Source organism: Streptomyces sp. SD15, from assembly GCF_054462255.1.
The window spans coordinates 113007-170677 of sequence record NZ_JBTLMO010000017.1 but is presented as its reverse complement, the minus strand read 5'-3'; the positions used below and the strand labels follow the sequence as shown (position 1 = coordinate 170677).

The following is a 57671-nucleotide window of genomic DNA, read 5'->3' as shown; positions in this document are numbered from 1 at the left end:
CGGTGCGCCGTCCAACCCGGTACAGGTCACCGCCCCCGACGGCTCGACCTACACGATCGACCACGGTGCGGTCACCGTCGCGGCCATCACCTCCTGCACCAACACCTCGAACCCGTACGTCATGGTCGCCGCCGCGCTCGTCGCGAAGAAGGCCGTGGAGAAGGGCCTGACCCGCAAGCCGTGGGTCAAGACCACCCTCGCCCCGGGCTCCAAGGTCGTCACCGACTACTTCGACAAGGCGGGGCTCACCCCCTACCTCGACAAGGTCGGCTTCAACCTCGTCGGCTACGGCTGCACCACCTGCATCGGCAACTCCGGCCCGCTGCCGGAGGAGGTCTCCAAGGCGGTCAACGACCACGACCTGGCCGTCACCTCGGTCCTCTCGGGCAACCGTAACTTCGAGGGCCGCATCAACCCCGACGTCAAGATGAACTACCTGGCCTCCCCGCCGCTGGTCGTCGCGTACGCCCTCGCGGGCTCCATGAAGGTGGACATCACCCGCGACGCGCTCGGCACCGACACCGAGGGCAAGCCGGTCTACCTGGCGGACATCTGGCCCTCCGAGGCCGAGGTCAACGACGTCGTGGCGAACGCCATCGGCGAGGACATGTTCAACAAGTCCTACCAGGACGTCTTCGCGGGCGACGCCCAGTGGCAGGCGCTGCCGATCCCGAGCGGCAACACCTTCGAGTGGGACCCGCAGTCGACGTACGTCCGCAAGCCCCCTTACTTCGAGGGCATGACGATGGAGACCACCCCGGTCTCGGACATCGCCGGCGCGCGCGTCCTCGCCAAGCTGGGCGACTCGGTCACCACCGACCACATCTCCCCGGCCGGCGCGATCAAGGCCGACACGCCCGGAGGCAAGTACCTCACGGAGCACGGTGTCGAGCGCCGCGACTTCAACTCGTACGGTTCCCGTCGCGGCAACCACGAGGTCATGATCCGCGGTACGTTCGCCAACATCCGCCTGCGCAACCAGATCGCGCCGGGCACCGAGGGCGGCTACACCCGCGACTTCACGCAGGCCGACGCGCCGGTGGCGTTCATCTACGACGCCTCGCGCAACTACATCGAGCAGGGCATCCCGCTGGTCATCCTGGCCGGCAAGGAGTACGGCTCCGGCTCGTCCCGCGACTGGGCCGCCAAGGGCACCGCGCTCCTCGGCGTCAAGGCCGTCATCGCCGAGTCGTACGAGCGCATCCACCGCTCGAACCTCATCGGCATGGGCGTCGTCCCGCTCCAGTACCCGGCGGGCCAGTCCGCCGAGTCCCTCGGACTGACCGGCGAGGAGGCCTTCTCCATCACCGGCATCACCGAGCTGAACGACGGCACCACGCCCGGCACGGTCAAGGTCACCACCGACACCGGTGTGGAGTTCGACGCGGTCGTCCGCATCGACACCCCCGGTGAGGCCGACTACTACCGCAACGGCGGCATCCTGCAGTACGTGCTGCGCAGCCTGATCGCCAAGTAAGCGATCCGGTACGGCAGTTGGGCCGCACTCCCCGCTCCGGGGGTGCGGCCCTTCGTGTGCACGTACCTCTACACCAGCTACACCCAGCCCCGCTGAGCGGCCCGCACTCCCAGCTGGAACCGGCTCGCCGCCCCCAGCCGGTCCTGCAACTCGCTCACCCGTCGCCGCAGGGTCCGAAGGCTCACCCCCAGATGGCGGGCCACCGCCTCGTCCTTCATTCCGGCAGCCAGGAGCCGGGTCAACGTCCGCTCGCCCTCGGAGAGTTCACCGTCGCCGACTCCCTGGCCGAGTGGCGTCGCCTGCTGCCAGGCCAGGTCGAAGAGCTTCTGCAGCGCCTCGGTCACCGCCGAGTGCCTGACGACCGCCGCACAGTAGCCGCCGGCGTCGGACGCGGTCAGCGGAAGCATCGCCCGACGTCCGTCGACCACCAGTAACTTGACCGGCACCGAGGGCAACACCCGGGCCTGCTCACCGAGTTCGACCATCTTCCAGGCGTGGAAGAGGACGTCCGGATCCTCCAGGGCCGTCGCCGCGTAGACCGTGCGATACACGATCCCGCGGCTGAGCAGATCGGACTGGAGGTCCAACTGCGGGGTGCGCGGGGCCAGATACGGGGGAGTGTCGAAGACGCACACCTCGTGCTCGGCGCGCGCGTACAGCTCTTCCAGACGGGCCGCGTTGGCGCCCTCTCCGGAGACCACCTCGACCAGCCGGGACGGTTCCTCCCGCAGCAGCCCCGCCTCGTACGAGGTCGCCATCTCCTCGGCGGTGGCGGCGAGCAGTTCGGACTCCGTCTCCCGCTGCCGGATCATCGCGCGGATCGCCACCCGCGGGTCGACCGCCCGTAGCCCGCCCATGGAGTCCGGCGGTTGCAGCAGACCGAGCGCGAGCAGGCGGTTGCAGGACTCGCGGACCCGGGCCGGAGCGGCGCCGGTCAGCAGCGCCCAGCCTGCCGCGCCGGCGTCGGGCTGGTGGAGGATCGCCTGGTACACCAGCTCGTCGAAGGCGGAGACCCCCACCGCGGCCCAAGGGCTCGCGGCAGGGGTCTGTCTTACCGTGTCGTGCGCCATGTCGTGTGCCGTGTTCATGGCTCGGCACGCTAGAGGATCCTTGTTAAGGCTGGCGCACAAGTTACAGGTGTCGCCTACTTCAGACCGAAGGCCCGCAGCACGGTCTGGTCGATCCCGTTGCCGTCCCGGTCGGCGGCCCGCACACGCAGCGACACCGACTCGGCGCCCTTGGCGGCCTTGAACCGTGCCTTGCCGCCCTGGACCTTCACCTCCTTCCAGGAGGTGCCGTCGTCGTAGGAGACCCAGGCTTTCAGGCTGCTCGCCTTCACGCTTCCCAGTTGGTTCGCGACCGGCAGCCCGATCTCCAACTCCCGTCCCTTGTCGGCTCGGTTGAGGAGGTCCAGCCCCTTCGGGGCGATGCCGACGGTGAGCAGCGGCAGCGCCGTCGAGGTGTCGGTGTGCGCAGAGGCAAAGGTCCACTCGGTGTGTGTGCTCGTGGAGTACTTGGCCCAGGCCGCCCGGCGCTGCACGTCCAGATCGAAGCGGTACGAGGCCTTGTCCGCCGCCACGTCGAAGATGCCGTACCCGCCGAACGTCGAGTCACCGACCAGTTGTCCGTCCGCGTAGAGCTTGCCCTTCGCGGTGCTGTCGGTGCCGTTGATGTATCCGTAGTGGCCCGGCGTGGAGTCGGTCAACTCCGCCACCGACATGGTGAGTTTGTCGCCGGTGCGTTCGGAGAGGCCGTACTCCTCGCTGGTTCCCGGGCGGATGACCTGGCGCAGCCAGTTCTCCGTCGTCTTCTCCGTGCCCGCCTCGCTGAAGGTCCGCAGCGGGCTCCACTGGCCCCTGAACGTATTCCAGTTCGGATAGACGACGTGCCAGGTACGGGTGTCGGGGTCGACGTAGTAGTACTCGTCGCGTTCCGTGCCCAGTTCCATGTAGTCGCTGCTCTCGATGGCGAAGAGCTGCCAGGGGCGGTAGGTGTACAGGGTGTCCGCGCCGATCTCGCCGGCCGTGGCTCCGTAGTAACGGGCCGTCCGCTTCGCCGTGTTGGAACTGTCCAGGCGGTATGTCTGGTCCGCGGAGATGCCGCCGCTCTGTGCGGCGAGCAGGTTGTAGACATACGGACTGACCGGCGTGCCGCCCAGCTTCAGCGTGACCTTCTTGCCGGTCTTCAGCAGGCCGGTGAGCTTGGCGCCCTCCTCGCCGGTGGCGATCATCAGCGGGACGGTGGTCGCGCGGTCCACGGCCTCGATCCAGAAACCGGGTGTCTTGCGGTACGCGATGAGGTAACCCGCACCGGCCTTGGTCGCGTTGTCCAGAGCGCTCTGTGCCCGCTCCGTGGCACCGAGCGCGACCACCGCGACCTTGCCCTTGACGTCGAGGCCCGCGAAGTCGGCCTCGGTACCGCCGCCCGCGTCCACCGCCCGGACCTTGTGGTCACCGCTGATCTTCAACGGGAAGTCCTCGTACGTCTGGGAGTAGTAGAGCGAGGACAGCTCGGTCTTCTCCGGGCTGGTGACGCTCGCCGTCAACTCCTTCGCGTACAGCCGGAACTTGGCGGAGAACTCCAGGCTTCCTATGGTGACCTTCGGGGTCGGCGCCACATAGACGTGCTTGGTCCAGAAGCCCTGGCTGTAGGTGAGCCCCCAGCCGTTGCCCGCCCCCTCGCGGTGCACATTGGTGCTGAAACCCTGGAACTCGGAGTCCTGCTTCGTCTTGGGCTTGATCTCCACCGCCTTGCGGGCGTCGAGGACGACCTCGGTGTCCCCGCCCACCTTGATCTCGGGGCTGCTGACGACCGAGGTGCCGACGGCCGCCCCACCCGCGTCCCGGTCCGGGATCCAGGTCGAGATGGCGTAGGTGCCGGCCGGAACCTGCCAGGTCCAGCCGGTGCCGAGGAAGCCGTACTCGTCGGGGTAGGCGCCGTTCAGCTCCATGAGCGTGTAGATCGACCCGCCGGTGGGCGGCTTGCCGTCGCGGCCCAGGAGCGAGACCTTGAGGTCGTACGTCTTCGGCGCCTTCTCGAAGCCGACGCCCGTGGTGACCTGGATGCCGTCGGCGGTCGCCGTGATGTGGCCCGCGTACCGGCCCTGGGCCTCCTTCGCCGGGTCGACGCCGACCGGGACCGTAGCGGTGCCCTGCGCGGGCACGGTCAGCGTGCCGGCGCCCGGCGTGACGTCGGCGAGTGACGACGAGATCTTCAACTCCACCGCTTTGTCCGTGGTGTTGGTGTACGTGATGTCCTTGGTGACGACCCCGGTGTCACCGTCCTCGAACTTGCCGAAGCTCAGCGCCGAGGTCGCGAAGACGTTCTGCCCGACCGCCCGTACGACGTCGACCCGGCCGTCGCCCTGCTCGAACACGGAGTTGTCGGCGTTCGTCTTCGCCGTGCTGGCCAGGGACTGCTTGATCTGCTCGCCCGTCCAGTCCGGATGGGCCTGCGCGACCAGCGCCGCCGCACCCGCGACATGCGGGGTCGCCATCGAAGTACCGTTCGCCGTCGTGTAGTTGGCGTCGACCGGCGTGCCCATGGTGGTGCCCGCCGCACGGGCCGCCGTGATGCTCACGCCCGGCGCGGTGATCTCCGGCTTGACCGCGAAGTCACCGGGGCGCGGACCACGGCTGGAGAACGAGGCCAGCTTGTCGGACTTGTCGACTGCGCCCACCGTCAGCGCCGAGTCGGCGATGCCCGGGGTGCCCACGGTCTGCTCGTAGGGGCCCGCGTTGCCCGACGCGATCACGAAGAGGGTGCCGGTGGACGCGGACAGCTCGTCGACGGTCTCACTGAGCACGTCGGAGGGACCGGTCGCCGTACCGCCCAACGACATGGAGACGATCTTCGCACCGGAGTGCGCCGCCCACTCCATGCCCGCGATGATCCACGAGGACTGGCCCTGGCCCGCGTTGTTCAGCACCTTGCCGACCAGCAGCTCCGCGCCCGGCGCCACACCCTTGCGCTTCCCGTCCGAGGCCGCGCCCGAGCCGACGATCGTGGACGCCACATGGGTGCCGTGGCCATGGCCGTCCTGCACCGCCTGGTCCGGCACGAAGCTCGTCGACTCCGCGATCTTCCCCGCGAGATCCGGGTGCCCCGCGTCCACGCCCGTGTCCAGGACCGCGACCTTGACGCCCTTGCCGTCGTAACCCGCCTGCCACACCTCGGGCGCGCCGATCTGCGGCACGCTCACGTCGAGGGACGCCTTGACCTGGGCGTCCAGCCAGATTTTGTCGATGCCGTCGCCGAGCTGCTTGGCGGCCTTCGCGGTGGGCTCGGTGCCGAGGGCCGGGGCGATGTCCGACCAGAAGGCGGTCGACTTCTTCGCGCTCAGCGCGGCGCCGTCGATCCCGGGCAGCGCGAGCGTCCGGCGCGCGCCGTCGGGGGTCGCGCTGCCCTTGTCGTACGTCGCGATCACCGGGGTGGTGCCGGTCCTCGTGTCCGTGTAGCCCTGTTTGACCAGCTGGGTGACGTTGAACAGGGCCGGGTCGAGGCGGCCCGCCTGGATCAGCGGGATCGCGTCCGCCGGCAGGACGCTGACCTCGCCGTTCTTCTCGCTGGACAGGAAGGTGGCGGCCTCGCGGCCCTTGCCGCGCCGGACGTCGACGGCGGACTTGCCGTCCGGGCCGACGGTCAGCGACACGGTGTCGCCGGTGATGAGGGTGACGGTCTGGGGGCTGATGGCGCCTGGCGTGGTGACGCTCTGCGCGGTCGTGGGGCCCTGCACGGGCGTGGCGCCCGGCTCGGTGGCCGGGGACGCCGAGCCGGCCGCCGCGGGCGTGACCGCACCCGCGAGCAGTCCGGCCGCCGCTGCCACGGCCCAGAGGGCGTGGAGTCTTCGCATGTGTGGACTTCCTCCCCTGAACGCTGAAATCGCTTCCGGCCTGGTAAGCGGAAGCCAGTGATCAGAGTGAGTGCTGGGTGGAAAGCGGCTCAAGGGATTCCTGTGGCCGGGGCGTGCCAATGCCCCCTTCGGCCAAAGCAGTTGGCGGCCCGCACGGCTCCCTTCCCCGCGCACCACCGGGGGTTCCGTCCGGCCGTGGGCGCGCTGTCCCACGGCTGCGGCTCAGCCGGAACACAGGGCTCTCTCAGCGGACCGGGACAGGATCGTCACATGTATGGCACCCGAAGCGACCGCGTCCGTGTGCTGATCGTCGACGACGAGCCCGCGCTCACCGAGCTGCTCTCCGTCGCCGTCACCGAGGCGGGCTGGCGCCCCTATCCGGTCGGCGACGGACACAGCGCGCTGCGCGCCGCGCGCGGCTGCGCCCCGCACGCCGTCGTCCTCGACGGGATGCTGCCCGACCTGGACGGCCTCCAGGTGCTGCGCAGGCTGCGGTACGAGAATCCGAAGCTGCCTGTCCTCATGCTGACCGCACGCGACGCGCTGGAGCACCGCATCGACGGGCTGGCCTCGGGCGCCGACGACTACGTGACCAAGCCCTTCTCGCTGGAGGAGGTCGTACTGCGGCTGCGCGGGCTGCTGCGCCGGGCCGGAGCGGAGAAGGCGCGGACCGACGACGCCGTCCTCGTACTCGGGGATCTCGTACTGAGCGTGGAGACCCATGAAGTGCACCGCGACGGTACGCCGGTCCAGCTGACGGCGAAGGAGTTCGACCTGCTCAGCCTGTTGCTGAACCACCCGCGGCAGGTGTTGAGCAAGGCCCAGATCCTCGACCGGGTGTGGAGCAGCTCCTTCGACGGCGGCGGGAACCTGGTCGAGGTCTACATCTCCAGCCTGCGCCGGAAGATCGACAAGGGGCGCGCGCCGATGATTCACACGGTCCGCGGGGCGGGGTACGTGATCAGGCCCGTGGAGGACGGGAGATGAGCCCCCGACCCGGCGGAAGCCGACGGACGCACGGGCGTTCACTGCGGGCCCGGCTGAGCGGGCGTTCGCTGCGGACCCGGCTGCTCCTCTTCATCGCCGCCACCCTGGTCGCCGTCTGCGCGGCGATGGCCGTCACCACGGTCTTCGCGCAGCGTGCGTATCTGCTCGGCAATCTCGACCAGCGTGTCACCGACGCCGCCGAGCGCGGCCAGGGTGGCCTGCAGAACCGGGTCGGCGACGCCACGGACCTGGGGTTCCTCAGCGAGCGCGGGCAGGCCGTCGGCACGCTCGCCGCCCGGTTCGACGACGACGGGAACATCACCGCCGCCGAGGTCGTCACCCAGGAAGGCGGCCAGCAGGCCCTCACCGCCGCCCAGCGCGCTGCCCTCGCGGGCATCACCACCGACGGCTCGCTGCACACCCGTACGGTCCCCGGCCTCGGCAGCTACCGATTGACCGCCCTCGGCGGCGACGGCATTCCCGTCCTCACCGGGCTGCCCATGGGCGATGTCCAGGACATGATCAGCGGCCTGCTCGTGGTCGAGGCCGTGGTGGCCGCCGTCGGCCTCACCGCCGCGGGCTGCGTCTGTGCCGTCGTCATACGGCGGCAGCTGCGCCCCCTCGGGCGTGTCGCCGCCACCGCCGTCGAGGTCTCCCGCTTGCCGCTGGGCCACGGTGAGGTCGTCGGCCTCACCCGGGTACCCGAACGCGACACCGACCCCGGCAGCGAGGCCGGTCAGGTCGGCGCCGCGCTGAACCGCATGATCGACCACGTCGAGTCCTCGCTCGCCGAACGCCAGCGCGGCGAGGAGGAGATGCGCCGCAGCGAGGAACGCATGCGCCGCTTCCTCGCCGACGCCAGCCATGAACTCCGTACACCGCTAGCGTCCATCGCCGGCTACGCGGAACTGATGAACCGCGGCACCGAGAAGATCGAGCCGACGCTCGCGTGGCGGCGCGTCTCCGCCGAGTCGGCGCGGATGACCGGCCTGGTCGAGGACCTGTTGCTGCTCGCCAGGCTGGACGAGGGGCGGCCGTTGCAGTCGGCCGAGGTGGACCTCGCGGCGCTGGTCGCCGAGGCGGTGTGGGACGCGCGGGCCGCCGGGGAGGGTCACAACTGGCAACTGGAGCTGCCGCTGGATGCCCCGGCCCTGGTCGTCGGTGACGAGGCGCGGCTGCACCAGGTGGTGGCCAACCTGTTGGCCAACGCCCGTGTGCATACGCCTGTGGGTACGACCGTCGTCGCCTCGGTGGAGGCCACGGATGTGTCCTGCAGGATCCGCGTACGCGACGACGGCCCCGGCATCCCGGAGCACCTGCTCCCGTCGGTCTTCGAACGCTTCACGCGGGGCGACACGTCGCGCTCCCGCGGTGGCCCCACCCAGGGCGGCTCCGGCCTCGGACTCGCCATCGTCGCGGCGGTCACGGCCGCCCACGGCGGCCGCATCCAGGCGGAAAGCACCCCTGGCCGCACGGAGTTCACGATTGAACTGCCACCGGCCACCAGCCCCACGGCCCCGAACCCGGCGCCCACCCGTGCTTCGGCGTCGGCCTGAGCCGGCGCCCGCGCGGGAAATGAGTTGACGGGTGATGTCCCGGAACGCTCGTATAGCCGTCGGCACAACCCTCGCTCCCGTCCCTCCACGCATTCGTCGTCCATGACACGTGGTGGAATCGCCTCGCTCCAGGAAGGTGCTCATGCGCGCTGGCAAGATGCACGCCGACGAGCCGGACGTCGACACCACTCTCGTGCATCGGCTGGTTGCCGCGCAGTTTCCGCAGTGGGCGGGCCTTCCCGTCGAGCCGGTCGATTCCGCCGGCACATCGAATGCCATGTACCGGCTCGGCGAAGACATGGTTGTGCGGCTCCCTCGCGTCGCGGGGGCCGCCAACGATGTCGAGAAGGAACACAGGTGGCTGCCATGGCTCGCCCCGCCGCTTCCGGTCGCCGTTCCCGTGCCGCTGGGCAAGGGGACGCCCGCGGAGGGCTATGCCTGGCCGTGGTCCGTCTACCGCTGGCTCGACGGCGAGAATCCGGCCATCGGGCGAGTCGCCCAACCCGGCTTGCTCGCACAGGATTTGGCGGAGTTCGTCGCCGCGTTGCACCGGATCGAACCTGCGGACGGGCCTCCTTCCTATCGCAGCGAGCCGCTGGCGACGCGGGATGCCGCGACACGGGCCGCGATCGCGGAAGTGCGGGGAATCGTCGACGCCGACGCGGCGACCGCCGCATGGAGCACAGCCCTGCAGGCCCCCGCTCGGCCCGGTCCGGCGGTCTGGATCCACGCGGATCTGCAACCAGGAAATCTGCTGATGCTCCATGGGCGGCTCAGCGCCGTCATCGACTTCGGATGCCTGGGGCTGGGCGATCCCGCCGTCGACCTGATCGTGGCGTGGTATGTGCTGCCGACCGAAGCGCGAGGCGCCTTCCGGACCGCACTGGAGGTCGATGACGCGGCCTGGGCGCGAGGTCGCGGCTGGGCACTGTCGATCGCGCTCCGCGAACTGCAGTACTACCGGGACACGAACCCGGTCATGGCAGGTGTCGCACGACAGGTCATCCACGAAGTCCTCGCCGATCAGGAACAGGCTGGGTGACACCAGCCGTCGAGTGATGCCCAGGGCCGCCTTTCGGCGGTGTACTCGTCCAGGGGGAGTCCAGGCCCTCGGGGTCGAGTCGGCGCCCGGCCGGATCGACCCGCTCCAGCCGCATCGTGCGGATCCGAAGAGATTCGTGCGGATTCGAAGCGCTTCGTCCGCGCCCTTTCCTGAGGGGCTCACCGAGCGGCGGGACCCGACCCGATGACCACCACCCGTGCCCACTCGGGCGGCGAGTCCGGGACGTATTCGGGATTGTCCTCGTCCCACGACCCGTCTCCGTGCTGCCGGGGGAACAGACCCACCACCGTCCGGCACGACGGCTGTGCGCTCGGCCAGGGCGTCTGCCCGTCGGTCAGGACCACGACGACGTCCGGCCGGGGCCGCGCCCGGAGCGCCTTGGCGAAGCCTGTGCGCAGATCCGTCCCCCCGCCGCCCAACAGCGGTATCCCCTCGGCACGGCACAGCGGGTGCACGACCTGGGCCGCCGCGTCGCACGGCAGTACGGCGACCAGGTCGCGACGGCCGCCCACGGCCCGGGAGATCGCGGCAACCTCGCGCAGTGCGCTGCCCAGTTCGGCGTCACTGACCGACCCGGAGGTGTCGATGATGACGGAGACCCGGGGCGGCTTGCGCCTCAGGCTCGGCAGAACGACACCGGGAATCCCGGCCGAGCGCCGCGACGGCCGGCCGTAGGTGTAGTCCTCGCCCGAGCCGGCGCCGGAGCTCGCCGAGCGGACCGCCGCGCCCAGCAACTCCCGCCACGGCTGGGGCGGTTGGAACGCCTCCTCGGCCCACCGCTGCCACCCCTGCGGGGTGTTCCCCGGACGGGCCTTGATGCCCTGCGCCACCCGGAACCGGACCGCGTCCCGTTCCTGCGCGCTGAGGCCGTGCGCGCCGTCCGGTCCCAGCTCCCAGTCCCTTTCCAGCCCGTCGGCGCCGCTGCCGCAGTCCAGCCAGGCGAGGTTCTGCGTACGCGGCCCGAGCCGGAACTGGCGCAGGTAGTCCTCCATGAGCTGCCCCTCGGGCAGTTTCAAGAACGCCGGCGTGACAGCGTCTTCGGGCCGGACCAGCCCGTCACCGAACGCGTCGTCGTTGATCTCGCAGTCCGCGGCGATGTTCATCCGCAGCCGTTCCCCGGGGCCGGTCAGCCCGCGCTCCCGTGCGACCCGGTCACTGCGCCCGTGATGGTCGCGCAGCAGGTGCGACACCTCATGCACCCATACCGCGGCCAGTTCCTCCACGGGCGTACGGTCCACGAACGCCGGTGAGGCGTAACACCGCCAGTGCCGGTCGACGGCCATCGTCGGTACGTGCCGCGACTCCACGGTGTGCAGAGCGAACAGCGCGGTCGCCAGGTAGGGCCGGGCCCGGGCGGCGTGCAGCCGGGCGGCGAAGAGCTTGTCGAGGTCCAGCGTCCTCGGTGCGTACGGGGTCATCGGCCGGCCTTCGTGGCGAGCGCGGCGGCCCGGGTCGCCGCGCGGTCCGCTCGCCGGGACAGGGACACCGCTCCGGCGAGCCGTTCGATCGACGCCGGAACGTCCCAGTCCTCCTGGCGCAACGAGGCGAGTGTGGTCGCGGGGACGACCACGAGGTCCGGGGCTCCGGTGTCCAGCGCCCGGACGAGGAGCGCCCACGCGGCGTCCCAGCGGGACTTCTCCGGGCGGCTGCGGACCGCCGCCACCACACCGTCGAGCACGGCCTGGCGCAGATCCCCCCGTTCGGGCAGGGCGGCACCCGCGGGGTCGGCGAGCAGCGTCTCGGGGTCCGGAAGGTCCATCCGGTCCAGACTGGCCAGCAGCTCCAGCCCCGGACCGTCCCCCACGGTGCCCCTGACCAGCATGGAGAGTACGTCCCGTGCGGAGCCGGCCGCGGTCGCGAAGGCGATCAGACTCAGGGTCATGTCCCAGCTTCGAGGGGACGGCCAGGGGCCACCGCGCCGCGTTTCGTTGCTGGGCAGCCGGTGCACGAGCCCAGGGCGCGCGGAGAGAAGCCCGCACACCGCACGGCGGGCGAAGTCCACGGCCTCCGACAGCTTCACCGGGTCGAGCCGGGGCAGTGTGGCCCGGGGCCACGTCCCGCCGAGGCCGCGTACGACGACCTCGTGGTCGTGGGTCCACTGGAGATGGACGAACCGGTTGGCCAGGGGCGGGCTCAGCTCCCAGCCGTCGGCCGCCGAGGCCCGCGGATTGGCGGCGGCCACGATCCGGACCCCGGGCGGCAGTTGCAGGGCGCCGATCCGCCGCTCCAGCACCAGGCGGAGCAGGGCGGCCTGAACGGCCGGTGGCGCGGTGGACAGCTCGTCCAGGAACAGCAGACCTCGGCCGGCCCGTACCAGTCGCACCGCCCAGTCCGGCGGAGCCATCGGGACGCCCTGTTCGGCGGGATCGTCGCCTACGACGGGCAGCCCCGAGAAGTCGGACGGCTCGTGCACGCTGGCGATGACGGTGGTCAGCGGGAGGTCCAGGGCGGCGGCGAGCTGGGTCAGGGCGGCGGTCTTGCCGATTCCCGGTTCACCCCACAGCAGTACGGGCAGGTCGGCGGCCACGGCCAGTGTCAGGGCCTCCAGTTGGGTGTCGGGGCGCGGTTCGGTGGTGGTGTCGCGCAGCAGGGCCAGCAACTCGCCGGCGATGTCGAGCTGGGAGGCGGGGGCGGGGTCGGCGGGGATGTCGGTGGTCGCGAAGGGGGTGTATGAGGGCATGTTTGATCACCTTTGGGCTCGTGGCGAGAAGACGAGAAGTAGGGGGTGCGGGGGACAGAGGTCCCCGGGCCCCGGGTCAGTGGGAGGTGGCGTGGCGCGGGTGCGAGCGGCGGTCACGGCCACGGCCGCCGTCATGGGGAGGGCGACCATCCATGTGGAAGCGGACGCGGCCGGGGCCCGGTCCGGCCAGCCCCGCCCTGAACAGTCCGTAGGTGATCCGCCGCCGTGCGGCCGCTTCCAGTTCGTCCCGTAGAGCGCCGTCGCGCAGAACCGCGTCGGGGCCCAGCAGGCCTTCGACGACGGCCAGCGCTCCGGCGATGTCGCCGTGGTGCAGGCGTTCCCGGACGCCGTCGAGGCAGCCGGGATGCCGGTGTGCCTGGTCGATCGCCTGGAGGCAGGGAAGCGGGGTACCGGTCAGTTCGGCCAGGAGTTCCTCCCGGCGGATCTCGGCCGGGTCGTGATCCAGCGGGGCCAGTACGCCGTTGACCAGACCGATCCGGTGCCGAGCTCCCCGGCACTCCACGAGGCGTGGTTGTCCCGACCGGTCCGGAGTCCGGTACGGACCGGTCGGCGCACGCCCCGGTACGAGAGCCGACGCGACCAGCGGGTGCAGCCGATCGACCTCGATCGAACCGGTGCGGATCAGTTCCAGGTCGGGTGGCACCCAGGTCGCCGCGTCGGGCAGGACCGGCAGCGCGGAGGCACCACCGTCCCTGGCCGCCCCCGCGATCCATAGTCCTGGAGGCCCTACACCGTCCCCGTCCACACCCACGTCCAGGTCCAGGAGCAGCCGATGTCGGGCCCCGACCCGCACGGTGACGGGACCGGTGGGCCGCCCCTCGGCGTGGAGCAGGATCCCCGCCTCGGCCGCCCACCGGTCGACGGCACAGCGGCGATCCGGCGGCACGATCCCCAGGACATCCGGGTTCACCACCGGACCGCCGTGGCCGGGCGGCCGATCGGCGCCGGACCGGATCCGCAGCTCATCGGCCCTGCCGGCGTCCCACAGATGGCGGTGCAGATCGAGGCGGAACCGCCGGTTGGGACGGGCGTGCGGATGACGGCGGGCATCGGTGCCCGCGTCGGGTGGGGATCCGTCCCACAGCGCGAGGCTGATCCGCTGACCGGCATCCGCCCAGGCCGGCGCGGTCCGGGCCACGAGGTGCACCGGGCGCGCGCCGTCAGGTCCGGCGGGGTCGTAGCGAGCCAGCGTGATGGTCAGCCCTGGGCGCAGGAGCCCGTGCGGAGCGATCCTCGGCATGTGCCAGCGCAGCAGGTCAGGAGCCAACCGGCGGAGATCGGACCGGACTTGGGCCGCGATTTCCTGGCCGTGTGCGCGCGCCACGGATCGCAGATTGAGATCGACATCGAAGCCTGCGGCGGCACACGCCCCCGCCCAGTCCCCGGTACACCGGCGGGCGGTCGCAGTCTCGATCATGGACGGCGGCACGGCGAACTCTCGCACGCGCAGCCAGAAGGAAAGGCGGGAATCCTCGTTCGCGATCTGAGTGAGCATCAGCACTCACCTTGCGCGGACGGGTCCCCCATTCTGTCAACAGAGTGAGTCGTCATCGCGGGGAGCGTATCGCTCCTCACTCCGATCTGCCAGATGTTTCCGGTCGGAGCGCACCCGGGCGGCAAGGCAACCGCTACCTGTGCCCACGCCATGAAGGTCAACCAAATTGTTGACACTCTCTTCGGTGGCGACATACCTTCACCAGCACCAGATCAAGGTGAGCGCCACGCGCGGGTGAGGGAACAGCCGCCCGTGCCGACGTGCGGTGGGGAGTGGTCCGTTGTCCTCAGGCCAGTCTTTCCGTGCGCACTCCCGGCCCGGCGTCGCACCTGCCGGCAGGCAGCGGTCCCGCGCCGCCCGCGTGCACGCTGCCCGCATCCTCGCCGCCCACCCCCACGCTTCAGGTTCGCCTCAGGTTGTCGCCCCAGAGTCGTGCGTGCCCGGCCGTCCGCAACGGACGCGCCCACGACGAAGGGACCCAGCGACGATGACGGAGCTCGACACCGGGGAGAGCGCGGCGACGGAGCCGCAGTCGGAGACGGGCCGTCGTGCCCACGCGAGCCGACGCAACTTCATGCGGAAGGTCTTCTTCGCCGGCGGCGCCACTGCTGTCGCGACGATGGGCGGCGCCGGAGCCTGGTCCGCACTCGCCGACGACACGACCACCACCGCCGACGCCTCCGCCACGCCGAGCGCCACGCCGAGCGGCGCACCCGGCGGCGGCCCGGGCGGCGGCACGGGCGGCCCCGGCAACATGACCATCACCGAGGACTTCTTCGGCCTGACGACCGACGGCAAGCGGATCGACGACCTCTACGCGATCCACTCCACCAAGGTCGCCACCGGTCCCGTGATCGCCGCCGCGAACGCCTTCCTCGCCGGACTCACCGACACCCAGAAGGCGGCGACGCAGTTCACCGTCCACTCCACCGAGTGGCGGATGTGGAGCAACGTCGACTCTTACGCCCGCCAGGGCGTCACCCTCGCGGACATGACGGCTACTCAGAAAGCCCTCGGTGCAGCCCTGTTGAAGTCGGCGCTCAGCGCGGACGGCCTGGAGACCACCGAGAAGATCCGCAAGATCAACCAGGCGGCCGGCGAGGCGATCGACAACACCACCTCCTTCAACGAGGACGCCTACTACTGGACGCTGATGGGCACCCCGTCGGCCACCGAGCCCTGGGGCTTCCAGTTCGACGGCCACCACCTGGTCATCAACTACTTCGTGCTCGGCGACCAGGTCGTCATGAGCCCCTGCTTCTGGGGCTCCGAGCCGACCTCGATGGAGATCGACGGCGAGACCGTGACGGTCTGCCACGAGGAGGTCGTGGCCGGCCTCGCTTTCATCAACTCCCTCACCGAGGCGCAGCGGAAGGTCGCCATCGAGTCCTCGACGAAGTCGAACGAGTCGATGAAGGCGGGCGCGTTCTCCGACAACGCGGTGCAGACGTACACCGGCATCCGCGGCAACGTCCTGAACGCCACCCAGAAGAAGAAACTTCTCGGCATCGTCGAGGCCTTCGTCGGCCGCGGCAAGGCCGATGTCGCGAAGGTGCGGATGGCCGAGGTCCGGGGGCACCTCGAGGACACCTACGTGACCTGGGCGGGAGGCGTCGCCGACGACTCCGCCTTCTATGTCCGGGTGCACAGCCCGGTCGTCTGGGTCGAGGTCGACTGTCAGGCTCCGGGCCCGCTCGCGGGCGCGTACGGCGCCACACAGGGCAGCGGCGCGACCCAGAAGCACGTCCACTCCATCATCCGCACGCCCAACGGCAACGACTACGGGAGGGAGCTCCTTCGGCAGCACTATCTGACGTCACCTCACCACCAGTGACATGACAACTCAGCTGGTTTCTCAGTCATAAGAAGATCAGCAACCGGTGGTTTCTCAGTCATAGCGAGGGCCGCATCCGCCGTGTGGGGGTGCGGCCCTCGTGCGTTCGGCCGCGTTGGGACGCGGTGCCGCGCCGGTCGTTACAGCGCTCCTGCGCCAGGCGTTTACGGCAGTCCCGTGCCGGGCGTTTACGGCAGTCCTGTGCCGGGCGTTTACAGCGGTTCCGGTGCGCGCTAATTTCCGAATGAGGTGGGAGCGCTCCCATCATGGCGGACCGGAACCCGCCCGGAGTGACTCCCACCTCACCCAGGTCTCTCCCGACACCGAGTGAAGGGCCTATCCGCCATGCCCGAGACTGTCATGCACGTGACAACATCCCGATTATCGCTACCCGTGCGCCTCCTGCGACCCTCACGCCGCAGAGCCTTCCTCCTCGTCCTGCTCGCCCTTCTCACCGCCCTCCCGGCCCTCGGCCTGGTCGTCACGTCCGGCGAGAAGGCGGCAGCCCACGGCACACCCATGAAGCCCGCCAGCCGCACCTTCCTGTGCTGGCAGGACGGGCTGACCGACACCGGGGAGATCAAACCCGTGAACCCGGCCTGCAAGGCGGCCCAGCAGGTGAGCGGCACCACGCCGTTCTACAACTGGTTCTCGGTACTCCGCTCGGACGGCGCGGGCCGCACTCGTGGCTTCGTCCCCGACGGCGAGCTGTGCAGCGGCGGCAACACCAACTTCACCGGCTTCAACCAGCCCCGCAGCGACTGGCCGCTCACCCACCTCACCTCGGGTGCGACCGTCGACTTCTCGTACAACGCGTGGGCCGCTCATCCGGGTTGGTTCTACGTCTACATCACCAAGGACGGCTTCGACCCGACGAAGACGCTCACCTGGAACGACATGGAGGAGCAGCCGTTCCTCACGGTCGACCACCCGCCGCTCAACGGCAGCCCGGGCACGGTCGAGGCCAACTACTCCTGGACGGGCACGCTTCCCGCGAACAAGTCGGGCCGCCACCTCGTCTATGTGGTCTGGCAGCGCTCGGACAGCGCGGAGACCTTCTACTCCTGCTCGGACGTCGTCTTCGACGGCGGCAACGGCGAAGTGACGGGCATTCACGACCCGGGCAACCCCACCGAGCCCCCGCCCGGCGCCTGCTCCGCGAGTCGTCGTACGACCAACAGCTGGAGCGGCGGCTACCAGTCCGAGGTGACCGTCACCAACACCGGCGACGTGCCCATGCTCGGCTGGATGGTCGACTGGTCACTGCCGAGCGGCCAGTCGGTCGCCAGCCTGTGGAGCGGCAACGCGACGTACAACGGCCAGGCGGTGATGGTGCACAACGCCGACTGGAACGGGGAGTTGGACCCAGGCGAGAGCACGACGTTCGGATACGTCGTCCAGGGCTCCGGCGGTGATCCGTCAACCACGCTTCCCTGCCGGGTCGGTTGACAGGCTCGGGGCGGACCGGGTGGGTGGTACGGGACTCACCCGGTCCGCGAGCCCGGACGGGCGGGAGGGGGGAGTGCCGGTCCGGGATGGTGCGTGGCTTGTCAAGAGAGCAGAGCGCGCGACAACGTTGTCCGATGGGCCTTGCGCATGACTCTACCGCCTCAACGGACAACGATGTCAAGCAAGTTCACTTGGTGCGGACGTGTGCCGCACCTCAGGCCAGTAGTTCCACCTCCGCGAGTGTCGCCTCGCCGTCGAGGACCAGGCGGTAGTGCGCGTACGAGCCCGGATGGGCAACCGAGAACGCTCGGGTCTGCTTGTCCCAGGTGAAGGACTCGCCGGAGCGCTGATCCAGGTCGGTCCACGTGCCGCCGTCCGACGAGCCCTGGAGGACCCAGCCGGTCGGAGCCCTGGTGTGATCCGACGACGACGTCAGGGTGTACTGAACGCCCTTGGTCATAGTGGTCGTCGGCAGCTCCACCGACGTGACGCTCGCGTCCGTCGCCGACGTGTTGTCGAAGAGCGCGCCCTCACTCCTGAGAGCGTCCGCACGCGGCGCGGGCACCTTGTCGTCCTGGGTGATCGACACGGGCGCCGCGTTCTTCGCGGTGCCCCATGAGGACGGCTTCGGGCCCATGTCGAACTCCAGGACTCCGCCCTTGGCAAGGAGCGAGTGCGGGAGCGAAGTCGACGTCCACGCCCTGCCATTGACCTTCAGGCCCTGCACGTACACGTTTTTCGCGCTGTTCTTCGGCGCCCTGACGACCAGGTCCTTGCCGTTCTCGAGATGGACCGTCGCTTTGGTGAACAGGGGGGAGCCGATGGCGTATTCGCCGCTGCCCATCACCAGCGGGTAGAAGCCGAGCGAGGAGAAGAGGTACCAGGCCGACTGCTCGCCGTTGTCCTCGTCGCCGTGATAGCCCTGCCCGATCTCGCTGCCGGTGTACAGACGGGACAGCACCTCGCGCACATTCTTCTGGGCCTTCCAAGGCTGACCCGCCGCGTCGTACATGTAATTCACATGGTGGGCCACCTGGTTGGAATGCCCGTACATGCCCATCCGTACGTCACGGGCCTCGGTCATCTCATGGATGACGCCGCCGTACGAGCCCACGAAGTCCGGCGAAGCCGTCTCGGGCGTGGCGAAGTACGTGTCGAGCTTCTCCGCCAGCCCGCTCCGGCCGCCGTACAGGTTGGCGAGACCACGCGAGTCCTGCGGCGCGGTGAAGGCGTACCCCCACCCATTTGTCTCGGTGTAGTCGTACCCCCACACGCGCGGGTCGTACGTCGACGAATCGACCCGCCAGTCGCCCGTCGCGTCCCGACCCTGGAAGAATCCGGCCTTCGAGTCGAAGAGATTGACGTAGTCCTGCGCCCGGTTCAGGAAGTACGCGGCCTCCTCCTTGTAATGCTTCTCGCCGGTCTTCTTGTAGAGCGCCTGGCCCATCTTTGCGATGCCGTAGTCGTTGAGGTAGCCCTCCAGCGCCCACGACAGGCCCTCGTGCGTGTCGGTGCTCGTGTAGCCGAGGAAGGGGGAGGTCGCCATGCCCTTGCGGCCCACGCCGGACGCCGGCGGGACGACCGTCGCGTTCTTCAGTGCCGCGTCGTATGCCGCCCGAGCGTCGAAGTCGACACCCTTCACGTACGCGTCCGCGAACGCCACGTCCGACGACGTGCCCGTCATCAGGTCCGCGTACCCGGGCGAGGACCAGCGGGAGGTCCAGCCGCCGTCCTTGTACTGCTGCACGAACCCGTCGACCATCTCGCCCGCCTGAGTGGGTGTCAGGAGCGAGTACGCCGGCCAGGTCGTCCGATAGGTGTCCCAGAAGCCGTTGTTGACGTACACCTTGCCGTCCACGATCTTCGCCCCGGTGTGTGTCGGGGTGTCCGGGCCCGGCATCGGCGAGAACGGCGACGCGTACTGGTACGTCGAACCGACCTTCTCGAAGCCCGAGTTGGGGTACAGGTACAGCCGGTACAAGCTGGAGTACAACGTGGTCAGCTGGTCCGGCGTCGCGCCCTCGACCTCGACCTTGCGCAGGATCCTGTCCCACTGCTGCTGGGCACGGGCCTTGACCGTTCCGAAGGACGTGCCCTCGGGGATCTCCTGGCGCAGGTTGTCCTTGGCCTGGTCGATGCTGATGAGCGAGGTCGCCAGGCGCAGCGTGACCGTACGGTCCTCGCCCGCGTCGAAGCGCAGATGGCCCTTGACCCCGCTGGACGAGCTGTCCGTCACCGGTGCATCGAACGCCCCGTACACGAACAGCCGGGTCGCTCCCGTCGACAGACCCGACTTCACGTCGGAGTAGCCGGTGAAGGTCCCGGTCGCCTTGTCGAGGGTCAGCCCCGCCTGCTCGGTCACGTTGTCGAAGAGCACGCTCGCGTCGTCACCGGGATAGGTGAAGCGCAGGGCCGCCGCGTGGTCCGTCGGCGCCAGCTCCGCCTTCAGCCCGTTCTCGAAGGTCACCCCGTAGTAGTACGGCCGTGCGGTCTCGTTCTCGTGCCGGAAGGCCAGCGCCCGTGCCGTGCGGCCGGTGTCCGGGGTCCCGGAGACGGCCGACGGCATCACCTGGAAGGTCTGCCGGTCGCCCATCCAGGGGCTCGGCTCATGGCTCGCGCTGAACGCCTGGATGGTGGGGAGGTTGTCCGCGTTGTTCGCACGTGCGTAGTCGTAGAGCCAGCTCAGCGAACCCGCATTGGTCACCGGCGTCCAGAAGTTGAAGCCGTGCGGCACGGCCGTCGCCGGGAAGTTGTTGCCGCGCGAGAAGCCACTGCTGGAGTTGGTGCCGCGGGTCGTCGACGCGTAGTCGGACAGATGCGCCTTGGGCTTCTCGGGCTGCTTCACGCGCAGCGCGACATCGTCCAGCCAGCCGCGGAACTTCGCCGGGCCCTTCGGGGAGTCGTACGCGACCAGGATCCGGTCCACCGTCCTCCCCGCCGCGACCGAACCGATCCGCGAGGCGACGTTGTTCCACTGGTTGACGTACAGCACCTCGGCCGCGCCCTGCCCTTGCGGCGTCAGCGCGAACCCGTGCTGGTCCGTCGCCTTCAGATCACTCAGATAGGTGCCATCGGTGAAGGCCAGGTCCACGGACACGTTCGTGGCGTCGTAGTCCCGGTCGCCGTCCGCCATCGATGGGAAGATCCGGTACGACAGCTCGGTGTCCCGCCCGACGGCCACGTTCACGTCGAAGACCTTGTTGTACGAGTAGGCCCGGCCGTCCGTCTTGTGCGTTCCGGCGTAGCGCAGGGCCCGCTTGCCCGTGAAGCCCGCGCCCGCCTTCGCGGTGGGGGAGCCGCTCGGGCCGCGGTCCACGAGCGAGAGCATGTCCTTGGGCGCCGGGTCGTCGCTGCCGCCCGTCGATAACTGGACCTCGGCGAGCTGGAGGAGGTCCGCACCCTTGTTCTTCGTGATGTCGAGCCGGAAGTGCTGGTATGCGACGGGGCCGGCGATGTCGTACGACTTCGTCTGGAACCGCTCACCGAAGGTTTCGCCGGTGCGCGTGTCGAGGGTCTGCCAGTCCTTGGCGTCATTGGAGCCCTGCAGGGTCCAGTCCTGAGGGTCGCGCTCGGCGTGGTCGTTGGCCGACGTCAGCGCGTACGTGACCGCCTTGACCGGGGCGTCCAGGTCGAACTCCGCCCAGCCGGTCGGCTCGAAGGTCAGCCACTTGGTGCTCGGCTCGCCGTCCACGAGGTTCTCCTTGACCTCCCCGCCGCCCGTGTTCTCGGCGCCGGCCCGGACGTCGGTGACGTGGTCGGTCACATTGCCGGGGATGCCGGTGCTGTAGCCGCCGTCGACGCCGGAGGCCCGCCGCGTACCGTCCGGTCCCGTATCCACGGTGTTCAACCAGTCCGGTGACGCATCACCCGATTCGAACGAGGAGGAGAACTGCCGTTCGGCGGTGGCCACTTGGGACGGTAGGGCAACGGCCGTGCCCTGCGAGGCGGCCACCAAGGCGAAAACGGCCACTCCGATTGCTGCCGGAAAACCCCGTCTGTACCGAGCTCCCTGCTGCATACGCAAGCACCCTCCCTTTTTTTGCGGCTCGGTTCACCTCCGGGGCGCCTGTGCCGGTGTCGAGAGCCCGATCGTGCTCAGCCCTTCGGGCCTCCGCGCGTTCGGGCTGTCGCCTCCGGCGCGCCCCTTCGGCTCACTCGCCGACGCTCGGACAACGTTGTCAACTTTGCTGCGCAAGGACCAGTAGGGAGTCAAGTTGTCAGTGATGTCAAGGCTGTTGGATGTGGCGTCCGGAGCGAATGTCGGGCGACCAGCTGCGCATTACTCCCCACGCGGGAGGTGACGCCCCGTTGATCTTCTTCGGGGGAACGTGCGGACGCCCCACATTTCCGCGAGGTCTCAACTCGGAAAAGACCCGCGGGCAAACCAGCATTCGATCTTGCTCAGCCGACGGGAAGTGGACTATACCTGTCGGCATCTGCCCGGCCGAGCGACGGTTGCGGACAGGTATGTATCGGGGGGAATCGGGCGGCGGCGGCCAGTGTCATCGGCCGTGATCGCCGCGTCGTCCCGCTGAATCCCTCATGCACGACCCCAGCTTGACCTAACCGCGGTGCCGGGGAGGATCCGGTTCACCGCCTGAGTCCTGGAGAAGGCGAGGACTTGAGCATGGGATCCACTTCCGCCGAGAACAGCAACCCCGAGGGTGTCGGCCGCCGTGATCTGATCAAGCGGTCGGCGGCACTAGGTCTGATCTCCGTGCCGACGATGAGCTTCCTGTCCGCCTGTGCGAGCAGTGACAGTGGCTCGGAGGACAAGGCCGAGGCCGGCAAGAAGACGACCAAGAATCCGCTGGGCGTCAACGAGACCGCCCCGCTCGCGGTCGTCATCTTCGACGGCGGTTTCGGTACGAAGTACGCGACCGACGCCAACGCCGAGTACAAGAAGGCGTACCCCAAGGTCAAGATCGATTTCCATAAGACCCAGAAGATCCAGTCCGAGCTTCAGCCCAAGTTCAACGGCGGCACGCCGCCCGACCTGATCGACAACTCCGGTGCCCAGCAGATGGACATGGGCGTCCTCGTCGGCAAGAAGCAGCTCGCCGACCTGACCCCGCTCCTCGACGCCCCGTCGGTCGACGACCCGGCGAAGAAGGTCCGCGACACGCTGCGCCCCGGCATCGTCGAGATGGGCCAGTTCGACGGCGACCCGGTGTGGATCATGTACTACGCGTACACGGTCTACGGCGTGTGGTACTCGCAGACCGCCCTCGACAAGCTCGACGCGACGTACCCCGAGGACTGGGACGCGATGCTGGCGCTGTGCGCGAAGGCGAAGAAGCAGGGCATCGCCGGCTGGACGTACGCGGGCAAGTACCCGTACTACCTGCCGTTCTCGCTCTCCCCCTTCATCGCCAAGATCGGCGGCCGGGAGGTACTCGACAAGATCGACAACCTGGAGCCCAACGCCTGGAAGGACCCGGCCGTCAAGGCCGCGTTCGAGGCCTACTACGAGCTCTACAAGAAGGGCTACATCCTCCAGGGCACCCCGGGCATCGACCACATCCAGTCGCAGACCGCCTGGGCCAAGGGCAAGGCGCTCTTCATCCCGAACGGGTCCTGGGTGGAGAACGAGTCCGCGAACGTGATCCCGAAGGACTTCAACCTGGCCGTCAGCGGTCCGTCCAGCCTCGACAGTTCCGACAAGATGCCGTTCGGCACCATCTGGGCCTCCGGCGGCGAGCCCTTCATCGTCCCGGCCAAGGCGGCCAACCCCACGGGCGGCATGGAGCAGCTGCGCATCATGCTCAGCGAGGCCTCGTCCAAGAACTTCACCAGCCAGGTGAAGTCGCTGAGCGCCTTCAACGGTGGCACCGACGGCATCACCCTGACCCCGGGCCTCAAGTCCGGTGTCGCGGCGCTGGAGAAGGCGGGCGACAACGTGGTCAACCCGCGGATGCAGGACTGGTACGTGAAGCTCCAGAAGGAGCAGATCGGTGTCTCCGGACTCGGCGAGATGATGGCAGGGCGACTGACCCCGGCCGAGGCCATCAAGAAGATCCAGGGCTACGCGGACGCGGCGGCCAAGGACCAGTCCATCAAGCACTACAAGCACCAGTAGCGGCGCGTGCCCATGCGTCATCAGCGGCGGCGGCATCCGCGAATCGATCGGGGTCGGTAACCATGCAACACGGCAAGTACCGGTTCATCGTGGGGTTCTTGGTGGCCCCCCTGGCGTTGTACGCGATCTTCGTGATCTGGCCCTTCATCCAGGCGATCTACTACTCGTTCACGGACTGGACCGGTCTGAGCCCCGACTTCAAGATGGTCGGATTCGCCAACTACACCAGAATGCTGAAGGACGACATCTTCTGGAAGTCGTTGCAGCACAGCCTGCTGTTCGCGGTGTTGCTGCCGCTGGTGACGCTGGGCCTCGCACTGTTCTTCGCCTTCATGCTCAATGTCGGTGGGCGGCGCGGAAAGGGCGCCGCCATCACCGGGGTGCGGGGCTCGGGTTTCTACAAGATCGCCTATTTCTTCCCGCAGGTGCTGTCGATCGCGATCGTCGCCCTGCTTTTCCAGTTCGCGTACAACCCGAACGACGGTGTGTTCAACGGGACGTTGAAGGCCGTCGGCCTCGGAAGCATTCAGCCGGACTGGCTGGGGGACCCGAATCTGGCCCTCTGGTGCGTCATGACGGTGCTCCTGTGGAGCACGGTCGGGTTCTTCGTCGTGCTGTTCTCGGCGGGAATGGCATCGATTCCGAATGATTTCTACGAGGCCGCGCTCCTCGACGGAGCCAGCCGATTCACCACCTTCTTCAAAATCACCCTTCCGCTGCTCTGGGACACTGTGCAGTCGGGATGGGTCTATATGGGAATCCTGGCCCTCGGCGCCGAGGCGTTCGCCGCCGTGCAGATCATGACCGTGGGCCCCGGCGGTCCCGACTACTCGACCACGGTCCTTCCGCTGTACGTGTACCAATCGGCGTTCCGTGACGCGAACGCCGCCTACGCGACAACGATCGGTGTCGCGCTCCTCGTCGTCACGCTGCTGTTCGCGGCGGTCGTGATGCGACTGGGCCGGCGCGAGCGGCTGGAGTTCTGATGCTGTGTCTTCCCGGGGGCCAACCCCCGCACCCCCGGCCGAAACGCACGTCGGACCCGGCGCCCGGCGCTCCCTTGCGAGGTGAACAGCGGTGAAGACGACCGACACCCCCCCTCCGTCCGCCGACCCGGTCGAGGACCGCCCCCGGGTGATGAAGACGAAGGCCGCGCCGGAGAAGGCGAAGAGCAGTGAGGGCGGTGTCCTCAACGCCTTCTCGCACGGCATTCTCATCATCTGGGCGATCATGGTCGTCCTGCCGCTCCTGTGGGCGGTGATGACGTCCTTCAAGGACGACGACTCCATCTTCAGCTCGCCCTGGTCGCTGCCGGACAAGCTGCACTTCGACAACTGGTCGCGTGCCTGGTCGCAGGCGCACATGAGCGACTACTTCGGCAACACGCTCATCGTGGTCGGCTTCTCGCTGGCCGGCACGCTCGTTCTCGGCTCGATGGCGGCCTACGTACTCGCCCGCTTCGACTTCCCGGGCAACCGCTTCATCTACTTCCTCTTCGTCGGAGGGCTGAGCTTCCCGGTCATGCTGGCCCTGGTGCCCCTGTTCTATGTGCTGAACAACATGCGCCTGCTGAACACGCTCCCGGGCCTGATCCTCGTCTACATCGCCTACTCGCTGCCCTTCACGGTCTTCTTCCTGACCTCGTTCTTCAGGACACTGCCGACCTCGATAGCCGAGGCGGCGTTCGTCGACGGGGCCTCGCACACCAGGACGTTCTTCCAGATCATGCTGCCGATGGCCAAGCCGGGTCTGATCAGCGTCGGCATCTTCAACTTCCTGGGCCAGTGGAACCAGTACATGCTCCCGACGGTGCTGAACACCGACCCGGACAAGAAGGTGCTCTCCCAGGGCCTCGTGGAGCTGGCGACCAGCCAGGGATACAAGGGCGACTGGTCGGGCCTGTTCGCCGGCCTGGTGATGGCGATGCTCCCGGTGCTGGCCGCGTACATCATCTTCCAGCGGCAGGTCGTGCAGGGGTTGACCGCGGGCGCGCTGAAGTAACGACCCGGACCCTTGGTAACAACTGACCCGGACCCCTGGTAACAACTTGTGAGTGATCCGGTGTGACGTGGACCACAGGGTGGCTTCTGCGGTCCTGGGCCCGAAAACGGGCCACTGCCCTTGCGGGGCACCGGTGGCAGCGGGCTCCGGCAGGCCACGACCCCGGTTCACGCCTGACGCGGGTCCCCTGCACGAGTGCTCATCCACGCGGATGCAGCTCAACCTCTTGACGGGAGGTAACCCAAACGGCTCAGCTTAGAGTTCACTAGTTGGACATAGGCGGGGCCTCGCCGTGGCGGCCTCGCGCGGGAGGTCGTCGTGGAGACTCCGGGGTCGCAGTCGTCGCTGCACAGAGCCAATCTGGAGCGCGTCGTGCGTGCGGTGCGCCTTGCCGGTTCGCTCACGCAGGCGGAGATCGCGAGGACGACGGGCCTGTCCGCCGCGACCGTCTCCAATATCGTTCGGGAACTCAAGGACCGCGGAACGGTCGAGGTCACACCCACTTCGGCGGGCGGCCGAAGAGCCCGCAGCGTGTCCCTGAGCGGTGACGCCGGGATCGTCATCGGAGTCGACTTCGGGCATACGCATTTGCGCGTCGCGGTCGGAAACCTCGCCCACCAGGTGCTGGCCGAGGAGGCGGAACCGCTGGATGTGGACGCCTCCGCCGCACAGGGCTTCGACCGGGCGGAAGAGCTGGTCAGCCGCCTGATCGCGGCGACCGGAGTGGACCGTTCCAAGATCGCGGGCGTGGGGCTCGGCGTGCCGGGTCCGATCGACGTCGAGTCGGGCACCCTCGGGTCCACCGCGATCCTGCCGGGCTGGACCGGTGCGAAACCCGCCGAGGAGCTGCGGGGGCGCCTCGGAGTGCCCGTACACGTGGACAATGATGCGAATCTGGGCGCGCTCGGCGAGTTGGTCTGGGGGAGTGGGCGCGGGGTCAAGGACCTGGCGTACATCAAGGTCGCGAGCGGTGTCGGTGCCGGGCTGGTGATCAGCGGCAAGATCTATCGCGGCCCCGGCGGCACGGCGGGGGAGATCGGCCACATCACCCTGGATGAATCCGGCCCCGTCTGCCGCTGCGGCAACCGGGGCTGTCTGGAGACCTTCGCGGCGGCGCGCTATGTGCTGCCGCTGCTCCAGTCCAGTCACGGCAGCGATCTGACCATGGAGGGTGTCGTCAGACTGGCACGGGACGGGGATCCGGGCTGCCGTCGGGTGATCGCCGATGTCGGCCGTCACATCGGGAGCGGGGTGGCGAATCTTTGCAATCTGTTGAACCCGAGCCGGGTGGTTCTCGGTGGTGATCTGGCCGAGGCCGGAGAGCTCGTTCTGGGGCCCATCAGAGAGTCGGTGAGCAGGTATGCGATCCCCAGTGCGGCACGCCAACTCTCCGTGCTGCCAGGGGCACTTGGGGGTCGCGCGGAGGTGCTCGGTGCGCTTGCTCTCGCGCTGAGCGAGATGGGCGATTCGACCCTCTTGGACGGCTCGCTGTCCGGGGCCACCCCTGTCTTCACTTAGAGAACGCAAGGCGCCGTTGCCATCTCGTTAAGTATTTACTTCTTGACGTCGCACGCGTGGCCGAGTTGACTCCAATCCACCTCGGCCGCAGCGTTGCGGCCCTGTCAGGGAGGCACCCCTCAATGAACGCAATGATGCGTAGAGTCGTGATCGGTACCGCAGCGGTTTCCATGGCCCTTTCCATGGCTGCCTGCGGCAAGGCCGGCGATGACAACAGCGACTCCGGCAGCGACTCCGGCAGCAGCTCCGACAGCAAGACCATCGGCCTGCTGCTCCCCGACAGCGTGACCGCGCGCTACGAGAAGTTCGACAAGCCGTTCTTCGAGGCCAAGGTCGAGGAGCTGTGTGCCGACTGCAAGGTCGAGTACGCGAACGCGGCGGGCGACGCGGCCAAGCAGGCCCAGCAGGTCAGCAGCATGATCACCAAGGGTGTCAAGGTGATCGTGGTCAGCGCCCAGGACTCTGCCGCCATCAAGTCCTCCATCCAGACCGCCGTCGACAAGGGCATCAAGGTCGTCGCGTACGACCGTCTCGCCCAGGGCCCGGTCTCCGCGTACATCTCCTTCGACAACGTCAAGGTCGGCGAGCTCCAGGGTGAGGCGCTGCTCGACTCCCTCGGCTCCAAGGCCACCACGAAGTCCAAGGTCGTCATGATCAACGGTGACGACTCCGACCCGAACGCCGGGCAGTTCAAGGAGGGCGCGCACAACGCCCTCGACGGCAAGGTCGACATCGCCTACGAGCAGTCCGGCCTCTGGAAGGACACCGTCGCCTCGCAGAAGATGTCGGCGGCCATCACCCAGCTCGGCGCCAAGAAGATCGCGGGCGTCTACGCCGCCAACGACGGCATGGCCGGTGGCATCGCCACCACCCTCAAGGGCGCCGGTATCAGCGGTATCCCGCTGACCGGTCAGGACGCCGAACTGGCGGGCATCCAGCGCATCGTCGCCGGCACCCAGTCCAGCACCGTCTACAAGGCCTTCCAGCCGGAGGCGGACGCCGCCGCCCAGCTCGCGGTCAACCTGCTCGAGGGCAAGGACATCAAGTCCCTGGCCAACCAGACGCAGACCAGCGGCTCCGGCGACAAGGTCCCCTCGCAGCTGCTGACCCCGGTGTCGGTCACCAAGGACAACATCATGGACACGGTGGTCAAGGACAAGCTCTACACCGTCGCGGAGATCTGCGCCGGCGACTACGCCAAGGCCTGCAAGGACGCCGGCATCGAGTAGCAGCACGCGAGCGACGACCGCCCGGCGGTCCCGCCAAGCCCCTCCGACGCCCGCCCCGGCCTTCATACCCCGCTGCCGGGGCGGGCGTCGGACGGAACCGTTGCCAAGTGCAGCGGATTCCCCCATGTTCTCTTGTACATCTGTGCACTTAGCACATCCCTCCGCGCCTGTCCCCAAGCGCGGCATCCCCGCCGGTCAGGCGGCGAAGGAGATGGTTCACGTGTCCGCTACGCCCGTGTTGGCGTTGCGCGGAGTCTCCAAGCGATTCGGTGCGGTCCAAGCACTCACCGATGTCGAGTTGGAGGTTCACGCCGGAGAAGTGGTCGCCCTGGTGGGCGACAACGGCGCAGGTAAGTCGACCCTGGTCAAAACGATCGCGGGTGTGCATCCCATCGATGAGGGCGTCATCGAGTGGGAGGGCAACCCGGTCAGCATCAACAAGCCGAACGACGCTCAGGCACTCGGCGTCGCGACGGTCTACCAGGACCTCGCCCTGTGCGACAACCTGGACGTGGTCGGCAACCTTTACCTCGGGCGTGAGTTGCTGCGCCGCGGCGTCATCGACGAGGTGTCGATGGAGAAGAACTCTCGGGAACTGCTGAGCACGCTCTCCATCCGCATCCCGAGCGTGCGCATCCCGATCGCAAGCCTCTCCGGTGGCCAGCGCCAGGTCGTCGCGATCGCGCGCGCCCTGATCGGTGACCCGAAGGTCGTCATCCTCGACGAGCCCACCGCCGCCCTGGGTGTCGAGCAGACCGCGCAGGTCCTCGACCTGGTCGAGCGGCTGCGCGAGCGGAACCTCGGCGTCATCCTCATCAGCCACAACATGGCCGACGTGAAGGCGGTCGCGGACACCGTCGCCGTCCTGCGCCTGGGCAAGAACAACGGCTCCTTCCCGGTGAAGGACACCAGCCACGAAGAGATCATCGCCGCGATCACGGGAGCCACCGACAACGCGGTGACCCGTCGTGCGGGGCGTCGCAGCACGGAGGCGGCAAAGTGAGTGACACGTCCAAGACCGTGAAGCCGGACCCCGAGGTGGAGCACCAGAACACCGTGGCTCCCGCCGACGACCCCACGGCCGCGCCGGTGTCCGTCGTCGACCCGCGACTGCTGGTCCGCGACGAGGGCCTGAAGGGCTACGTCACCGAGTTCAAGCGCAAGGTGAAGGGCGGTGAGCTGGGCTCACTGCCGGTCTTCATCGGCCTGATCGTCATCTGGACGATCTTCCAGCTCCAGAACGACCGGTTCCTCAGCGCCGACAACCTGTCCAACATCAGCTACTACCTGTCGGCCACCGGCATGCTCGCCATCGGCCTGGTGTTCGTGCTGCTGCTCGGAGAGATCGACCTCTCCGTCGGATCGGTCAGCGGCTTCGCGTCGACGCTCTTCGCCGTGTTCGTGGTCACCCACGGCATGAACGCCTGGCTGGCTCTGCTCCTGACCATCGTGACCGGCGTCGGTATCGGCGCCCTGCACGGCTGGTTCTTCGCCAGGATCGGTGTACCGGCCTTCGTCGTGACACTGGCGGGCTTCCTCGGCTGGAACGGCCTGATGCTGTGGCTGCTCGGCTCGAGCGGCACCATCAACATCCCGTCCGAAGAGGGCCCGGTGCACATCCTGGGCCAGAGCTCCTTCTTCATGGACCAGGCCATCATCGGCGCCTACGTGCTGGCCGGCCTCGGCGTCCTCTCGATGCTCGTCGGCTCGTTCGGCGAGCAGCGTCGCCGCCGTGCCGCCGGAGTGCCCTTCCGGCCCACCAGCGAGATCGTGCTGCGGGTCGGCGCGCTCGCCGTGGCGTCCTTCGCCGCCGCGGCCGTGCTGAACAACGCCGCCGGTGTGTCCAACGCGCTGGTGATCTTCCTCGCGGCGCTGGTGATCGTCGACTTCGTGCTGCGGCGCACCCCGTACGGCCGCAAGGTCTTCGCGGTCGGTGGTGGCATCGAGGCGGCTCGCAGGGCCGGTATCAACGTGCCTATGATCCGCATCACCGTGTTCGCCATCTCGGGCGGGTTCGCGGCGGTCGGCGGCATGTTCTTCGCCGGGCAGACGGCGAGCGCGACCCTGAACGCCGGTGGCGGCAACACCCTGATGCTGGCCATCGCGGCCGCGGTCATCGGTGGCACCAGCCTCTTCGGTGGCCGGGGCACCGTGTGGTCCGCCCTGCTGGGCATGCTGGTCATCCAGTCCATCCAGACCGGCCTGGACCTGCTCAACATGAACACGTCCATCCAGTACATGATCACTGGTGCGGTTCTTCTCGGTGCGGTGGTCATCGACTCGGTGTCCCGCAAGAGCCAGAAGGCCGCGGGGCGCGCGTAGCGCCGTAGAGGTGCGGTGGTTTTCTGACCGGCGGTCCGTTGTGGCTGGTCGCGCAGTTCCCCGCGCCCCTGAAAAGGGCGCCTGCGGCGTCCTTTCTTGAACCTGTGCCCGGTACCAATGGCGGTACCGGGCACAGTCATGTCCTGGTGTGTTTCTTGTTGCGCCGAACGTGTGGCATGGATCGCTGGGGCCGGGACTTGATCGCACAGGCGGAACATTAGACTCGACAAGCCCGCCAAGCTCGAACAGCTCTACTGCAAGGAGGCACGGGTGCCGCTGCTGACCCGCATCAGGGGACCGCGCGATCTGGACCGGCTCAGCCTGGAGCAGCTGGACCAGCTGGCCGACGAGATCAGGACCTTTCTCGTCGACGCGGTCTCCAAGACCGGCGGCCACCTCGGCCCCAACCTCGGTGTCGTGGAGCTCACCATCGCGCTGCACCGCGTCTTCGAGTCGCCCAAGGACAGGGTGCTGTGGGACACGGGCCACCAGTCCTACGTCCACAAGCTCCTCACCGGCCGCCAGGACTTCTCGCAGCTGAAGATGAAGGGGGGCCTGTCCGGCTACCCCTCGCAGTCCGAGTCCGAGCACGACGTGATCGAGAACTCGCACGCCTCCACCGTCCTCGGCTGGGCCGACGGCCTGGCGAAGGCCAACGAGGTCCTCGAGAAGAACGACCACGTGGTGGCCGTCATCGGGGACGGCGCTCTCACCGGCGGCATGGCCTGGGAGGCGCTCAACAACATCGCGGACGCCAAGGACCGCCCCCTGGTGATCGTCGTCAACGACAACGAGCGCTCGTACGCCCCCACGATCGGTGGCCTCGCGAACCACCTGGCGACCCTGCGCACCACGGACGGCTACGAGCGTTTCCTGGCCCGGGGCAAGGACCTGCTGGAGCGCACGCCCGTCGTCGGTAAGCCGCTCTACGAGACCCTGCACGGCGCCAAGAAGGGCCTCAAGGACTTCATTGCCCCGCAGGGCATGTTCGAGGACCTCGGCCTCAAGTACGTCGGCCCCATCGACGGCCACGACATCGAGGCCCTGGAGTCGGCGCTGGCCCGCGCCAAGCGTTTCGGTGGCCCGGTGATCGTGCACTGCCTCACCGAGAAGGGCCGCGGCTACCAGCCCGCCCTCCAGGACGAGGCGGACCGCTTCCACGCCGTCGGCAAGATCCACCCCGACACGGGCCTGCCGATCGCCTCCTCCGGCGCCGACTGGACCTCCGTCTTCGGCGAGGAGATGGTCAAGCTCGGCCAGGAGCGCAAGGACGTCGTCGCCATCACGGCCGCGATGCTCCAGCCGGTCGGCCTCGACAAGTTCGCCAAGGCCTTCCCCAAACGGGTGTACGACGTCGGCATCGCCGAGCAGCACGCCGCCGTCTCCGCGGCCGGCCTCGCCACCGGCGGACTGCACCCCGTCTTCGCCGTCTACGCGACCTTCCTCAACCGCGCCTTCGACCAGGTGCTGATGGACGTGGCCCTGCACAAGTGCGGCGTCACCTTCGTGCTGGACCGTGCGGGCGTCACCGGCACCGACGGCGCCTCGCACAACGGTATGTGGGACATGTCGATCCTTCAGGTCGTCCCGGGCCTCAGGCTGGCCGCGCCGCGCGACGCCGACCAGGTCCGCGCCCAGCTGCGCGAGGCCGTCGAGGTCGACGACGCGCCGACCGTGGTCCGCTTCTCCAAGGGTGCGGTCGGCCCGGCCGTGCCCGCGGTGGGCCGGATCGGCGGTATGGACGTGCTGCGCGCGTCGCACTCCGCCGTGCCCGACGTGCTGCTGGTCTCCGTCGGCGCGCTCGCGCCGATGTGCCTGGAGATCGCCGACCTCCTCGACAAGCAGGGCATCTCCACGACCGTCGTCGACCCGCGCTGGGTCAAGCCCGTCGACGAGGCCATGGCCCCGCTCGCCGAGCAGCACCGGGTGGTCGTCACCGTCGAGGACAACTCCCGCGTCGGCGGCGTCGGATCGACGATCGCGCAGGCCCTGCGCGACGCGGGCGTCGACGTTCCGCTGCGTGACTTCGGCATCCCGCCGCGTTTCCTCGACCACGCCTCCCGTGCCGAGGTCATGACGGAGATCGGTCTGACGGCGCCGGACATCGCCCGCCAGGTCACCGGGCTCGTCGCCAAGCTCGACGGCCGGTTCGACCGTACGACCCCGCAGATCGTGGACTCGGTGGAGCCCGCGCGCGACTGACGTACGCCCCACAGGTCCAATGGGCCGGTTCCTCCACCCCCTACGGGTGGAGGAACCGGCCCATTCGCGTGAACCGGCTCATGTCGGGGCGTACGGAGCGCCGGCCGTCTCGATCATGTCGAGGACGACAAGCGTGGGAGGTACCCGTGAGCAGCACCCTCTTCAGAACGAAGAAGGTCGAACAGTCGATCTTGGACACTGAGGAGCCGGAGCACGCACTCAAGAAGTCGCTGTCCGCTCTGGATCTCACCGTCTTCGGCGTCGGTGTGATCATCGGCACCGGCATCTTCGTCCTCACCGGCAAGGTCGCCAAGCAGAACGCGGGCCCGGCGGTGTCGCTGGCGTTCATCGTCGCGGGCATCGCCTGTGGCCTGGCCGCGCTCTGCTACGCGGAGTTCGCCTCCACTGTCCCGGTGGCGGGATCCGCGTACACCTTCGCCTACGCCTCGCTCGGCGAGCTGCCCGCCTGGATCATCGGCTGGGACCTGGTCCTGGAGTTCGCGCTCGGCACGGCGGTGGTGGCCGTCGGCTGGTCGGGGTACGTGCGCTCGCTGATGGACAACGTCGGCTGGCATCTGCCGGCGGAGCTCGGCGGACGGGAACACGCCACCGGGTTCGGCTTCGACATCCTCGCCTTTCTGCTGGTGCTGGTGCTCACCGCCATCCTGGTCGTCGGGGTGAAGCTCTCCGCCCGGGTCACCACGGTCGTCGTCGCCATCAAGGTCACCGTCGTCTTGATCGTGATCATCGCGGGCGCCTTCTTCGTCAACGGTGACAACTACAAGCCCTTCATCCCCAAGGCGCAGCAGGTGGAGGCGGGCAGTGGTCTCAAATCCCCGCTCCTCCAGGTGATGTTCGGCTGGGCACCCACCAACTTCGGCGTGCTGGGCATCTTCACGGCCGCCTCCGTCGTCTTCTTCGCCTTCATCGGCTTCGACGTCGTGGCCACCGCCGCCGAGGAGACCAAGAACCCGCAGCGGGACATGCCCCGTGGCATCCTCGGCTCGCTCCTCATCTGCACCACGCTCTATGTCCTCGTGTCGATCGTCGTCACGGGCATGCAGCACTACAGCCAGCTCTCCATCGACGCCCCGCTCGCCGACGCCTTCAAGGCGACCGGGCACCCCTGGTTCGCGGGCACCATCGGCTTCGGCGCGGCCGTCGGTCTGACGACGGTCTGCATGATCCTTCTCCTCGGCCAGACCCGGGTCTTCTTCGCGATGAGCCGCGACGGACTGCTGCCGCGGTTCTTCTCCCAGGTCCACCCGAAGTTCCGCACCCCGCACCGGCCGACCATCCTGCTGGGCGTGATCATCGCGATCGTCGCGGGCTTCACCAGCCTCAGCGCGCTCGCCGAACTGGTCAACATCGGTACGCTCTTCGCCTTCGTGGTCGTCGCGATCGGCGTCGTCATCCTCCGCCGTACCCGCCCCGACCTGCACCGCGCCTTCCGCACCCCGCTGGTGCCGTGGGTCCCGATCCTGTCGGTGGCCGCCTCGCTGTGGCTGATGCTGAACCTGCCCACCGAGACCTGGCTCCGGTTCGGGATCTGGATGGTCATCGGCATCGCGGTCTACTTCCTGTACGGGCAAACGCACAGCCGTCTCGGGCGGCACGAGGAGACAACGGTGGGCGAGGTGCTGAAGCGACCGGGCCCGGGCGAGGAGTAAGACCGACCGGCAATTGGAGGGCGGCGTCGCGGGGTCTGGCACGCACATCTGCCGCGTTGTCGTCGGTCGCGATGGCTCCGCCATCACTCCCTCCTCCGCCTTGCAGCTGCACGCACCAGACCCCGCTCCTTCTCCCACCCTCCAATTGCCGGTCGGTCTAATCTCCGCTTTGCTGCCCCGGCCCCGTATGTCCCGCTTCGATAGGGACTGCGGGGCCGGATAGCGTGCACCGTATGCTCGCCGAGCTCCTGGAATCACCGCGCTCCGTAGTCGAGTCACGAGTGTCGGGCCGCGGCTACTGGAGACGGCTGCTGCCCGTCCTCGCGGTGCTGGCCTGTCTCACCCGGGCCCCCTCCTTCGTACGACCGCTGTGGAACCCGGACGAGGGCTATCTCGCCGTACAGGCGCGGATACTCGCGGACGGCGGGGAGCTGTACCGGACGGTCGTGGACCGCAAGCCGCCGCTCGTGCCATGGCTGTACGAGGGGGCGTTCGCGGTGTTCGGCTCCGGGTCGCTGACATCCGTACGGGTCCTCGCGGCCGTGGCCCAGCTGGTGACCGCCGTGCTGCTGGCATCCCTGGCCAGGCGCCGCTGGGGCGACCCGGCCGGGCGTACGGCGGGTGTGCTGTATCTGCTGGCCTCGATCGGGCTCAACCCCGAGGACGCACAGGCGGCGACCTTCGAGGTGTTCACGCTGCCGTGCACGGCGGGGGCCATGTGGTGTGCGGACAGGCGGCGTTGGGGAGCGGCGGGAGCCGCCGTCGCCTGTGCGTTCCTGGCGAAGCAGACGGGTGGGGCGGTGCTGGTGCCGGTGGTGTGGCTGCTGTGGCGGTCCCGTGAGCCGGACGCCGGGCGACCGGTGGCGTGCCCGGCGGGGAAGTCGGGGGGCTCGCTCGCCGAGCGGCTGAGGGGGGTCCGGGACTCGGGGGTCCTGCGGCTGACGGCGGGCGCCGTGCTGCCCGTCCTGGGCGCGGCCCTGCTGACCGACCCGGCGGGATTCGTCTTCTGGACGGTGACGGGTTCGGGGGCGTACGCCTCCTTCACGGGCTCCGAACTCCACGTGCTGGTACGGGCCTTGACCAACTCCGCGATCCTGGCCGCGGCTTGCGCGGGGCTGCTGCCACCGGTCGTCCGGGTGCTGCGTATCGCCCGTACGGGCTCGGCGGACCTGTGGCTGTGGCTGGCCGCGTCGGCGGCGGCCGTCATGGTCGGCTTCCACTTCTTCGGCCACTACTACCTCCAACTCATCCCGGCCGTCGTCCTGTTGGCCACCGGTGCGGTGCAGATCCTGCCGCGGGAGCGGCGGGCGTCGGCGATGCTGACGTCGGTGTGCTGCTGCGCGGTGTTCCTCGCGTGGGGCATCCTGGCCCCGCGCTCCGAACTGGCGCACGTGCAGCGCGTGGCGGAGGCGGTACGCGCGCGCAGCGGGCCGGGCGACCGGGTTCTGGTCTGGGGGATACACCCGGAGACGTACTGGCTGGCGGACCGCACCCCGGCGAGCCGCTATCTGACGGCGGGCTTCCTGACGAACTACAGCGGGGGGCGGGACGGGCCGCAGGTGGGGGAGAAATACGCGATCGACGGCGCCTGGGCCGTCTTCCGCGACGAACTCACCGCCCATCCACCCGTGTTGATCGTCGACGACTGCCGCGGCAAACCCTTCGGGCCGGAACGGGTCCCTACCCTGCGCCGTTTACTGGCCGCGCACTACGAAGAGCTGACGACGGTGGACGGGGCCGTGTTCTACGTCCGGCCGGAGCGGGCGGGGGAGGAGGTCTGGTTTCCACGACGCGGTGAGGGGGCGCTCTGACGGTGCAGCCGCGGGGCCGACGTGTCGCGCGCGGACGGTGATCGTCCGCGGGTGCTTCAGGGTTCGCCTCGGACCGTACGCGGCCCGGCGACCTCGGCGCCCGACTCGGTGACCCTGCGCCGCAGTTCGCGGTCCGCGGTCACCACCAGGCAGGGGCGGCCGCGGGCCTCGGCCGCAAGCTCCGCGATCCGGTCGTCCCCGCTGCCGGTGGCCGCCTCGACCCGCACCCCGGGCACGGACTCCACGCCCCGGGCGGCACCCTCGACCACGAGCACGATCTCCACGGCATCCTCCCGTCCGGGAATCCCGTCTGCCGCCAGCCGGTCCCGCAGCCGCTCCGTGGCACCCCGGCGGTCGCGCCACCAGCCGTCGGGGACGGAGCCCACGACGTTGGCGGCGTCGATGATCACGAGTGTCGTCATGGCGCTTCCTCCTGCGATTCTGTGCCGTAGGCAGGGCAGGCGCAGCAGCCACTGCCACCCGCCGGTCCCCACGGTGGTGGGGTCGCCGGGACCAGTGTCGGTGCATGGCGGTGTCCGCGCCGCCGGCCGTCACCGGCGGGCGGGGCGGCGCTCGCGCGACGGTGGCCGGGGAACTGGTGAGCGAGCGGCATATGATGTGGCGGATATAGCTCGGTCAGGTTTTCCGCGTTGTGACGCGGTGGGCTTCAGGAAGGTGACGCCAGGCCATGCGGAGAAGGTCGGCAGACTCTGTGGGTTCTGCCCGCCCGGTCGGGGTCACCACGGCGGCGAACCAGGGGCGCGTGGCGTCCGGGGCAGCCCGCGGCAACTGGCTCACTCTCGGCAAGGACGGCCGACTCAGCCTGTACGCGCCCACGGACGGCGGACTGCTGTACTGGACCGAGACGGCCGTCGGCGGGCCCGGCTGGAGCGGACCGCACTTCGTGGCCGCGTCCGGCCTGACCGACCTGACGGTGACGCAGGGTGCCGACCGTTATGTCCATTTCTTTGGCCGCAGGGAACGCACCGGCGGCAACGGTGCCACGAGCGTGGACATCGTGCACGCCATCCAGTACCAGACCGGTCTCGCCTTCGCCGACTGGCGCTCACTGGGCAACCCGCACAAGGACCGGGAGCACGGCCGGGCACTGGGCGTGCCGGTCGGCGCGATCGCCTCCGACGGCTCCGTGTACGTCTTCGCGCGGAGCGCGGACCACGGCCTGATGCTGCGCCGCGAGGGACCGAGCGGCAAGTGGAAGCCCTGGGAGGATCTGCACGGCAGCGCCATCGACGCACTGCCCGTGCCCGTCGCGCTCTCCGGCGGACGGATCGAGGTCTGCGCCGCCGCGCAGACAGGCGTGCTGCTGTGGCGGCAGACGGAGGCGGGCGGCGGCTTCGCCGCACCACGCGGGTTCTCGCTACGTCCGTTGCCGGGCACGGTCGCGGTGCTGGAGACAGGTCCGGAACGCGCCACTTTCTTCTGGACGGACTCCGCCGACGGTTTTGCCGCCGCCTGGCGGCCGGGCGGTTGGCCCGTGCCGCTGGGGGAGTCCCCCGCCGAGGGGCCCTACGCGGTGCTGCGCACCGCACTGGACGGCTACGACTGCGTCGTACTCGCCTGCCGGGGACAGGACGGAGCGGTCGTGCTCGGTGTGGGCGGGACCGAGAACGAGGCGAGCGGATTCTGGTGGTACGCCTTGGCCGAACTCTGCCAGGGGGCTCCCGCGTTGGCCCAGGACGGCCGGGGGCGGGTGGTCATGGCGCTGATCGATCCGGACGGCGTGCCGCGGGTGGCCCGTCAGGAGGACAGCGCCGGCCTGGCCCTGACGCACTGGCAGCGGCTCTGATCCCCACTCTTCATGCGGAACACTCTTCCTACGGAACATGGCTGGGGGCGTGGTGCCGTCCTGTGCCACGCCCCCGGTTCACGGTGTCCCGCTGCTCAGCCGCCCGTCGCGGGGGACTTCTTGGCGGACTCGGGGATCGTCGAGTCCGTGCGGATCGCCTTCCACAGGGTCGTCGCCTGCGGCTCCGCGGCCACCACCCGGTTCGGGTCCACCTTGTCGTACGCCACCGGAAGCATGATCGTCTCCATAGTGGACGGGTCGACGCCGTTCATGCTGCGGCTGAAGTCGGCCAGCTTGGTCAAGGAGGCCAGTCCGGAGTCGGTGGTGAGCGACTCGGTGAGGCTGTTAGCGATCTTGTACGTCTTCGTGGGGCTGCCGAGCAGGTCCTGCTTCTTGATCTCGGAGAGCAGGGCGATCATGAACTGCTGCTGGAGCCCGATGCGTCCGAGGTCGCTGCCGTCGCCGACTCCGTGCCGGGTACGTACGAACGCGAGGGACTCGGTGCCGTTCAGCTTGTGCGTTCCGGCGCTCAGGTCCAGGCCGCTGGACGTGTCCTTGATGGCCTCGTCGATCGTGACCGGCACACCGCCGATGGCGTCGACGAGCCCCTTGAAGCCGGCGAAGTCGATCTCCACGAAGTGGTCCATCCGCACCCCGGAGATCTCCTCCACGGTTTTGACCACACACGCCGGACCGGCCAGCGAGTACACAGAGTTGAACATCACACGCTTTGCCGAAGCAAGCGTCGAACCGTCCGACTTGGCGCACTCCGGCCGGGTCACGAGGGTGTCGCGCGGGATGCTGATGGCGACGGCCTTCGCGCGGCCCTCGGGTATGTGCATCACCAGGGCGGTGTCGGAGCGCGCTCCGGAGACGTTGCCCGTGCCCAGGTCGGCGTTGGCGCCGGCGCGTGAATCGGAGCCCAGGATCAGGATGTTCTGCCCGGAGGTAGGCAGTTTCTCGGGGCGCTCGTCGCCGAGGGCCTTGTCGATGTCGACGCCCTTGATGTTGGAGTTGAGGTCGCTGTAGAGCCAGTAGCCGGTACCTCCCGCGGCCAGCAACAGGACCACGAGAACCAGCAGCACTATTCGGCCCCAACGGCGTTTGCCGCGCTCTTTGCGCTTGCGTCTGCCGCCCTCGGAATGCCCCGGGCCGCCGGGGGCGGCACGGCGGGCGCGCCGCGACTCGGTGGTGGCGCTGTGCGTCATGGTGTTCGGTCCCTCTCCTCGCGGGCTCCGCGCAGCGGAGTGGTGGGGCCCGGGTGGGGGGAGGCCGGCCCACTGATGTCTTCGGTTCAGTGGCGCAACTATAGGCACTGCTCAAAGGGCCGCAGACTCTAGCCCATCGCTGCGGTTAACAACACATTGCGAGCCCTTGACCACTCTTAAGGCTGACATAAGATGTGCTGATCCTGTGGTTCTAGCGTCAAGGCGTTTTCAGGGCGTCTTCACGAGGTCGCAGGGGGCGGCGGTGCTCGGAGGCAACAAGGGGGCCTGGAGCGGGCGGGTCGCGCAGGGGTGGGGTGTCCGGAGGGACCTGACCGGTTTTTCCGGATGGGCGAAATGTCGTGGTGGGAGCTGGAGTTGGCGGAACGGCCGCGTCTGAGTGTTGTCGTGCCATTTCAGGATGTCGAGGTCTATCTCGCGGAGTGCCTGGAATCGATAGCGCGCCAGTCCTTCCGGGACTTCGAGGTGATCCTCGTCGACGACGGGTCGACGGACAGGTCCCCCGAGATCGCGGCTGAGTTCTGTGCCCGGGATGCGCGATTCCGCATGATTCGCCAGGAGTCGCATGGTCCTGGGCAGGCCAGAAACGTCGGTCTACGCGCGATGCACCCCGAGGGTGAGTTCCTCGCCTTCGTCGACGGGGACGACGTCATTCCCGAGTACGCGTACGAGCTGCTGGTCCGCACCCTGGAGGAGTCCGGCTCGGACTTCGTCTCGGGCAACGTGCAGATGATGAACTCCACCAAGAAGTGGCAGTCACCGCTGCACAAGACCCCGATGCAGAGCAATCGGCGCGGTACGCACATCACGAAGTTCGACGCGCTCATCTACGACCGCACCGTCTGGAACAAGCTCTTCAGACGGTCCTTCTGGGACTACCACTACATCGAGTTCCCCGAGGGCGTTCTCTACGAGGACTCCTGGGTCAACATGTTCGCCCACTTCCGTGCCGCCAAGGTCGACGTCATCACGGACATCGTCTACTTCTGGCGGCGCAGGGAGGGTGGAGCCGCTCCGTCGATCACTCAGCGGCACACAGAGCTGTCCAACCTCCAGGACCGGGTCGCGGCCGTGCAGTCGGTGAGCCGCTTCCTCGCCGAACGCCGCTCCCGCATGTACGTGGAGAGCAAGCGGAAGTACGACCTCGCCTGCCTGAAGTCGGACCTGATGCTGCATCTGAAGGTGCTGCCGGACGCCGACGAGGAGTACCGGAACGCCTTCATGGACTGGGCCAACGAGTTCCTGAGCGAGGCGGACCCCACGATCATCGAGGAACTCCCCGCGGACGCCCGGGTCAAGTGGCTCCTGGTGCGCGACGGGCGGCTGGACGAACTGCTCGACGTGATCGAGTTCGAGCGCCGCGGCGGCCCGATGCCTGTGCAGCGCCGGTTCCACCGGTACCTCAAGTACCCCTACCTGGGGGACCGCCAGGTCGGTCTCGACAAGAAGGCGTACCGGCTCGACAAGGAGCTCTCGCTGCACGGCTCGCTCACCGGGGCGCGCTGGCACTCCACCGAGATGCTGACCCTCACCGGCAACGCCTATGTGCGCTTCATCAACGTGCACAAACGGCATATGTCGACGAAGGCGATCGCGCTGCGCAACAAGAAGCAGGGCCGGACGATCGTCGCGACGGCGAAGACCATGTACGCGCCGCAGGCCACCGAGCACTCCAACCAGAACCGTTACTGCTACGACTGGGCCGGCTTCGAGGCCCGCTTCGACATCACCCGTCTCAAGCGCAAGGGCGCGTGGGTCGAGGGGACCTGGGACGTCGCCGCTGGCGTCTTCAGCCGGGGCCTGTTCCGTTACCGAGGCATCGACCGGGGGGGCGCCGGAACGGCCGCCAACCCGCCGTACCGCTATGTCGACAAGAACACCCGCATCGTGCCGCTCTTCCTGCAGGGCAAGCTCAAGCTTCGCGTGGAGACTGTGCGCTGCCGGATCACCGGGCACCGTGTCGTGGGCGAGCAACTGGAGCTGCGTGGCGTCTACCTGGGGCCCAAGGTGCCCGAGTGGGGCAAGCTCCGCGTCAGCAGCATGAGCGGCGCCGGCCGGCAGGACGCCTGGGTGCGCTTCGCCGCGGGCGGCGACGGCTGGTGCACGTTCACGACCCGGGTGCCGCTGCGTGAACTGGTCCCGGGATTCAGGGCGGACGCTCAGGCCGGCGCGGAGATTCCGCAGTCATGGAGCATGGGCAGCAACGGCTGGAAGACCACCTTCCGCGTCGAGGGCCGCAAGATGACCATCTATCCGGTCATGGCGGAGGAGACGCCGGACGGGCACTACCGCATGCCCGGCTCACTGCAGACTCGCGCCGGTGACCGGGAAGTCGTCGTGCACCGCAACGGCTCCGGATACCTGGTTCTCTTCGAGCGCGCGACCCTGCCCACGGCGACCGGTGTCGCCTGGAACCAGGACGGCTCGCTGGAGATCCGCGGCCGTTATCTGGCCGCCGACCAGCTTTCGCCCGAGGAGTACCAGGCGGCGCACCTGGTGGTGCGCTCGCGCGCCCACGGAGCGGAGCGCGCCGTCCCGCTGATCTGGAGCGGCAACGAGTTCCGCAGCGCGCTCACCCCCGCCGCCATGCGGACGCTGGCCGGAGGTATCCCGCTCGCCGCCGGCCGCTGGGACTTCTTCCTTCGCCGCCAGGACCTCTCAGCAGTCGCTCCCGAGGACCGTCTCGAAGACCTGATGGTCAAGATCGAACAGAACCTGATCGCCGAGTTCCCGCAGCAGTACGAGGCGGACGAGCGCCGCTACGAGCTCCAGGCCGAGGCCTACGACCGGCTCTCCCTGCTGGTCCACTCCGCCATGCCGGACAACGCCCGCGGCCCGTACCGCCAGAAGCTGCTGCGCACCAAGGCCTACCCCGCGGCCCGCCGCAAGAAGATCCGCCCCGCGATCCTCTTCGACGCGTTCAAGGGCAGCCAGTACTCGGACAGCCCCCGCGCCCTGCACGAGGAACTGGTGCGGCGCGGTGTGGACCTCGAACACCTGTGGGTTGTCAAGGACGACCAGGTCGAGGTGCCCCCGACGGCGACCCCGGTGCGCATGTGGTCGCCCCAGTGGTACGACGCCCTGGCCAGGAGCCGGTACGTCGTAGCCAACAACCACCTCCCCGACTGGTTCCAGAAGAGTGACGGGCAGGTCGTCGTACAGACCTGGCACGGCACCCCGCTGAAGAAGATCGGCCACGACATCGAGGCCATCCACTTCGCCGACCAGCGCTATCTGGAGCGGGTCGAGAAGGAGGTGCAGAACTGGGACATGCTGGTCTCGCCGAACAGTTTCTCCACCCCGATTTTGAAGCGCGCTTTCGGCTTCCCCGGCGAGATGGTGGAGTGCGGCTATCCGCGCAACGACATCCTGCGCCGGCCGGGTATGGAGCAGCGCGAACAGGAGATCCGCCGCCGCATCGGACTGCCGCCCGGCAAGCGGGTCATCATGTATGCGCCCACCTGGCGGGACGACCAGTTCTACTCGCCCGGCAAGTACAAGTTCGACTTCCGCATCGATCTCGAGGACGCGCGAGCCCGTCTGGGCGACGACCACGTCCTGATGGTGCGCCGCCACCCGAACGTGGTGGACCCGGTGCCGGGCGCAGGCGACGGATTCGTCTACGACGTCTCCGACTACCCGGACATGGCCGACCTGTCGCTGATCACCGACGTGATGATCACGGACTACTCGTCCCTCATGTTCGACTACGTCAACACCGGGCGTCCGATCCTCTTCTTCACCTACGACCTGGACCACTACCGCGACACGCTGCGCGGCTTCTACTTCGACTTCGAGCACAGCGCACCGGGCCCCCTGGTCTTCAGCTCTGCCGAACTGGTGTCCGCGATCGGTGACATCGACCGAATCCAGGCCGACTACACCGAGCGCTACCGCTGGTTCCAGCGCGAGTTCTGCGACCTGGACGACGGTTACGCGTCCGCCCGGCTGGCCGACCGTCTGCTGATCGCGGGTGGCGACCTGGCGCCGGGGGACGGGGTGGCGCCGGCTGTCGGCACGGTGGACACGTGTCACGCGGGGCGTGCCCTCACACCGATCCCCCTGAAAGAGACTCCGCAGACCGCCCCCGTCGCGGCGGCAGCGCGGGGACAGGCGCGAGGTACTGAGTTGCAGCAACTTCAGCCGGCAGGCATGTGGTTCACCCCTCAGCCGAGGCAGGGCCCTCACGTGGACACGCAGCCCACGGCGTCCGTCGGTCACGGAGTGAACGCGATGCCCGGTCAGCCCCATCCGGGCCAGCAGCAGAGTCAGGGCGGTCAGCAGATCCCGCAGGCTTCGTCACAGCCCGCCCGGGTGCGGCAGGCGGTGCTGCCGGCCGTACCGCTCAACCGGCAGCTTCCCGACGGCCGGACCTACGAGGGGGTGATCGTCTGATGCGTACTCACTTCGTACGCACCTGGACCAGCAGCGCGCGGTGGTCCGAGGCACCGGTGTCCCGCAGGCTGCATCGTGATCTCGGCAGCCCGGTGAACAGGTAGTCGAGCTTGTGACCGGAAGGATGAGTGGCGCGACCCGACCGCGAGTCGGCGGACGACTGGTCGCACTCCAGCTGGGTGGTGTAGGGCGCGTCGGGCCACACCCAGCTGGAGCGGTTGCCCGCGCCCGGCGGATCCAGGTTGAAGTCACCGCCGTAGACGGTGCGTCGGCCGGCCGCGGCGGCCACCAGCGCCTTCAGCTGGTCGTCGCGCAGCTCCCAGTCGGGATGGGCCAGGTCGCTGCCGGGCAGACTGAGGTGGGCGTCGCACACCTTGATGTCGTACGCGGCCACCCTGGCGCAGAGGATGCCGCGCTGCAGTCCGACCGTGGGCTGCTGCGAGGCCACCGGAGCCACCCGGGACAGCGTCGAGGCCGAGAGAATCCCGAACCCGGCCGCGCCCTGACCACGCGCCGCGCACCGCACGGTGCTCGTACGTCCGCTCTCGCCGCGCCACTTGTACGCGGTGAAGGCACTGCGCCAGGACGCCCCGAGCGCCTTGCGGGTCCTGGCCAGGTCGTCGGCGCACGCCTCCTGCACCAGGATCACCCGGGCTCCCGACCGGGTGGCGAGCAGCTTGAGCTGCCGCCGCTTCTCACTGCGGCTGCCGGTTCCGGCGCAGCCCCACTCCTGCACGCCGCACATGTTCCAGGTCGCCACGGTCAGCGTCTGGGCCGACGCCGAGGAACGGTTCGGCCCGACCGTCTGGGCCACGGTCACCGCTGCCGCGAGTCCCAGCAACGCCGTCGCCGCGGCCACGAACCGGCGCCCTCGACGCTCGCGTCGCCCGGACGCGGACCGGGAGGTGGTCGGAAGCATCACGACATGATGGCCGATTGTTTGTCCGAACACCACAGTTCCGACGTATCAACCTGTCTCGGGCATCCATCCCGCCGGGGGTACCGCACCCGCCTGACTTCGAAGCACCTGATGAGAGTGGAACCGCACCATGTCTAACGCATCCGCGAAGGGCCGCCACGTGGTCCAGGGGATAGACGCCTCCGGCGGCTGCCCCGTCGAGTACCGGTTCGCCAAGGCGAGGAGCGGGAACCGGCATCTGACGGTCGTCTTCGCCAACATTTACGCCCCGGACGACTACGGCTGGGCCACCGGTGTCTTCGACAACCTCCGGTCGAACATTCTCTGGATCCGCGACCGGTTCGACGGCCAGAACACCTACTACCTGTGCAAGGACATGGACTTCGCCGTCGAGCGGTCCGTGATCGGGCTCATCTCGAAGGTGTTGAAGGCTCTCAGACTGACGCCCGGCGACGTCACTCTGTGGGGCAGTTCGAAGGGCGCCAGCGCGGCGCTCTACTTCGGGCTGAGGTACGGATTCCGGAACATCGTCGCCAGCGTTCCGCAGCTCCGGATCGGCACGTTCGTGCGCGACGACTACCCCGACACCGGCCGGCACATGCTGGGCGAGGCGATGTCGGACGACAACGTCGGCGTCCTCGACGCGATCCTGCCCGACCTGCTGAGGTCGGGTGCGAACCCGGAGGCGCACATCTATGTGGTGTCCTCGCCGCAGGACGAGCAGTACAGCACTCAGGTGGAGCCGTACCTCGGGCTGCTCCAGCGGTACAAGAACTTCAACCTCATCTTCAGTGAATCCCCGTTCATCACGGGGCACGGGAAGGTGACCCAGCGCAACACGCCCCCTCTGCTGGGGATCGCCTTCCTGCTCGTCGAGGGAATCGCTCCGCGTCTCGGCCTCGCCCGACACGGCTACGAGGAGCCGGAAGCCGACATGTCGGGCATCGAGGCATACCTCAAGTCCACCTCAGTGGTGCAGGACTCGTTCACCGCGCCGGTCGTGACCGTACCCGCGGCGCAGTCCATGGTGCCTGCCGCGGCCGTCAGCTTCGCGGGCTGGGCGCCCGAAGCGGTCCGCGTGAGCATCTGGGAGAACGGCAAGTACCTGGCGTCGGCTCCCGTCGGCGCCGACGGCGGCTGGACATGGGAGCCGGGCAGGCCGTGGAGCGCGGGCGAGCACGCGGTGAGGTTCTTCGCCGTCGATTCGAACGGCTACCAGTCGGAGCGCACCGAGGTGCGGTTCACGGTTTCGGAGCACGTCGGCCAGGGGGGCCAGGGCCGACTCCCGGCGCCGGTGGTCCAGACACCGGGGGCATACCAGCGGGTGCTGGGGACGACGGTCGGCTTCGCGGGCGTCGCCCGAGGTGCCACCCAGGTGGGATTCAGGGAGAACGGCGTCTTCTTGGGGTCCGGCGCAGTCGCCCTCGACGGCCGTTGGTCCTGGGATCCGGGCTGGCCCTGGGGAGAGGGGGCGCACACCGTCGAGGTCTTCGCGGTGGACGCGGCAGGGGGCGAGTCCGAGGCGACTCCCGCGCCCTTCGCCGTCCTGAACGCCTCGGCCGGTGCGACACCCGCCGGGTACTGAGCACCGCACCCGCCGCCCGACTTCGAAGCAGATCAGAAAGTGGAGTCCGTACATGTCCAAAGCACCCGCGAACGAGCGGCAACTGCTGATGGGGATCGAAGCCTCCGGGACGTTTCCGGTCGAGTACCGGTTCACCCATGCCCAGAAGGGCAACCGCCATCTGGTCGTCGTCTTCGCCAACTTCGCCGCGCCCGGTGACTACGGCTGGTCCAACGGCGTGTTCGACAAGCTCCGGGCGAACATCCTCTGGATCCGTGACAGGTTCGACGGGAACCGGAGCTACTACCTGTGCAAGGAGATGGACTTCTCCCTGGAGCAGTCCGTCGTCACCCTCATCTCGAAGGTGATGAAGGCCCTCGACCTCACCCCGGACTCCGTCACCCTGTGGGGCGGTTCGAAGGGCGGTAGCGCGGCCCTCTACTTCGGTCTGAAGTACGGCTTCAGGAACATCGTCTCCATCGCGCCGCAGTTCTTGGTCGGTACGTACGTCAGGGACGTGCACCCCGGTGTCGCACGCTTCATGCTCGGCGAAAGCGTCCCGGAGCAGAACGTGCGGATCGTGGACTCGCTCCTTCCCGACCTGGTGCGCTCGGGCGTCAACCCCACGGCCAACATCTACCTGGTGTCCTCGGCCCAGGACGATCAGTATCCGGTGCAGGTGGAGCCCTTTCTGGGTCTCTTTCAGCACTACGAGAACTTCAACTTCATCTTCAGCGACTCCCCGCACATCACCGACCACACACAGGTGGCGGGGCGCAACGTCCCAGTCCTCATGGGCATCGTCAACTTCCTGATCGACGGGATCGCTCCGCGTCTGGGCTTCGTGCGCAACGGGTACGAGGAGCCCGACCGCGACCGGTCGGCCATCACCTCGTATCTCGCCGCCACCGCGGTGGTGAGGGGCCCGGAGTTCCCGCCGCCCGTGGTGACGGCACCGGCGTCCGGGTCGGAGGTGCGCAGGGACGCCGTACGGATCACGGGCTCCGCCCGGGGCGCCGTCCGCGTGAGCGTCTGGGAGCACGGCAAGTTTCTGGGGCAGGCCGATGTCGCCGCCGACGGCAGTTGGTCCTGGGAGTTGGGCAGGGCCTGGAGCAAGGGCAAGCACCCCGTGAAGGTCTACGCGGTGGACGCGGCCGGCTTCCAGTCCGCGCGGACCGAGGTGCTCTTCACCGCGGTCGACAGCTCGAGCGGGGCCGCTGTCCCGGCAGGTTTCGGGACACCGGCAATGGGGGGTGCCGTGCTGTCGACGGTCGGACAGAGCGCGGCCGCGCCGGTGGTGCTGGAACCCGTGGCCTACGAGCAGGTGATGGACTCCCGCGTGGTCTTCACCGGCGCCGCCACGGGCGCCGCGCAGGTGGGATTCCGGGAGAACGGCGCGCTGCTGGGCGGTGCTGCGGTCGCCCCGAACGGCAGCTGGTCGTGGGACTCGGGCTGGGCCTGGGGCGCGGGCATGCACGTCGTCGACGTCTTCGCCGTCGACCCCTCCGGTGCCGAATCTCCGGTCACCCAGGTGCCCTTCACGGTGATGAACGCCTCGGCCGGGGCGCCGACGGCCGCGTATTACGGTGGGAACTACTGACGCATGACCGAGGGCCCCACACCATGGTGAGGCCCTCGGTCATGGACGGAGTCGTACGACGGTTACGCGGGAACCGACGCCACGCCCGGAGCAAGGAACCGCTTCCCGGTCACCCGCTCGGAGACGCCCTCGCGGTCCAGGTACGGCGTGATGCCGCCCAGGTGGAAGGGCCAGCCGGCGCCGGTGATCAGGCAGAGGTCGATGTCCTGGGCCTCGGCGACGACGCCCTCGTCGAGCATGAGCCCGATCTCCTGGGCGACGGCGTCCAGGACGCGGTCACGGACCTGCTCCTCGGTGAGGACGACATCGCCCTGCTTGAGGAGCGCGGCGACCTCGGGGTCCAGCTCCGGCTTCCCGGAGTCGTACACGTAGAAGCCGCGCTTGCCCGCCTTGACGACGGCGGCGAGGTTCGGGGAGACCGTGAAGCGGTCCGGGAAGGCCCGGTTGAGGGTCTCCGAGACGTGCAGACCGATCGCGGGGCCGACCAGCTCGAGCAGGACCAGGGGAGACATCGGCAGGCCCAGGGGCTCCACCGCCTTCTCCGCGACCTCGACCGGCGTGCCCTCGTCGATGACGTTCTGGATCTCGCCCATGAAGCGGGTGAGGATGCGGTTGACGACGAACGCCGGGGCGTCCTTCACCAGGACCGCGGTCTTCTTCAGCTTCTTGGCGACACCGAAGGCCGTGGCCAGCGAGGCGTCGTCGGTCTGCTCACCGCGGACGATCTCCAGGAGCGGGAGGATCGCGACCGGGTTGAAGAAGTGGAAGCCCACGACCCGCTCGGGGTTCTTGAGCTTCGACGCCATCTCGGTGACCGACAGCGAGGAGGTGTTGGTGGCGAGGATCGCGTGCGCCGGGGCGACCGCCTCGACCTCCGCGAACACCTGCTGCTTGACGCCGATCTCCTCGAACACGGCCTCGATGATGAAGTCCGCGTCCGCGAAGCCCTCGGCCTTGTCCAGCACACCGCTGACCAGGGCCTTGAGGCGGTTGGCCTTGTCCTGGTTGATGCGGCGCTTGCCGAGCAGCTTGTCGATCTCGGCGTGGACGTAGCCCACACCCTTGTCGACGCGCTCCTGGTCGATGTCCGTCAGCACGACGGGCACCTCGAGGCGGCGCAGGAAGAGCAGTGCGAGCTGCGAGGCCATCAGGCCCGCGCCCACGACGCCCACCTTGGTGACCGGACGCGCGAGGGACTTGTCCGGCGCACCCGCCGGGCGCTTGCCGCGCTTCTGGACCAGGTTGAAGGCGTAGATGCCGGAGCGCAGTTCGCCACCCATGATCAGGTCGGCGAGGGCCACGTCCTCGGCGTCGTAACCCTTCTGCAGGTCACCGTCCTTGGCCGCCTCGATGATGTCCAGCGCGCGGTACGCGGCCGGGGCCGCTCCGTGCACCTTGCCGTCGGCGATGAACCGGCCCTTGGCGACAGCCTGGTCCCAGGCCTCGCCGCGGTCGATCTCCGGACGCTCGACCGTGACGTCGCCCTTGAGGACGTTCGCCGTCCAGATCAGCGACTGCTCCAGGAAGTCCGCACCCTCGAACAGGGCGTCGGCGATGCCGAGGTCGAAGACCTGCCGGCCCTTGAGCTGCTTGTTCTGGTTGAGCGAGTTCTCGATGATGACCGAGACAGCCTTGTCCGCACCGATCAGGTTCGGCAGGATCGTGCAGCCGCCCCAGCCCGGGACGAGACCCAGGAACACCTCGGGGAGCGAGAAGGCCGCGATGGCCTTCGAGACGGTCCGGTACTTGCAGTGCAGACCGACCTCGACGCCACCGCCCATCGCCGCACCGTTGTAGTACGCGAAGGTCGGCACCGCGAGCGCGGACAGCCGCTTGAAGACCTCGTGGCCGCCCTTGCCGATGGCGAGCGCGTCGTCGTGGTTCTTCAGGAGCTCTACGCCCTTGAGGTCCGCGCCGACCGCGAAGATGAACGGCTTGCCGGTGACGCCGACACCGACGATCTCGCCGGCCGCGGCCTCCTTCTCGACCTGGTCGATGGCGGCGTTCAGGTTCGCCAGCGACGCAGGGCCGAAGGTGGTCGGCTTGGTGTGGTCGAATCCGTTGTCCAGCGTGATGAGCGCGAAGCGCCCGGCGCCGAAGGGCAGGTCGAGGTGACGGACGTTCGCGGACGTCACGACCTCGTCGGGGAACAGCTCGGCCGCACCCTTCAAAAGCTCAGCGGTGGTGCTCACTTGTCCCCCTCGAAGTGCGGGTTTTCCCAGATGACCGTCGCGCCCATGCCGAAGCCGACGCACATGGTGGTCAGGCCGTAGCGGACGTTCGGCTGCTCCTCGAACTGGCGGGCCAGCTGCGTCATCAGACGGACGCCGGAGGAGGCCAGCGGGTGGCCGAACGCGATGGCGCCACCGTACTGGTTGACGCGCGCGTCGTCGTCCGCGATGCCGTAGTGGTCGAGGAAGGCCAGGACCTGGACGGCGAAGGCCTCGTTGACCTCGAAGAGGTTGATGTCCTCGATCGACAGGCCGGCCTTGGCGAGGGCCTTCTCGGTCGCCGGGATCGGGCCGTAGCCCATGACCTCCGGCTCGACGCCGGCGAAGGCGTAGGAGACCAGGCGCATCTTGACCGGCAGGTTGTTCTCGCGCGCGAAGTCCTCGCTCGCGATGATCGACGCGGTGGCGCCGTCGTTCAGACCGGCCGCGTTACCGGCGGTGACCCGGCCGTGCACACGGAACGGCGTCTTCAGACCGGCGAGGTTCTCCAGGGTGGTTCCCGGGCGCATCGGCTCGTCGGCGGTGACCAGGCCCCAGCCGGTCTCACCGACCTCCGCGTTGGTGTTGCGCACCGAGATCGGCACCAGGTCCTGCTGGATCTTGCCGTTGGCGTATGCCTTCGCGGCCTTCTCCTGCGAGCGCACGGCGTACTCGTCGGCGCGCTGCTTGGTGATGTGCGGGTAGCGGTCGTGCAGGTTCTCGGCGGTCATGCCCATGAAGAGGGCGGACTCGTCGACCAGCTTCTCGCTGACGAACCGCGGGTTCGGGTCCACGCCCTCGCCCATGGGGTGGCGGCCCATGTGCTCGACACCACCGGCGATCACGGCGTCGTACGCACCGAAGGCGATGGAGCCCGCGGTCGTGGTGACGGCGGTCAGCGCGCCCGCGCACATGCGGTCGATGGAGTAGCCGGGAACCGACTGGGGGAGCCCGGCGAGGATGCCGGCCGTACGGCCCAGCGTCAGACCCTGGTCACCGATCTGCGTGGTCGCGGCGATGGCGACCTCGTCGATCTTCTTGGGGTCCAGGCCGGGGTTGCGGCGCAGCAGCTCCCGGATGGCCTTGACGACGAGGTCGTCGGCGCGGGTCTCGTGGTAGATGCCCTTCGGGCCCGCCTTGCCGAACGGGGTGCGGACGCCGTCGACGAAGACGACGTCCCTGACGGTACGAGGCACGATGGCTCTCCTCCAGATGCGGGATGGCACTACTGCGCGACGCACACGCCCTGAGCGCGCGCTCACCTCCCCATGCTACTTACGAGTAACCACCCTGCCCAGCCCCGGGCCCGGGAGCGGCGAACGTCACATGGAAAACCCGCAGTGGTGCAGCCCCCATCAGGGGCGCGAGGCTGTGACATTCGGGCAGGTGCGGGGGCGGCTGGAGCGGTCGTGCAGGCCGTCCCCTCACTCGGCCCGGAAACGGGCCACCCATCGGTGCGCGCACTGGCGCGACACTCCCAGCTCCTTCGCCACGTGCGCCACCGGACGCAGGTCGTGCACGACTCGGCGCACCAGAAGACATCTGCCGTGAAACGTCAGCCGGGCATGAGCGTGGGTCACCAAGACCTCCGGTTGTGGTGAAGACAGGCATCTCCACTACGCCCGGAGGTCTTCTCTTGATCAACTACCGACGCGAGTCACCAACCTCTTGGCCGAGTACACCCAGGGGCGCGGGGCTGTGACATTGTGCGGCTCCGCCGCGTGGGCGCGACCAGCCACAACCGACCCGCAGCCGCCCCCAGCCAAACCGCCTACGGCGCCTTCGCGGACAACGCGGCCACCAACACCGGCGTCACCTGCTCCACCTGCCACGCCCGTGCCCCGTACCCGGCAAGCGCGGCCCCGACCGACTCCTCATCCGGGACGGCCGGCGGCTCCCAGCACACCCGCCGCACCGTGTCCGGAGCGATCAGATTCTCCTGCGGCATGTTCAGCCGCTCGGCCACCGCCGACACGCCGGCCCGCGCGGCGGACAGCCGAGCCGCAGCGACCGGGTCCTTGTCGGCCCACGCGCGCGGCGGCGGAGGCCCGGTCACCGGCTGTCCAGGCTGCGGCAGCTCGGAGTCCGGCAGCGCCTTGGCGCGATCCACCGCGGCCTGCCACTGCTCCAGCTGGCGCCGCCCCATCCGGTGCCCGAAGCCGTTCAGTGCGGCCAGGGCGTGCGCATTGGGCGGGAGGGACAGCGCGGCCTCGACGATCGCCGCGTCCCCGAGCACCTTGCCCGGCGAGATGTCCCGGCGCTGTGCGACCCGGTCCCGGGTCTCCCACAGCTCCCGTACGACGGCCATCTGCCGACGGCGGCGCACCTTGTGCATCCCGGACGTACGGCGCCAGGGGTCCTTGCGCGGCGGCGCGGGCTCGGCCTGCGCGATCGCGTCGAACTCCTGTTTGGCCCACTCCAGCTTGCCCTGCCGGTCGAGCTCCTTCTCCAGGGCGTCACGCAGGTCGACGAGCAGCTCCACATCGAGCGCGGCGTAGCGCAGCCACGGCTCGGGGAGCGGGCGCGTGGACCAGTCGACCGCGGAGTGCCCCTTCTCCAGTACGAAGCCGAGGACGCTCTCGACCATGGCGCCGAGGCCCACCCGCGGGAACCCGGCCAGCCGGCCGGCCAGCTCGGTGTCGAAGAGCCGCGTGGGCACCATGCCTATTTCGCGCAGACACGGCAGGTCCTGGGTGGCGGCGTGCAGCACCCACTCCACACCGGAGATCGCCTCGCCGAGCCCCGACAGATCGGGACAGGCCACGGGGTCGATCAGCGCGCTGCCCGCCCCCTCGCGGCGCAGCTGCACCAGATAGGCGCGCTGGCCGTAGCGGTACCCGGACGCGCGTTCGGCGTCGACGGCCACGGGGCCGGTTCCGGCGGCGAAGGCGGCGATCACCTCGGCGAGCGAGGCCTCGTCGGCGACGACAGGCGGAATACCTTCTCGGGGCTCAAGCAAAGGGATCGGCGCCGTTTCGACGTCGTCCGGAGGGCCGCCTCCGGTGGTTCGCAGTGAGCTGTCTGCTGCGGTCTCTTGGGCGTCGGTCACCTGTCAAGGGTATCGGGATGTTCGAGTGCCTGACCTGCATCTTCAGGTCATTGGTCGGTTCACCTGCGAAAACATTGCACAAGTGGAGCTCATGACCGGGAAGTGTCGCTTGTTCCGAGTGCCCTGATTACTCCTTTCGCGGTACCTGTCCGAACTTGGAAACCCGGCCCGGCTGGAGGGCCCACGATCGCCGTGGCCATGAGCGGCATCCCCGGGGCGCTGCGTGAACGCGTACGGCGCCCCGGTACGGCATCTTCGCCGGAACCGGCCGGCCTCTCGGCAGGTCCGGCGGTGTCGGCTCACGGTCGTCCAGTTCCGGCTGTTCTTCAATTCGCTTTTGACTCAGGGGCGTTGCTGCGTCACCGCGGCACCTCTAGGTTCGCGTGAGTTGTCCAGCGTCGGTCTCCGACGATCTTCTTCCGCGCCTGGGAAAAGCATTGAACCGTATGTTCCTGAACCTGAACCGCCGCGTGTTCGTTCTTGGTGCTGTCGCGGTCATCGTCGCCGCGGCGGTGGTCGTCGCCCGGCCCGGGGCGGAGGAGGCCGACAGCGCGGATGCCGAGGGGAAGCGGGGATGCGTCTCGTCGGTCCCGTACGTCGCGGGCAGTGGTGATTACGCCACGTACCGCATACCGGCCATCGTCCGGACGCGCGCAGGGACCTTGCTGGCCTTCGCCGAAGGGCGAGTGGGCGGCAGAAAGGACAGCGGCGACATTGACGTCGTGCTCAAGCGGTCGCGTGACGGTGGCTGCACATGGGGTCCACTGCAGGTCGTCGCGGAGGGCAAGGGCGACACCCGGGGGAATCCGGCGCCGGTCGTCGATCCTGGCACGGGACACCTCGTTCTGGTCACCTCGTACAACAGCGGCGATGTCACCGAGGCGCAGCTGCTGCGCGGCGAGGTCACGGGGGAGCGGGGTCGGCGGGTGTTCGTGCAGACGAGCCGGGACGACGGGGTGTCGTTCTCGTCCCCCCGGGAGATCACGTCCACGGTGAAGCGGCCCGGCTGGCGTTGGTACGCGACGGGGCCGGGCCACGCGATCGCCCTGACGCGGGGCGAGAACGCGGGGCGGCTGGTCGTCCCCGCGAACCATTCCGCCGCGCCGCCCGCGGGGTCCGTGGACACCGGGCAGGAGCCCCAGTACTTCGGCGCCCACGCGATCTACAGCGACGACGGGGGCCGGTCCTGGCGGATCGGTTTCGCGGAGGACGCCTACGAGGGCGTGTACAACGCGAATGAGTCGTCCGTGGCGCAACTTCCCGACGGGCGGCTGTACTTCAGTGCCCGTAACCAGAAGGGGACGAGCCCGGGAAACCGCCTGGACGCGTATTCCAGCGATGGTGGCGCCACCCTTGACCGGGGCTATGAGGAGCAGTCCTCGCTGAACGATGTGCCCTTGGTGCAGGGAAATGTGCTGCAACTGGCCGGCGTGCAGGGGAAGCTGCTGTTCTCGGCGCCTTCGGTGCCGACCGACCGTGTGTCGATGGCGGTGTGGAGCAGTGCGGACGGAGGGCGCTCCTTCGAAAAGGTGCTGACTCTGTCTTCGAAGAAGGCCGCGTATTCGGATCTGGTGCAGCTCGATGCCGAGACGGTGGGGATCTTGTACGAGACGGGGGCCGAGGCGGCGTATGAGGAGATCGAGTTCCGCCGCATTCCGTTGAGCCTGCTGACGGCGGGTGGTGAGTAGGCCCCGTTGAAGGGCGGCGCGGCGGCGCCCGTCGACGGGGAGGTTCCGTCGACGGGCGCTCAGGGGGGCGTGAACCAGCCAAGTCGGTGAATGATCAGGCTCAGGAGGGAAGGGGTGCGTGGACGGGGATCAGCGGCCGATCCCCTTCGCGTCCGTGACGGGTGACAGCGGCAGGTTCAGTGAATGATCCCCGTCCGCAGGGCCACCGCCACCATCCCGGCGCGGTCGCCCGTGCCGAGCTTGCGGGCGATGCGGGCGAGGTGGCTCTTGACGGTGAGCGCGGACAGGCCCATCGAGACGCCGATGGCCTTGTTCGACTGGCCTTCGGCGACCAGCCGGAGCACCTCGACCTCGCGGCCGGAGAGCTCGCGGTAGCCGCCCGGGTGGCTCGGGGCACCCGGGGGGCGGCGGTGCATACGGGCGGCGGCCGAACCGATGGGGGCGGCGCCCGGCCGGGTGGGGAGCCCGACGTTGGTGCGGGTGCCGGTGACGACGTAGCCCTTGACACCGCCCGCGAGGGCGTTGCGTACGGCGCCGATGTCGTCGGCGGCGGAGAGGGCGAGGCCGTTGGGCCAGCCCGCGGCTCTGGTCTCGGACAGCAGGGTGAGCCCGCTTCCGTCGGGCAGGTGGACGTCGGCGACACAGATGTCGCGTGGGTTGCCGATTCGGGGGCGGGCCTCCGCGACGGACGACGCCTCGATGACGTCGCGCACTCCGAGCGCCCAGAGGTGGCGGGTGACGGTGGAGCGGACCCGGGGGTCAGCCACGACCACCATGGCAGTCGGCTTGTTCGGGCGGTAGGCGACCAGGCTTGCGGGCTGCTCGAGGAGAACGGACACCAGGCCTCCTGGGGGTGCGGGACGGTACCGGCTCTGGGGATGAAGCCGGGACGAACCGTGCTTTCAAGGTCACAGACCTCTTCGGCACCAAACCCGACGACCTTTAGAGAATGATCACGATGTGGTGAGTAACAATCCGTGCAATTCGGACACGCGATCGATCATCCGAAGATCGAACCGAGTCATTCCGAGTCGTGACACGGCTGAAAGTGGTCGTATCGACAAAGACTCGGCAAGGAAACCCGGCAAGCGGGTTGCGTCGCACCAGAGCGGCGCTGCAGAGGAGACAACAAGACCGGCGCTGCACAGGACACGACGTGGACGCGCGCGGGCGCGCGGGCGCGCAGGCGCTCAGCGCGACTGCGGGCCCCGGCGCTGCGGAAGCGTCACCACCGACGCGTCGCCCGGCCCCGTGGGCGGCAGGCCCGCGATCTGGCAGAGCAGATCGCACCAGGCGGCGAGGTGCGCCGCCGTGTCCGGTACCCCGCCCAGGCCCTCGCGAGGCGTCCAGGAGGCGCGGATCTCGATCTGCGAGGCGGACGGGCGCTCGGCGAGGCCGCCGAAGTAGTGCGAGCTCGCGCGCGTGACGGTGCCGCTCGGTTCGCCGTACGACAGACCTCGGCCCTGCAACGCGCCGGTCAGCCACGACCAGCAGACGTCGGGAAGCAGCGGGTCGGACGCCATCTCCGGCTCCAGCTCCGCGCGGAGCAGCGTCACCAGCCGGAAGGAGCCCTGCCAGGCATCGTGCCCGGCCGGATCGTGCAGCAGCACGAGCCGGCCGTCCGCGAGATCCTCGTCGTCGTCGGCGACGACCGCCGCCTCCAGCGCGTACGCGTACGGCGCCAGGCGCTTCGGCGGGGGCGTCGGGTCGATCTCGATCTCCGGCCGCAGCCGCGCGCCCTTCAGCGCGTCGACGGCTGCCCGGAAAGGCAACGGAGCTGTCTCCCTCGCATCTTTGTCCCCCTCCTCGGCGTCGTCCATTCCGCCAGTGCCGTCCGACAGTCGTCCCTGAGCCGCAGCCATGCGGGGAAGATTAAGGGGAATGGAGCCCGCGTGCAGGGAGAGACACCCGTGCGCGCTACCACTGTCCGGATCGCGTTGAGTGAACGCGCCTGTTCCGGCGGGCGTTTCGTGGCGCCGGAGCCGGGGTGGGAGCCGTGGACGCGCACGGCGTCGGGGCCCGGGACTTGGATGTCCGTGGGGCGTGCGAGACTTTCCGTTGTGAGCGCCAACCACAGCCCTGCCGGGCAGCAGCCGACAGCCACGTACGAGTCCGCCTTCCTCAAGGCGTGCAGGCGCGAGCCTGTGCCGCACACGCCGGTGTGGTTCATGCGGCAGGCCGGTCGCTCGCTCCCCGAGTACCTCAAGGTGCGCGAGGGCATCCCCATGCTCGAGTCCTGCATGCTGCCCGAGCTGGTCGCCGAGATCACGCTGCAGCCCGTGCGCCGGCACAACGTGGACGCGGCGATCTACTTCAGCGACATCGTCGTCCCGCTGAAGGCCATCGGCATCGACCTCGACATCAAGCCCGGCGTCGGCCCGGTCGTCGAGAACCCGATCCGCACCCGCGCTGACCTGGCGCGACTGCGCGATCTGACCCCCGAGGACGTCAGCTACGTCACCGAGGCGATCAGGCTGCTGACGGCCGAGCTCGGCTCCACCCCCCTCATCGGTTTCGCGGGCGCGCCGTTCACCCTCGCGAGTTACCTCGTGGAGGGCGGACCGTCCAAGAACCACGAGCACACCAAGGCGCTCATGTACGGCGACCCGCAGCTGTGGGCCGACCTGCTGGACCGCCTCGCCGAGATCACCTCCGCCTTCCTCAAGGTGCAGATCGAGGCGGGCGCCAGCGCCGTCCAGCTCTTCGACTCCTGGGTCGGCGCCCTGGCACCCGCCGACTACCGGCGCTCGGTGATGCCCGCGTCCACGAAGGTCTTCGAGTCCGTGGCGTCGTACGGCGTTCCGCGCATCCACTTCGGCGTCGGCACCGGCGAGCTGCTCGGCCTCATGGGCGAGGCGGGCGCGGACGTCGTCGGCGTCGACTGGCGCGTCCCGCTCGACGCGGCCGCCCGCCGTGTCGGCCCCGGCAAGGCGCTCCAGGGCAACCTCGACCCGGCGGTCCTCTTCT

At 68.9% G+C, this 57671-nt stretch carries 36 protein-coding genes and 1 pseudogene (2 of these 37 cut by a window edge); 22 read left to right on the top strand and 15 right to left on the bottom strand.

Annotation, left to right across the window (positions count from 1 at the left end):
* Positions 1-1477, top strand: the 3' portion of a protein-coding gene (gene acnA, locus ACX28W_RS19190) for an aconitate hydratase AcnA (protein WP_459000200.1). Its footprint begins 1241 nt before the window's first position; 1477 of the gene's 2718 nt are visible here — the last part of the coding sequence; its start codon lies beyond the left edge, outside the window; the stop codon is at positions 1475-1477.
* Positions 1478-1554: 77 nt separating this feature from the next.
* On the opposite strand, the gene ACX28W_RS19185 is transcribed toward acnA, so the two are convergent.
* On the bottom strand, positions 1555-2565 hold the full coding sequence (locus ACX28W_RS19185) for a helix-turn-helix transcriptional regulator (protein WP_459000199.1): 1011 nt from the start codon (positions 2563-2565) through the stop codon (positions 1555-1557).
* A 56-nt stretch (positions 2566-2621) separates the two neighbouring features.
* Positions 2622-6329, bottom strand: a complete 3708-nt coding sequence (locus ACX28W_RS19180; RefSeq protein WP_459000198.1) for a S8 family serine peptidase — start codon at positions 6327-6329, stop codon at positions 2622-2624.
* Between the two features lie 270 nt (positions 6330-6599).
* Here ACX28W_RS19180 and ACX28W_RS19175 point away from each other — a divergent pair, with 270 nt between their 5' ends.
* The 3 genes from ACX28W_RS19175 to ACX28W_RS19165 all read left to right on the top strand — a co-directional run bounded on the left by ACX28W_RS19175 (position 6600) and on the right by ACX28W_RS19165 (position 9914).
* Positions 6600-7316, top strand: a complete 717-nt coding sequence (locus ACX28W_RS19175; RefSeq protein WP_459000197.1) for a response regulator transcription factor — start codon at positions 6600-6602, stop codon at positions 7314-7316.
* A complete protein-coding gene (locus tag ACX28W_RS19170) occupies positions 7313-8872 on the top strand; it encodes a sensor histidine kinase (protein ID WP_459000196.1) in 1560 nt (519 codons plus the stop codon). The genes ACX28W_RS19175 and ACX28W_RS19170 overlap by 4 nt, the downstream gene beginning before the upstream one ends.
* Positions 8873-9029: 157 nt before the next feature.
* The gene (locus ACX28W_RS19165; protein ID WP_459000195.1) at positions 9030-9914 is read left to right on the top strand and encodes an aminoglycoside phosphotransferase family protein; all 885 of its coding nucleotides are present in this window, start codon (positions 9030-9032) and stop codon (positions 9912-9914) included.
* Between the two features lie 179 nt (positions 9915-10093).
* Here the strand turns inward: ACX28W_RS19165 and ACX28W_RS19160 are convergent, their stop codons facing one another.
* The 3 genes from ACX28W_RS19160 to ACX28W_RS19150 all read right to left on the bottom strand — a co-directional run bounded on the left by ACX28W_RS19160 (position 10094) and on the right by ACX28W_RS19150 (position 14131).
* Positions 10094-11353 carry a vWA domain-containing protein gene (locus ACX28W_RS19160; protein WP_459000194.1) on the bottom strand — a complete coding sequence of 420 codons (1260 nt, stop codon included), beginning with the start codon at positions 11351-11353 and terminating at the stop codon, positions 10094-10096.
* Positions 11350-12615: an AAA family ATPase gene (locus ACX28W_RS19155; protein ID WP_459000193.1), complete on the bottom strand. Its 1266-nt coding sequence runs from the start codon at positions 12613-12615 to the stop codon at positions 11350-11352. Before ACX28W_RS19155 ends, ACX28W_RS19160 begins: the two co-directional genes overlap by 4 nt.
* Before the next feature lie 76 nt (positions 12616-12691).
* The gene (locus ACX28W_RS19150) at positions 12692-14131 is read right to left on the bottom strand and encodes a hypothetical protein (RefSeq protein ID WP_459000192.1); all 1440 of its coding nucleotides are present in this window, start codon (positions 14129-14131) and stop codon (positions 12692-12694) included.
* A 487-nt stretch (positions 14132-14618) separates the two neighbouring features.
* Here ACX28W_RS19150 and ACX28W_RS19145 point away from each other — a divergent pair, with 487 nt between their 5' ends.
* The gene (locus tag ACX28W_RS19145; protein ID WP_459000191.1) at positions 14619-15965 is read left to right on the top strand and encodes a DUF3500 domain-containing protein; all 1347 of its coding nucleotides are present in this window, start codon (positions 14619-14621) and stop codon (positions 15963-15965) included.
* A gap of 360 nt (positions 15966-16325) precedes the next feature.
* Positions 16326-17414 (top strand): lytic polysaccharide monooxygenase auxiliary activity family 9 protein, encoded by a 1089-nt coding sequence (locus tag ACX28W_RS19140; protein WP_459000223.1) that lies wholly within the window; start codon positions 16326-16328, stop codon positions 17412-17414.
* Between the two features lie 214 nt (positions 17415-17628).
* On the opposite strand, the gene ACX28W_RS19135 is transcribed toward ACX28W_RS19140, so the two are convergent.
* Positions 17629-21432, bottom strand: a complete 3804-nt coding sequence (locus ACX28W_RS19135) for a GH92 family glycosyl hydrolase (protein WP_459000190.1) — start codon at positions 21430-21432, stop codon at positions 17629-17631.
* A 609-nt stretch (positions 21433-22041) separates the two neighbouring features.
* On the opposite strand from ACX28W_RS19135, the gene ngcE reads away from it, so the two are divergent.
* The 10 genes from ngcE to ACX28W_RS19085 all read left to right on the top strand — a co-directional run bounded on the left by ngcE (position 22042) and on the right by ACX28W_RS19085 (position 36246).
* On the top strand, positions 22042-23493 hold the full coding sequence (gene ngcE, locus ACX28W_RS19130) for an N-acetylglucosamine/diacetylchitobiose ABC transporter substrate-binding protein (protein ID WP_459000189.1): 1452 nt from the start codon (positions 22042-22044) through the stop codon (positions 23491-23493).
* A gap of 62 nt (positions 23494-23555) precedes the next feature.
* On the top strand, positions 23556-24479 hold the full coding sequence (locus ACX28W_RS19125) for a carbohydrate ABC transporter permease (protein WP_459000188.1): 924 nt from the start codon (positions 23556-23558) through the stop codon (positions 24477-24479).
* A gap of 151 nt (positions 24480-24630) precedes the next feature.
* On the top strand, positions 24631-25494 hold the full coding sequence (locus ACX28W_RS19120; protein ID WP_459000222.1) for a carbohydrate ABC transporter permease: 864 nt from the start codon (positions 24631-24633) through the stop codon (positions 25492-25494).
* Between the two features lie 318 nt (positions 25495-25812).
* Entirely contained in the window at positions 25813-27012 is a 1200-nt protein-coding gene (locus tag ACX28W_RS19115; protein ID WP_459000187.1) for an ROK family transcriptional regulator, read from the top strand.
* 134 nt (positions 27013-27146) lie between these two features.
* Complete coding sequence (locus tag ACX28W_RS19110; protein ID WP_459000221.1) at positions 27147-28241, top strand: sugar ABC transporter substrate-binding protein; 1095 nt, start codon at positions 27147-27149, stop codon at positions 28239-28241.
* A gap of 211 nt (positions 28242-28452) precedes the next feature.
* Positions 28453-29244, top strand: coding sequence for an ATP-binding cassette domain-containing protein (locus tag ACX28W_RS19105; RefSeq protein WP_459000186.1), 792 nt, complete (start codon positions 28453-28455; stop codon positions 29242-29244).
* On the top strand, positions 29241-30563 hold the full coding sequence (locus ACX28W_RS19100; protein WP_459000185.1) for a sugar ABC transporter permease: 1323 nt from the start codon (positions 29241-29243) through the stop codon (positions 30561-30563). The genes ACX28W_RS19105 and ACX28W_RS19100 overlap by 4 nt, the downstream gene beginning before the upstream one ends.
* A 270-nt stretch (positions 30564-30833) precedes the next feature.
* Positions 30834-32765, top strand: a complete 1932-nt coding sequence (gene dxs, locus ACX28W_RS19095; RefSeq protein ID WP_459000184.1) for a 1-deoxy-D-xylulose-5-phosphate synthase — start codon at positions 30834-30836, stop codon at positions 32763-32765.
* Between the two features lie 146 nt (positions 32766-32911).
* Positions 32912-34435: an amino acid permease gene (locus ACX28W_RS19090; protein ID WP_459000183.1), complete on the top strand. Its 1524-nt coding sequence runs from the start codon at positions 32912-32914 to the stop codon at positions 34433-34435.
* 233 nt (positions 34436-34668) lie between these two features.
* The gene (locus ACX28W_RS19085; protein ID WP_459000182.1) at positions 34669-36246 is read left to right on the top strand and encodes an ArnT family glycosyltransferase; all 1578 of its coding nucleotides are present in this window, start codon (positions 34669-34671) and stop codon (positions 36244-36246) included.
* Positions 36247-36302: 56 nt separating this feature from the next.
* Here the strand turns inward: ACX28W_RS19085 and ACX28W_RS19080 are convergent, their stop codons facing one another.
* On the bottom strand, positions 36303-36668 hold the full coding sequence (locus ACX28W_RS19080) for a PIN domain-containing protein (RefSeq protein WP_459000181.1): 366 nt from the start codon (positions 36666-36668) through the stop codon (positions 36303-36305).
* 290 nt (positions 36669-36958) lie between these two features.
* On the opposite strand from ACX28W_RS19080, the gene ACX28W_RS19075 reads away from it, so the two are divergent.
* Positions 36959-38053 carry a PLL family lectin gene (locus tag ACX28W_RS19075; RefSeq protein WP_459000180.1) on the top strand — a complete coding sequence of 365 codons (1095 nt, stop codon included), beginning with the start codon at positions 36959-36961 and terminating at the stop codon, positions 38051-38053.
* Positions 38054-38148: 95 nt separating this feature from the next.
* Here the strand turns inward: ACX28W_RS19075 and ACX28W_RS19070 are convergent, their stop codons facing one another.
* Positions 38149-39261, bottom strand: coding sequence for an LCP family protein (locus ACX28W_RS19070; RefSeq protein ID WP_459000179.1), 1113 nt, complete (start codon positions 39259-39261; stop codon positions 38149-38151).
* Between the two features lie 354 nt (positions 39262-39615).
* Here ACX28W_RS19070 and ACX28W_RS19065 point away from each other — a divergent pair, with 354 nt between their 5' ends.
* Positions 39616-43674 carry a bifunctional glycosyltransferase/CDP-glycerol:glycerophosphate glycerophosphotransferase gene (locus tag ACX28W_RS19065; RefSeq protein ID WP_459000220.1) on the top strand — a complete coding sequence of 1353 codons (4059 nt, stop codon included), beginning with the start codon at positions 39616-39618 and terminating at the stop codon, positions 43672-43674.
* A 7-nt stretch (positions 43675-43681) separates the two neighbouring features.
* On the opposite strand, the gene ACX28W_RS19060 is transcribed toward ACX28W_RS19065, so the two are convergent.
* Positions 43682-44593 carry an endonuclease/exonuclease/phosphatase family protein gene (locus ACX28W_RS19060; RefSeq protein ID WP_459000178.1) on the bottom strand — a complete coding sequence of 304 codons (912 nt, stop codon included), beginning with the start codon at positions 44591-44593 and terminating at the stop codon, positions 43682-43684.
* Between the two features lie 130 nt (positions 44594-44723).
* Between ACX28W_RS19060 and ACX28W_RS19055 the strand changes: the two genes are divergently transcribed.
* A complete protein-coding gene (locus tag ACX28W_RS19055) occupies positions 44724-46178 on the top strand; it encodes a hypothetical protein (protein WP_459000177.1) in 1455 nt (484 codons plus the stop codon).
* Between the two features lie 52 nt (positions 46179-46230).
* A complete protein-coding gene (locus tag ACX28W_RS19050) occupies positions 46231-47757 on the top strand; it encodes an Ig-like domain-containing protein (protein WP_459000176.1) in 1527 nt (508 codons plus the stop codon).
* 62 nt (positions 47758-47819) lie between these two features.
* On the opposite strand, the gene ACX28W_RS19045 is transcribed toward ACX28W_RS19050, so the two are convergent.
* The 4 genes and pseudogenes from ACX28W_RS19045 to ACX28W_RS19030 form a co-directional block, all read right to left on the bottom strand.
* Positions 47820-49949 carry a 3-hydroxyacyl-CoA dehydrogenase NAD-binding domain-containing protein gene (locus ACX28W_RS19045; RefSeq protein ID WP_459000175.1) on the bottom strand — a complete coding sequence of 710 codons (2130 nt, stop codon included), beginning with the start codon at positions 49947-49949 and terminating at the stop codon, positions 47820-47822.
* Complete coding sequence (locus tag ACX28W_RS19040; RefSeq protein ID WP_459000174.1) at positions 49946-51163, bottom strand: thiolase family protein; 1218 nt, start codon at positions 51161-51163, stop codon at positions 49946-49948. The genes ACX28W_RS19045 and ACX28W_RS19040 overlap by 4 nt, the downstream gene beginning before the upstream one ends.
* Before the next feature lie 231 nt (positions 51164-51394).
* Positions 51395-51547, bottom strand: a pseudogene (locus ACX28W_RS19035) (leucine zipper domain-containing protein); the annotation flags it as partial.
* 191 nt (positions 51548-51738) lie between these two features.
* Positions 51739-53016, bottom strand: coding sequence for a ribonuclease D (locus tag ACX28W_RS19030; RefSeq protein ID WP_459000173.1), 1278 nt, complete (start codon positions 53014-53016; stop codon positions 51739-51741).
* 446 nt (positions 53017-53462) lie between these two features.
* On the opposite strand from ACX28W_RS19030, the gene ACX28W_RS19025 reads away from it, so the two are divergent.
* Positions 53463-54704, top strand: coding sequence for a sialidase family protein (locus tag ACX28W_RS19025; protein WP_459000172.1), 1242 nt, complete (start codon positions 53463-53465; stop codon positions 54702-54704).
* Between the two features lie 176 nt (positions 54705-54880).
* Here the strand turns inward: ACX28W_RS19025 and ACX28W_RS19020 are convergent, their stop codons facing one another.
* Positions 54881-55543, bottom strand: coding sequence for a response regulator transcription factor (locus ACX28W_RS19020; RefSeq protein ID WP_019073943.1), 663 nt, complete (start codon positions 55541-55543; stop codon positions 54881-54883).
* A 351-nt stretch (positions 55544-55894) separates the two neighbouring features.
* On the bottom strand, positions 55895-56566 hold the full coding sequence (locus ACX28W_RS19015) for a DUF3000 domain-containing protein (protein WP_459000171.1): 672 nt from the start codon (positions 56564-56566) through the stop codon (positions 55895-55897).
* A gap of 198 nt (positions 56567-56764) precedes the next feature.
* On the opposite strand from ACX28W_RS19015, the gene hemE reads away from it, so the two are divergent.
* Positions 56765-57671: the 5' portion of a uroporphyrinogen decarboxylase gene (gene hemE / locus ACX28W_RS19010; RefSeq protein ID WP_459000170.1), read on the top strand. The gene runs 161 nt beyond the window's last position; only the first 907 of its 1068 coding nucleotides appear in the window; it begins with the start codon at positions 56765-56767; the stop codon falls past the right edge of the window.

Bases quoted from the DNA above. Each gene is read 5' to 3' on its own strand.
- ACX28W_RS19185 (WP_459000199.1), bottom strand. From the start codon at position 2,565: ATGAACACGGCACACGACATGGCGCACGACACGGTAAGACAGACCCCT.
- ACX28W_RS19180 (WP_459000198.1), bottom strand. From the start codon at position 6,329: ATGCGAAGACTCCACGCCCTCTGGGCCGTGGCAGCGGCGGCCGGACTG.
- ACX28W_RS19175 (WP_459000197.1), top strand. From the start codon at position 6,600: ATGTATGGCACCCGAAGCGACCGCGTCCGTGTGCTGATCGTCGACGAC.
- ACX28W_RS19170 (WP_459000196.1), top strand. From the start codon at position 7,313: ATGAGCCCCCGACCCGGCGGAAGCCGACGGACGCACGGGCGTTCACTG.
- ACX28W_RS19165 (WP_459000195.1), top strand. From the start codon at position 9,030: ATGCACGCCGACGAGCCGGACGTCGACACCACTCTCGTGCATCGGCTG.
- ACX28W_RS19160 (WP_459000194.1), bottom strand. From the start codon at position 11,353: ATGACCCCGTACGCACCGAGGACGCTGGACCTCGACAAGCTCTTCGCC.
- ACX28W_RS19155 (WP_459000193.1), bottom strand. From the start codon at position 12,615: ATGCCCTCATACACCCCCTTCGCGACCACCGACATCCCCGCCGACCCC.
- ACX28W_RS19150 (WP_459000192.1), bottom strand. From the start codon at position 14,131: ATGCTCACTCAGATCGCGAACGAGGATTCCCGCCTTTCCTTCTGGCTG.
- ACX28W_RS19145 (WP_459000191.1), top strand. From the start codon at position 14,619: ATGACGGAGCTCGACACCGGGGAGAGCGCGGCGACGGAGCCGCAGTCG.
- ACX28W_RS19140 (WP_459000223.1), top strand. From the start codon at position 16,326: ATGCACGTGACAACATCCCGATTATCGCTACCCGTGCGCCTCCTGCGA.
- ACX28W_RS19135 (WP_459000190.1), bottom strand. From the start codon at position 21,432: ATGCAGCAGGGAGCTCGGTACAGACGGGGTTTTCCGGCAGCAATCGGA.
- ngcE (WP_459000189.1), top strand. From the start codon at position 22,042: ATGGGATCCACTTCCGCCGAGAACAGCAACCCCGAGGGTGTCGGCCGC.
- ACX28W_RS19125 (WP_459000188.1), top strand. From the start codon at position 23,556: ATGCAACACGGCAAGTACCGGTTCATCGTGGGGTTCTTGGTGGCCCCC.
- ACX28W_RS19120 (WP_459000222.1), top strand. From the start codon at position 24,631: ATGAAGACGAAGGCCGCGCCGGAGAAGGCGAAGAGCAGTGAGGGCGGT.
- ACX28W_RS19110 (WP_459000221.1), top strand. From the start codon at position 27,147: ATGCGTAGAGTCGTGATCGGTACCGCAGCGGTTTCCATGGCCCTTTCC.
- ACX28W_RS19105 (WP_459000186.1), top strand. From the start codon at position 28,453: ATGGTTCACGTGTCCGCTACGCCCGTGTTGGCGTTGCGCGGAGTCTCC.
- ACX28W_RS19085 (WP_459000182.1), top strand. From the start codon at position 34,669: ATGCTCGCCGAGCTCCTGGAATCACCGCGCTCCGTAGTCGAGTCACGA.
- ACX28W_RS19080 (WP_459000181.1), bottom strand. From the start codon at position 36,668: ATGACGACACTCGTGATCATCGACGCCGCCAACGTCGTGGGCTCCGTC.
- ACX28W_RS19070 (WP_459000179.1), bottom strand. From the start codon at position 39,261: ATGACGCACAGCGCCACCACCGAGTCGCGGCGCGCCCGCCGTGCCGCC.
- ACX28W_RS19065 (WP_459000220.1), top strand. From the start codon at position 39,616: ATGTCGTGGTGGGAGCTGGAGTTGGCGGAACGGCCGCGTCTGAGTGTT.
- ACX28W_RS19060 (WP_459000178.1), bottom strand. From the start codon at position 44,593: ATGCTTCCGACCACCTCCCGGTCCGCGTCCGGGCGACGCGAGCGTCGA.
- ACX28W_RS19055 (WP_459000177.1), top strand. From the start codon at position 44,724: ATGTCTAACGCATCCGCGAAGGGCCGCCACGTGGTCCAGGGGATAGAC.
- ACX28W_RS19050 (WP_459000176.1), top strand. From the start codon at position 46,231: ATGTCCAAAGCACCCGCGAACGAGCGGCAACTGCTGATGGGGATCGAA.
- ACX28W_RS19025 (WP_459000172.1), top strand. From the start codon at position 53,463: ATGTTCCTGAACCTGAACCGCCGCGTGTTCGTTCTTGGTGCTGTCGCG.
- ACX28W_RS19015 (WP_459000171.1), bottom strand. From the start codon at position 56,566: ATGGCTGCGGCTCAGGGACGACTGTCGGACGGCACTGGCGGAATGGAC.